The following is a 57,671-nucleotide window of genomic DNA, read 5'->3' on the forward strand; positions in this document are numbered from 1 at the left end:
CGCGGTGGTCCCACCTGACCCCATGCCGAACTCAGAAGTGAAACGCCGTAGCGCCGATGGTAGTGTGGGGTCTCCCCATGTGAGAGTAGGGAACTGCCAGGCATCAATTAAGTGAAGAGGCCATCCGCAAGGATGGCCTTTTTGCGTTTTTGTCGTACATCAGATCCCCTTTACTACGCGTCAAACTAATCCCCCATCCCCCCACATATACGGTAAACTATCCCTGATTTTGCATCAGGATAGCATCTATGAACCACTCCCTTAAGCCCTGGAATACCTTTGGCATTCAACGTAATGCTAACAATATCGTGCGTGCAGAGAACGCTCAGCAACTGCTCGATGCGTGGAAAACCGCCACTGAAAATCACCAGCCTGTCCTGATTCTTGGTGAGGGAAGTAACGTTCTCTTTCTTGATGATTTCGCCGGTACGGTTATTGTTAACCGCATTTCAGGCATCGATGTCACCGAGACAGACGACAGCTGGTATTTGCACGTTGGGGCAGGTGAAAACTGGCACAATCTGGTGCAATTCACCCTGGAACACGGAATGGCTGGCCTGGAAAACCTGGCGCTTATTCCCGGCTGTGCAGGATCATCCCCCATTCAAAATATCGGTGCCTACGGCATTGAGTTAAAACACGTTTGTGAGTATGTCGATTGCATTGAGCTGGCGACGGGCAAAGCCAGCCGGTTGACCACTGAACAGTGCCGTTTTGGCTACCGCGACAGCATCTTCAAGCATGAGTATCAGGATCGTTATGTCATTGTTTCTGTAGGGCTACGCCTGGCAAAACAGTGGCAGCCAGTACTAACGTACGGTGATTTAACGCGCCTTGATCCGCAGACCGTAACGCCTCGCGAAGTGTTCGACGCCGTCTGCCACATGCGCATGACAAAACTGCCCGATCCAAAGGTGAATGGAAACGCCGGCAGTTTCTTCAAAAACCCGGTGATCAGCAGCGAAACCGCGCAAACGCTGCTCGCCCAATGGCCAAACGCGCCACATTATCCGCAGGCTGATGGCAGTGTAAAACTGGCTGCAGGCTGGCTTATCGATCAATGTCAGTTAAAAGGTGCGGTTGAAGGGGGGGCAGCGGTGCATCGCCAGCAAGCCCTGGTGTTAATCAATGAAAATAATGCGACCAGTGAAGATGTTGTGCGTCTGGCGCACCACGTTCGCCAGTGCGTAGGCGATAAATTCAACGTTTGGCTTGAGCCAGAAGTTCGCTTTATCGGTCGTACAGGTGAAGTGAACGCCGTGGAGACGATTGCGTGAAAGATAACACCGTACCCTTAACGCTGATTAGCATCCTGTCTGATGGGGAATTTCACTCTGGCGAGCAGCTGGGTGAACATCTCGGGATGAGTCGTGCCGCCATTAACAAACATATTCAGACCCTTCGCGACTGGGGTGTGGACGTTTTCACTGTTCCGGGAAAAGGGTACAGCCTGCCCGAACCTATCCAGTTACTGGATGAATCAGTGATTTGCCGCCAGCTTGATCAGGGTAAAGTGACGGTCTTGCCGGTTATCGATTCCACGAATCAGTATCTGCTCGACCGTATCAGCACCCTCAACTCCGGCGACTGCTGCGTCGCGGAATATCAGCAGGCCGGTCGTGGTCGTCGTGGCCGCAAATGGTTCTCACCCTTTGGTGCCAACCTTTATTTATCGATGTTCTGGCGCCTTGAGCAAGGCCCGGCGGCGGCAATTGGCTTAAGTCTGGTGATCGGCATTGTGATGGCCGAAGTGTTACATGACCTCGGCGCCGATAAAGTCCGCGTAAAATGGCCGAACGATCTCTATCTGAACGATCGTAAACTTGCAGGCATATTAGTGGAACTGACAGGCAAAACCGGCGATGCGGCGCAAATCGTGATCGGCGCAGGTCTCAATATGGTCATGCGACAAGTCCAGGCAGATATCGTTAACCAGGGCTGGATTACGCTGCAGGAAGCGGGTATCACGATGGACCGTAACACGCTCGCCGTTCGTCTGATTAAAGAGCTGCGTGAGGCGTTGACGCTCTTTGAGCAGGACGGACTTGCACCTTTCCTCTCCCGCTGGGAGAAACTGGATAACTTTATTCATCGTCCCGTAAAACTGATCATTGGCGACAAAGAAATCTTCGGGATTTCACGCGGTATTAACGCCCAGGGCGCACTCCTGCTGGAACAGGATGGCATTCTGAAGCCGTGGGTGGGCGGAGAAATCTCCCTCAGAAGCGCGGAATAATCAAAGGGAGCCACTGGCTCCCTTTTTTAATCTCCATTTATCTCGCCCTACCTAAACGGGTAGGTTTCAAAGATCAGTAATGAGAAGAAGGGGTTAGTGATTTTCTCAAAATAATAACGACATAAAAGTATTTCTAAATATTTCACAGGGTAACGTTTTATTAAAATGACATTCATCCTGGTTGGTTTTTAATTCTTAGTATTTTCAAGTTAGCAATTTATCACGCTGCTTTTATTGTTATTTTCCCTCCTAAATCGCCACAGTTTTGGTTAGTTTAAACCAAAAACACTTCGATATTTTTATGTGTTAAAAACAGTTAGCATGTGTCGAGTCGATGTTTAAGCTTATGCCGTAAATAAGCAAATCGGTAATAAACCCATAATTTAAACATGCCAAAAATAAGCGTTCGGTTTAAACCGAAACGTGAATGTACGCCTGCGCCTGAATAAAACACGTCTGTTGATCGTGAATGGCCACTGTAGTCAAAACGTGGTGTGTACATTATTTATTTGTAAATCATGAGTATAACTATGAATCATTATGATGATTTGCAGCGATTTAAGGATAAAACGCGCAATCAAGCGCTCGATTTCAAAGACTTTTCAGGGCAAAACCAGGTGAGCGAGCAAGGGAGTTGGGCCATTCTCAACCAGCTTCAGCCACAGGCTGAAAACGATACTTTCGCGCACGGGGGGCATGTGTCTCTAGCCGCGCCGCAGCCTGTCAGTGCAGAGACCTTCACTCAGGCTGAGGCAACGCCATTACCCGATGTTGCTGCTGTCGATATCATTCCATCCAATGCCTCGTCGATTTTTCAGGGCGTTGCTGAGCAACTTGCTACTCCGGCAGAAAGCCTCCCGATGCCCACACCTGTGCCGGTTCGCATCGCGACACCGGCACCCGTCCATGCCCCGACAGAGGTGAATTTTTCACGTCTGTTTGCGCCTGCCGCAAGTGCGCCAAAACCCGCGGCTGAAAAGAATCAGCCGCTCAATTCCCTGCTGGAAAGGATCGCCACATGCCGTTAGTTTGCGTTTGCTCGCCGAAGGGCGGCGTGGGGAAAACGACCATGACCGCAAACCTGGCTTATGCGCTGGCGCGCTCGGGCAGCAAAGTATTAGCGCTGGATTTTGATGTGCAAAACGCGCTGCGTCTGCACTTCGGCGTGCCGCTTGCCGACAGCCGAGGTTACGTTGCCAAAGCCGCGGAATCCTCAGACTGGAGCCAGTTTGTCCTCACGGCGGGCGGAAACCTGTTCGTGCTGCCGTACGGCGATGCCAGCGAAGATCAGCGCATGGCGTTTGAAGAGCGACTCAAGAACGATGAGCACTTCCTCACGCGTGGGCTGAGTACGCTGCTCAACTATCCGGGCTTGATTATTGTTGCTGACTTTCCTCCTGGCCCGTCACCGGCGCTAAAAGCGATGTCGCGCCTGGCCGATCTGCATCTGATCACGCTGCTGGCAGACACCGCTTCACTCTCACTGCTGCCGCAAATTGATAATCAGCGCCTGACGGGCGGGGTGCTCAACCACAAAGCCGGACACTATTTCGTCCTCAACCAAAGTGACAACCGCCGTCAGATCAGCCGCGATGTCACGGCCTTCGTGGAGAATAAACTCGGCGACAAGCTGCTGGGTGTGGTTCACCGCGATGAAAGCGTCGGGGAAGCCAACGCCTCTCAACAGTCCATATTCGACTTTAGCCCGGCGTCAGCCGCCGCCTTCGACATTGAGCTTATTGCCAAAAAAGTCGCAGGCATTCTTGGCGTAAAAGTGGGCGACGGCACTGTCCATACCCTTCCGCGTAAGTCAGGGTTTTAAATCCACCCAGGACGACCTATGAAAAAGTTTCTTTATATTTTGCTGACGTTAGCAATGCTTCCCGTCGCGCTGCTGATCGTCATCACGCCAATGGACAGCCAGAAACAATATATCTTTGGCTTTATTAGCATTGGCCTGCTGTTTTTAATGGGCTTCAGTAAAAGACGCAGTATCTCCGTGATTATGGTGGTGATGTCATTATTGATGTCGACCCGCTATATGTATTTTCGCCTGACGCAAACCCTGCATTTTAATTCCGAGATTGAAACCATTCTCGGGATGGGACTTTTTCTGGCAGAGGTCTACGTCTGGGTCCTGCTCCTGCTGAATTATCTGCAAACCATCTGGCCGCTCAAGCGCGAGATCGTGCCGCTGCCGGATGACATGTCGCTCTGGCCGACGGTCGACGTCTACATCCCCACCTATAACGAATCGCTGGACGTGGTGCGCGATACGGTCCTTGCCGCGCAATGTATCGACTACCCGCGCGACAAAATGAAGATTTACCTGCTTGATGACGGCAAGCGTCGCGAGTTTGCCGTCTTTGCGGCAGATGTCGGCGTGGGATACATCACGCGCAATGACAATTCCCATGCGAAAGCGGGCAACCTCAACCACGCGATGAAACTCACCCAGGGCGAGCTGATCACCGTTTTTGACTGCGACCACGTCGCCACGCGCATTTTCCTGCAGGCCACCGTGGGCGGGTTCCTGAAAGATCCGAAGCTGGCGCTGGTGCAGACGCCGCACTACTTCTACTCACCCGATCCGTTCGAGCGTAACCTCTCCGTCGGGCGCAATATCCCGAACGAAGGGACGCTGTTCTACGGCCCGATTCAGCAGGGCAACGACAACTGGAACGCTACTTTCTTCTGCGGTTCGTGTGCCGTGATTCGTCGCAGCGCGCTGGAGGAGATCGGCGGCTTTGCGGTCGAAACGGTCACGGAAGATGCCCACACCGCGCTGAAAATGCAGCGTCTCGGCTGGAAATCCGCGTTTCTCGATATTCCACTGGCAGCAGGCCTGGCAACCGAACGTCTGGTGCTGCACGTCATTCAGCGTACGCGCTGGGCGCGCGGGATGACGCAGATTTTCCGTCTGGACAACCCGCTCTTTGGCCGCGGGCTGACCATCCAGCAGCGTCTGTGCTACCTCAGCGCCATGCTTTACTACCAGTTTGCCCTGCCGCGCATTGCCTTCCTGACCGCGCCGCTGGCCTATCTGCTGTTTAACCTCAACATCATCCACTCCTCGGCGGGGCTGGTCTTTGCCTACGCGCTGCCGCATCTGTTCCTGGCGATTTACCTGAACTCGCGCATGAACGGTCGCTATCGCTACAGCTTCTGGGGCGAAATCTATGACCTGGTGCTGGCGTTCCATCTGGTACTGCCCACCGTGGTCACCATGGTTTTCCCGAAGCGCGGCAAGTTCAACGTAACGGACAAAGGGGCACTGCTTAACGTCGGTTATTTCGATTTCCGCGTCGTGCGCCCGCACCTGGTGATTGCGATCCTGCTGGGCATTGGCGTCATCGCCGGTATCGTCCGCGCCTGCGCTCACGACTACTACGGCGTTGATCCGAGCGTGATCGCCCTGAACGTCGGCTGGGGGCTCTACAGCCTGATCTTCCTGCTGGCGGCGATTGCCGTCGCCCGGGAAACGCGCCAGACGCGCAAAACCATCCGCATCGAGGTCAAAATCCCGGTGCTGATCCACTATGCCAGCGGTATCTCCTCCCGCAGCCAGACCGCCGACCTGTCGATGGGCGGCTGTCGCGTAGAGCTGCCGGACGATCGCCATCTGGCAGATGACATCGAAGAGGTCGAGCTGCTGCTGCAATCAGGTGCAATCAGCATTCCCGTCAACGTTGTCGCGACGGACGAACACTTTATCCGCCTGATGTTCGAAGATATTCCTCTGGCGCGCCGCCGTGAGCTGGTGCGCGTGGTCCTCGCGCGTGCAGATGCGTGGATCCAGCCACCGAAACCGCAGGACAACCCATTCCGTTCGCTGTTCACCATTGTGCGCTGCGTGTTTGATCTCTTCTGGCTGACGTGGAAAACGCGTCGGGAAAACCGGCGTGCGCAAGCGCAGGTGCAGGAGGACGGCAACGCATGAAACAGCTGACAAAACTCACCTTGCTTGCGGCATCACTGTTTGCGTTGCCGCTCCACAGTGAAGAGACCACCGTCGCCTCGCTGCTACCGGTCGAGATGCCTGCGCCAACGGCGGCTGCGCTGCCGACTTTTGTCCCTTCGACGGTGAACAGCATCAGCGTGGCGCAGATGGGCCAGCCGCAGGGGCTGGTCTTGAGCGGCGGCCAGCTTCAGGGGGGAATGAACTTCACCCTGCCGGTCGATCAGGTGATCACGAATGCCCAGCTCTCGCTGAACCTGAAAGTCTCGCCAGCGATGGCGACACGTAACGCCACCCTGCAACTGATGCTCAACGGACAGCCGCTGGGTACCGTGCCTCTGGGCGCGGCGGACAGCGATATCTCCCGCTTCCAGCTGGATATTCCGGCGGCGCTGCTGGTCTCCAGCAATAACCTGAGCCTGCAGATCAATGACGGCGACGCGATGCAGTGCCAGCGCGATCTGTCGGATAAATATCGCGTCACCATCCTGCCGGATTCCCGCTTCGAGCTGGAAGGGCAGCAGCTGGATATCGGCTCGGACCTGAGCCATTTCCCGCGCCCGTTCTTCGACAGTATGCAGATGACGCCTGCGGCCATCGCTTTTGCCTTCGCTCCCACGCTCAGCAGCGATGCTCTCAGTGCAGCGGCGCTTATCTCCTCCTGGCTGGGGATTCAGGCCGATTATCGCGGCGTCTCTTTCGCGGCGTTGCACGACACCCTGCCGGAGAAAAACGGCATTCTGATTGGCCATCCGGGTGACAAAATCGGCGGCCTGACGCTGCCGCAATCCACCGAGCCGATGCTGCAGGTGATCGATAACCCGGCGAACCCGGTGTACAAACTGCTGCTGGTCGTCGGGAACGACGACGCGGCGCTGCGCACGGCGGCATGGCGACTGACGCGCGGCAACTTTGCCCTGCAAACCGCCAGCATTTCGATCCCCGCGCAGACGATCCCGACGAGCAAGCCTTACGATGCGCCGCGCTGGATCCCAACGGATCGTCCGGTGAAGCTCTCGGAGCTGATCCGCAAGGATCAAAGCCTGACCGTCACCGGGATCTGGCATGCGCCGTTGCGGGTGGCTTTCCGCGCCGCGCCGGACCTTTTCCTCTGGGACGGGGAAACCATTCCGCTGCACATCGGCTACCGTTTCCCGACGGAGAGCTGGATTGACGAAAACCGGTCCTGGCTCAGCATGACCCTGAACGACACCTTCCTGCACAATCTGCCGGTGAACAAACAGGGCGCGCTGGAAACCTTATGGCACAAAGTGGGCGGCGACGCGCGGCAGGAGAAGTTTGATATGCCGCTTGAGCCGTACATGATTTACGGCGACAACCAGCTCTCGCTCTATTTCAACATCACGGCGAAAGAGAACGCGCCGTGCAGCGTGCTGCTGAACAACAACATCAAGAGCCGCATCGATGAAGACTCGTGGATCGATCTGAGCCACACGCGTCACTTCTCGCTCCTGCCGAATCTTTCTTACTTTGTCGGCGCATCGTTCCCGTTCACGCGTCTGGCGGACTACTCCCAGACGGTGCTGCTGCTGCCTGAACAGCCAACGGAGACCCAAATCGCCACGCTGCTGGATATGGCGGCGCGTTCCGGTAACGCCACCGGCACCGCGCTGTACAACAACCGCGTGGTGCTCGGCGTGCCCACGGCAGGCGGCAATCTTGAGCTTCTGCGCACGCGTGATGTGCTAGCGGTCAGCGGTATGGCGCAGCACGACTTTAACCAGGCCCTGCTGAACGCATCGCCGTTTACCTTCCACGACAACACGCTGGGCGTGCGTACGCCGTCGACCTGGCAAAAACTGCAGCGCTGGCTGGCGGGCGACTGGACCTCCGACGGCGTCGAAGCAGACCGCTATTTCTCCTCCAACGAAGCGTGGCGCGGATTTGTCAGCTTCCGCTCGCCGTGGAGCAGCGACCGTCTGGTAGTGATGGCGCTGGGCAGCAACGACGACCAGCTCTCGCGCCTGCATGACGACTTAACCTCCGCGCGCATCAACGCCGGAATTCGTGGCGACGCGGCAATCATCACCAACGAAAACGGTGTGCGCAGTTTCCGCGTCGGCTCGCAGTTCCCGAGCGGTGAAATGCCTGCCCACATGATGATTGTCTGGTATGCCAACCAGCACTCGGCGCTGCTGGCGATCCTGGGTCTGATCATGAGTTCGCTGACCGGTCTGGGCTTGTACGCCTGGCTGAAAAAGCGTGCGCGTAAGCGCCTGAATCCGGAGAGCGGAAAGTGAAAAAAAACAGCTTACAATCGGTCCTCTGTCTTTCCGGTGTGCTGGCCTTTGCCGGCACCGCGCAGGCGGCGCAAAACGAGGCGGCGCTGAAGGCGCTGTTTGACCAGGCCAACTACTGGCACGAAAAATCCCACGACGATCTGGCGAGCGAGTCGCTGAAAAAGGTGTTGATGGTCGATGCCAACAACACCCAGGCGCTCTACTTGATGGCCCTGTGGGCGCAGCAAAACGGTGATTTGCAGGCGGCGGCGCAGTGGCGCGCGCGGCTGGCAAACGTTTCGCCAAATGATTGCGGCCTGCAGGCGCTGGATAATGCCAAACAGCTGACTCAGGTTCCGCAGGGCACGCTGACGCTGGCTCGCCAGCAGGCGCGCAGCGGAAACATTCCGGCGGCGCTGGCAACCTGGAAAACGCTGTTCAACGGCGACACACCGCCCGCGAGCCTCGCGCCAGAGTATTACCAGACGATGGGCAGCGACAAATCCCTCTATCCAGAGGCTCTGGCTGAGCTGCAGCGTTTTGCGGCACAAAATCCGCAGGACAACGCCGCACGCGTGGCGCTGGGCAAAATGCTCACCTGGCAGGAGAGCACGCGCCGCGACGGGATCATTCAGCTGCAGCAGATGGCGAGCGGCAGCAAAGACGCGGATGCAGCCCTGCGTCAGGCCCTGCTGTGGTTAGGGCCAAAAGCAGGTGACGAGCAATTCTACGACACCTGGCTGCAACGCCATCCGCAGGACAGCGAAGTGCAGGCGTACTACCGCAAAAACGTGGGCGGCGCGGCGAAAGGCGAAGGCTTCACCGCGCTCAACAGCGGCAACACCGATGCCGCCAGACGTCAGTTTGAGCAGGTGCTGCAAACCAATCCGCAGGACGCCGACGCGCTCGCTGGGATGGGCTACATCGCGCAGCGCAGCGGTGACTATCAGGCTGCCGCGCAGTATCTCGGACGCGCAGCCAGCCAGGGCGGCGATGCCTCCAGCGAACGCCAGCAGCAGGCCGACGACGCCGCCTTTTACGGCCAGCTCGCTCAGGCGCAGCAGGCGCTGAAAGAGGGCAACGTCAGCCAGGCGCTGGCGCTTTCGGCTCCGCTGGTGCAGCAGAGCGGTGAGCGCGGCACGGCGGCTCGCCTGTTCCGCGCCGATGTGTTGCGTCACAACAAAGATTATCCGCAGGCCGAACAGACCCTGCGCGAGCTGTTGAACCAGCAGCCAAACAACGGTGCCGCGCGTGAAAATCTCTATTACGTCCTGAAAGAGCAGAACAAAACCGCCGAAGCCCAGGCGATGCTGCGCACGCTGCCCGCCAGTTTGCAGGCGAAACTTCAGCCGCGCGTGGTAACCGGTTTACCGGGCGATCCGATTCGTCGTCAGGCGCAGCAGGCGGCGGCAAGCGGGAACACTCAGCAGGCGATCGCGGTTCTACGCGAAGGGATTGCCCGTCTGCCGGACGATCCGTGGCTCCGCCTCGATCTGGCACGTTTGCTGCAAAAATCCGGTGCCGACGGCGAAGCCGCTTCGGTGATGCAGCCCGCGTTTCGTCAGGGAGCGGGGGCCAGTTCGCTGTATGCGGCGGCGCTGTTTGCCAGCGAAAACGGAGCGTGGCAGCAGTCGAAAACCATTCTGTCGCGCATCTCGCCTGCCAGCCAGACGCCGCAAATGCGCGAGCTGGCTCAGCGCGTGAACTACAACCTGCAAATGGCGACGGCAGAGCGTTACCTGGCGCAGGGCAATTCCGTCGCGGCGGCCAATACCCTGAAAACCCTCTCAACGCGGCCACCGGAAAACCCGGCCGATGCGGGGAAACTGGCGCGAATGCTGGCGCAAAGTGGCGATCTGACGGGCGCGGTGGCGGTGGTGCGCAGCAATATGCGTGAGGGTGTGCAGGGTAACGCGGGCGATTACGCCGATCAGGTGTCAGTGCTGAATCAGGCCGGGCTGAGCGGCGAAGCCCAGAGCTTCCTCGCGAATCCGGAACTGCTGGCGCGCAGCACGCCGACTCAGCTGGCGGGCGTGCGTAACGGGTATGTGATCAACGAAGCCGACCAGCTGCGCGAGCAGGGCAACTATGCGGCAGCGTATGACAAACTGATCCGCGCCCTGCAAAGCGATCCGCAAAATACCGACCTGATGTTTGCGATGGCGCGTCTGTATCAGACCGGCAAAATGAACAAAGAGGCGGGTGTGGTCTACGACTACCTGATGACGCGGGATACACCGGATCAGGATGCCCGCGCGGGCGCCATCGACGTGGCGCTGGCTGAAGACAACGTGGTGAAAGCGAAGCAGCTCGCCAACGGGCTGCAAAATAACAGCTCGCCGGAGCGCCTGGTGTTACTGGCGCGTCTGGAAGAAGCCCAGGGCAACCATCAGCAGGCGATGACCTATCTGCGCAGCGCGCGCGGCAAACTGCTGGGTCTGCAATCCACCAACAGCGCGGCGACGCCGACGATGGGCGGCTTGTTGCTGGCGGATAACCCGTTCGTGAGTACCAGCCGCACTGCTCAGGCGGTCGGCGCCACGCCCTCCAGTGATAACGGGCTGCCGTGGCAACTGGCGCAAACGGCACGCGAGCCAGGCTCGACGCTGCCGGGCACCACGCGTCCCGATCTGCCGCAGGAGACGGCCCAGAGCCGCACCTTGCGTCAGGTCGATGAGATGATGCAGCAGATGAACGAGCAGACCGGTATGTGGCTGCAGGGCGGGGTGGACGTGCGCGGACGCGATGGCGAATCGGGCACCAGCAAGCTGACGGAAGCCAAAGCACCGCTCACCTGGTCCAGCTCGCCGTTTGGTGAGTCTCGCTTCGAATTCACCGCGACGCCCATTACGCTCAGCGCGGGCAGTGCCAGCGGTGACGCGTGGCGCCGCTTCGGCTCTAATCCGCTGGCAAACGCCGCGTCGAACATGGTGGCAACGGCGACCAACGAGCAGAAAGCCATTGCAGCGATGAACGCCACGGAGCGCGCAACCTATCTTGCTGCGCACCCGGGGGCTGCATCGCTGGTGGGCTTAGGCGATCTGGACAGCAACGACTTTAACCTGACGAGTTCCGACGGCCAGCTGAATCTGGCGAAGCTCGGAGCCTACGACGGCGGCAAGGTCGGGGAATACCTTGAAGCCTCGAACCTGAAGGCCAACGTCAATCAGCCAGGGGATGTCTCTACGGATGCGCAAAAAGCGAATGGCGTGGAGCTGAACATGGCGCTGAGCGGGAAGGATTATCGTCTTGATGTCGGCAGCACGCCGCTGGGACAGGATCTGAGCACGCTGGTGGGCGGCGTGAAATGGTCGCCAAAACTGACCAATTACCTGTCGCTGATCATGACCGGAGAGCGCCGCGCGGTAACAGACAGCCTGTTATCTTACGTGGGGCTGGAAGACAAATATTCCGGCAAACGCTGGGGGCGCGTCACTAAAAACGGCGGCAGCCTGCAGCTGAGTTATGACGACGGCGATGCCGGTTTCTACGCGGGCGGCGGTGGTTACAGCTATCTCGGTGAAAACGTGGCGAGCAACACCAGCATCAATGCGAACGCCGGGGTCTATCTGCGTCCTTATCACGACGACTTCCGCGAAGTGAAAACCGGGCTAAGCATGAGCTGGATGGATTTCTCAAAAAATCTCAGCCAGTTTACCTTCGGCCAGGGCGGATACTTCAGCCCGCAGAACTACGTCAGCGTCTCGCTGCCGATCGACTACGCGCAAAAAATCGATAACTGGAAGCTGAAACTGGGCGGCTCGGTGGGCTACCAGTCTTACAGCCAGGACAGCAGCGACTACTTCCCGACTCACGACAGCTGGCAGCAACTGCTGGAAGGGGCCGTCGAGAGCGGCTTTGCGAAAGAAGCGACCTACAAAGGCACCTCTGAAAACGGCATTGGCTACACCGTCCGCGCCGGGGTCGATTACAACGTCAACAAAGACATGACCATCGGCGGCAAGGTCGGTTATGACACCTTTGGCAGCTATAACGAAAGTACGGCGGGACTCTATTTCCGCTACATGCTGGGAGATAAATAATGACAACGACGCTGGAAAACCCTGCGATCCTGAGCTGGTTTCGCGCGCAGCAAACGCCGGAAGGCTGGTTTGACCTACTGGCGCTGATCGTTGACGGCATGGTGCGTAACGTCGGTGAGCTGGAGAGCCAGCCGTTCCTGCATCAGATGGGGGTGGCGCTGGCCGAACAGTTTCCGTTGCCGCCGTCAGAAACGGTGGTCGAACTGGAAGCCAACATCAACGCCCAACTGGCGCGTTTTGGCTGGGGCTGCGTGGAGATCAACACCACCGACATCGACCTTACCCTGCGCCATCTGGCGCTGCCTGTAAGCCGCCGTGAGGACCAGCAAAGCCGCTGGTGTCACGCCTTCTGTGCAATACTGGAAGGGCTGTATGTCCGCTGGATGCAGGGTCAGGGCGGGAAAGCGCATGTGACGGTGAGTCGCGAGCGTCTTAATTCCCTTTCGGACGTGCAGTTCCGTTACCACAACCCACAGTGAGTAAATGATGAGAAAGCCTGCATGCGCCGCACTGGCGGTCGTGATGAGTCTCTGTTTTTCGCCGTTTTCTCAGGCCGGTCAGGCCTGGGAGAGCTATAAAGCGCGCTTTTTAATGCCGGATGGCCGCATTGTCGATACCGGAAACGGCAACGTTTCCCATACGGAAGGGCAAGGTTTCGCCATGCTGATGGCGGTGGCGAGCGACGACAAAGCGGCGTTTGATAAGCTTTGGCAGTGGACCGACAGGACTCTAAAAAATAAAGAGAACGGCCTGTTTTACTGGCGCTACAACCCCGTCGAGCCGGACCCGATCACCGACAAAAACGACGCCACCGATGGCGATACGATGATCGCCTGGGCGTTGTTAAAAGCCGACGCCCGCTGGCATGACAAAAGCTACAGCACCGCCTCGGATGCCATTACCAAAGCGCTGGTGGCCCACACGGTGATTCGCTACGCAGGCCAGCGCGTGATGTTGCCGGGCGCGCAGGGGTTTAACCTCAACAGCGAAGTGATCCTCAATCCGTCGTACTTTATCTTCCCCGCCTGGCAGGCGTTCGCTGACCGCAGCCATTTGCAGGTGTGGCGCGAGCTGATCAAAGACGGGCAAACGCTGCTCGGGAAAATGGGAAGCGGTAAGGCCAATCTGCCGACCGACTGGGTGTCTCTGGCCGCAGACGGCACGCTGACGCCCGCGAAAGCGTGGCCACCGCGCATGAGCTACGATGCGATCCGCATCCCGCTGTATGTGCACTGGTTTAATCCACAAAGCCCGCAGCTCACGCCGTGGCGCAGCTGGTTAGGTCAGTTCAGTCGCGAGCAAACCCCGGCCTGGGTCAATGTCACGACCAACGACTATGCGCCGTACATGATGGAAGGTGGCCTGCTGGCGGTAAGGGATTTAACGATGGGGCAGGCGATGAGTGAGCCGGAGATTACGGCGAAGGATGACTATTACTCGGCGAGCCTGAAGATGCTGGTGTGGGTGGCGGGACAGTAGAACGGATCTCCCCACCCCGGCGGCTCTCCTGTGTGGAGAGTCGTCAGGGTAGGGGAGTTACTGAACCTTACTGCGGGTATGGCACCCAATCACCACCGTTCAACCGTACATACGGCTTATTCTGGTACTGAATCACTACCGCATTCGCGTTCTCAGACACTTCCGCCGTCTGCGGCAGACCGCTGGTGAGCTGATTCCAGTTCACGCTGTCTTCCACAAACAACTTCCCGTCTACCGCACGCGCAACCAGCTCGGAAATTGCCAGATAGCTGCTCGGCTGGGTGATTTCGATTGGCGCACCCTGATGCGGTGCTTTCATGCCGAAGAACTTAATCCCGGCGGGCACGTTGGTGATGGACGGGCTTGGGATATCGCGCAAGCCTGAGACCTGCATTCTGTCGCCTTTCAGCGCGCCACCGTGCTCTGGCACCACAACCACCATCACCCGACGGCCTGATTTTTCCAGTTCGGTAAAGAACGCATCCAGCTCATCGAAGAACTTCTGCGCACGAACTTTGTAATCCGCCGTTTTGCTCACGCCAGGATAGTGGTTACCGTCGTGCAGCGGTAGGGTGTTGTAGAAGGTCGCGCTACGGGTGTTTTCCTCTTTCCCGACCGTTTGCAGCCAGCGTTGCAGCGTGGCGGTGTCGTCATACACCGGTGAACCGTCAAAGCCCAGCAGTGGCACCGGCAGACCGGTTTGGTCCATCAGCGGCGCATGCATCCCGCCGTTCTCGCGCACTTCTTTCAGGAAGCCGCCAAAGATACCGTTATGGCCGAGCATCAGGTGCTGGGTAAAGCCCAGTTTTTCGAGGTTATCGAACAGGTAGCACTGATTGCCCGCAGGCTGATACAGATTTTTATGCGACGGCTGACCGCAGCTGGCGCGCAGCAGACGAATCGCCGCCGGGCCGCTGTACGAGGTGGCCGAGTTAAAATCTTTGAACTGAATATCGAAATGCGACCACAGCGGGTGCGACGACAGACCTGCAGCCTCCACATCGGCCCAGGAGAGGGAACAGATGTTGATCACCAGCAGTTCAAACGGCTGCGCATCGGCAGGCAGTGACGCCGGGAATTTCGTCTGACGCTTGGCTTCCGCGTTATAGAAGCTGGACAGCCAGGCGTTAAGGTTGGTGGAGGTCGGTGGCGCGGTTTGCGCCGGGATATCCCCGATCACGGCCGTATCTCCGGCGGTGGCAACTGTCGGCGCGGCGCTGCCGCCCGTGGTAGTCACGGTTTCTGTTGGCTGACCGGCTGGCCACAGGGAGATGCTCGGGCCTGCCAGCGTCAGGACGTTCAGCCAGATCATAATCGCCACCACGAACACCGTGATGCGGATCCATTGGGAGAGGAACAGCCATGCAATCAGCATCACAAAAATGGCGCCAATCATCTGCCAGTTGATAAAACGTTCGGTCAGATCGAGAAGGTAATCGCTGCTAAAGCCCGCCACCTGCGAGCCCTGGCTCATGATGCTATCCGGGCCTGGAAGCCAGGTATCATGCCAGAACAGCCCGAAACCAATCGGTATCGCTACCCAGTGGCGCAGGCGGTGCAGCTTCAGGTTCGGAATGGGCATCAGCAAAAATGCCATAAACACCAGGTTAAGCAGCGGATGGAAATTCAAATAGCCCGCCCAGAGCAGGCCGAATTTCACCAGAAAATAGAAGTTCCAGCCGGACAGGCCGCGCCAGTATTGCCAAAGCGGCGAAGGTGCCGAAGCAGTATAGGTAGAATTAGTCATGTTTTCGGTTTGCCTTGACGTGTGAAGCCCGTTTCAGTGTTCCAGCTGGTTTTACATAGCGAGGTTTTGCAAACAGCAGTCTTACCGTATCGCGGGTACGGCGTAATGAATGGCGCGCATAGTAGCCAAGTGGGAAGAAGATGATCGCGCACAGGATCACGAGCTGAATAATGTCAGTGTTGTTCATGATGATGCTCTCTCCTCTGCATCACTCAGCAAACGCAGCGGCTCAGGGACGCGACGCCAAACGTGTCCGTCGTGGGTGGCGTTCAGCACCGGTTTGCTGTCGCTCGCGACCAGCAGCGGTTTGCCCCATTGTTCCGGCTGCAGCTGTTTCATCTGCACAATTTCGGCGCTGATCAAATTGTCCTCAAACCAGACCATGCGGTTGGAGAAGATATCTCCGGTTGGCAGCGGGAAAATGTGGTTAAGGGCGGTATCCAGGTCGTTGATGCGACAGAAGGATAAAAACAGCACCAGGCGGTTATCGCCGATGGTCATGATATCCCCGGTACGGTTCGGGCGGCACAACGTCAGCGCCTGCTCGATACGGATACCCGGAACCGGACGCAGCGCGACCATCACCCCTTTACCGTCTGCCGGCAGCAGCGTGTTGCTCATCATGTTGCTCACCGCGTCGCAGAACGTATCCCATTTCTGGTAGCCGCGCAGCTTCATCGGCTGGGTCATGGAGAGCAGCGTTGAGATCTCTTCCGGGACGTGGCGATTAAACTGCTGACCCTGGAGGCTTTCAATGAGCGTCAGGCAGCGAGAAAGCGGGGCGTTCCACGGGATCACCATGTTTGCGCCGCAGCCGAGCAGCAGGCGCTCGTCGGTGGCGCGCAGGCTGGTGTTGTTCTCACGGACCACGATTTTCAGTGCGCTGCCGCGCTGGCGGCGCAGGGTGTGGATCTGTCGGGCTATCGACTCAATCTGGTTATTCTGCGTCAGCGAAAAGACAATCGTCGCGGCCTGCGTGGTGCGGGCTTCATTAAACAGCGATTCGTTGGTTTCGAACAAAGACCAATATTCAGAGAGGGCAGGGGCGCCTTCTAATACAGCGATGTGGCTCAGAATGCGTTTTTCATCGTTTCGTGGCTGAACGACGGTTTCTTCCTGCTGGGCGACATGCCACTCGCCAGCAATATGCTTCAGCGTCAGCTGTTGTCGGGCGCTCACCCCTTTTTCATTGCACCAGAACGCAATATCGTAAAGATGGCTGTCGGCCTGATGGCGCGTACTGGCCAAACCAAACAGGGAACGATATTCACTCATTAAAAATGAGAACTGCTTATCATTATTACTACCAGGACTGATCACCAGCAGCGTGCAATTTTGATCGCGCACCCATTTATTGATTTTTTCCAGCCAGACTCGCAATTTTTCTGTGGGTATATTTTGCCAGGTATTGTTCGCGCATTTAAGCACCAGTAAATAATGATGAGGATCGATGCTGCATTGAATGTCGCGGGGCAAAAAGTATAGACCATCTTCCTGGTTTGGCATGGAAAACAGACGCACTTTATCCGGCCCCTGTTCATTACTCAGGCTGATGATATCTTTGGGGTCCTCGCCCATGGTCACCACAGCAACGTGGGCACTTTTCTCTTGCGCTGCAATTGTTTGATTCACAAGACTAATAGCGTCTTCATTGCGGTCCGTACTGATCCACCAGACTCCGCCGGCTGGCATGTGGCGCAATTCATCCCATAATGACTGGATACCAACTGAAAATATGGGGTTCACGGTGTCCCTCTTCGCGACTAATTTACCTGTATCTCAGTTTACTAGCGAAAGCTCAGAAATAAACCTAACATTGAAATTAAAGACCATCAGATTTAGCATATGAATGAATTTTCGCAGGCAGGAAGCCGTGCAACTACCTCTGTTGTTCGTTGAGAATTAATAAAGGAATGAAACTAAAATGCATAATAACGAACCAACAACGCCGGTTGATTCTGGCCTTGGGTACACATTCCAAAATGATTTTTTGGCGTTAAGCCAGGCTTTCTCATTGCCTGAAATAGACTACACCGATATTTCACAGCGAGAACAGCTGGCTGCGGCGATTAAACGCTGGCCATTATTAGCTGAATTTGCCCGTCAACAATAAGGGAGCCATTGATGGCCATACTTGGATTACAGGGCATTCGTGGCGGTGTTGGCACGACGTCAATAACAGCAGCGCTGGGATGGTCATTACAGATATTAGGCGAATCGGTACTGGTAATTGATGCCTGTCCCGATAATTTGCTGCGGATGTCTTTTAACGTTGACTTTGACACTTCTGATGGCTGGGCGCGGGCGTTGCTCGACGGTCGCGACTGGCGAGACACCGCACAACGTTACACGTCGCAGCTCGATATCCTGCCGTTCGGCCAGCTGACCGCCAGCGAAAAAGAGTCCATTTACACCCGCTATGGCACGCTGGGTTATTTTGCCGATGCATTGCAGCTGTTACAGGAAAAAAGCCACTACCAGTGGATTTTGCTCGATCTCCCAAGCGGCTTCTCACCGCTCACCCGCCAGTTAATCGAACACTGCGATCACACGCTGACGATTGTGAACGCGGATGCCAACTGCCATGTTCGCCTGCATCAGCAGGTGCTCCCGAACGGAGCGCATATTCTGATCAACGATTTACGTCTGAACAGCCAAATTCAGGACGATCTCTACCAGGTCTGGCTGCAAAGCCAGCGTCGTCTGCTGCCGATGGTCATTCATCGCGACGAAGCCATCGCCGAGTGCATGGCATCCAAACAGCCGCTCGGCGAATACCGTAGCGATTCTCTGGCGGCGGAAGAGATCCTCACTCTGGCGAACTGGTGCCTGTTGCACTATACCGGACGCCCGGAGCCTGCCGGGAGAGGCCTATGAGCCGGCTGTCCAACGCGCTCCTCATCCCGCCCGTTAGCGCGCGCTTAAGCGAGCGTTACCGGAATTATCGCCGTCACGGTGCGTCTGCCTTTAGCGCCGCGCTGGGCTGCTTCTGGGTGATTTTGGCCTGGATGTTCATCCCACTCGAACATCCGCGCTGGCAGCGTATTCGCGCGCGCCATCGCGAGCTTTACCCGCATCTTGATCCTGACCGCCCGCGCCCTCTCGATCCGGCGCGCTACGCGATTCAGGCGTTATGGCTTATCGTCAGTCAGGCGAAACGCGAAAAAACCGAACCGCGCTGGCGCACGTACAGTCGCTTTAAGAACGTGCGCGGGCGTTACCATCAGTGGCTGGAAACACTGCCTGAGCGCTTCAGCGACCAGACCAGCCATCTCGATTCGCATAAAGAGCTGGGGCATCTGCATCCCGGCTTGCGGCGTTTTATTCTCGGGGTGATCGTCGTTTTCTCGCTCATTCTGGCGCTGCTCTGTATCACTCAGCCGTTTAACCCGCTGGCGCAGTTTATCTTCCTGATTCTGCTGTGGGGCGTGGCCCTGCTGGTGCGGCGTATTCCAGGGCGCTTCTCGGCGCTGATGCTGATTGTGCTCTCCCTGACCGTCTCCTGCCGCTACATCTGGTGGCGCTATACCTCGACGCTGAACTGGGATGACCCGGTGAGCCTGACCTGCGGTTTGGTTCTGCTGTTCGCGGAAACTTACGCGTGGGTGGTGCTGGTGCTGGGGTATTTCCAGGTGGTCTGGCCGCTGAATCGCCAGCCGGTTCCGCTGCCGAAAGACACCGCCCAGTGGCCGACGGTGGATATTTTCGTTCCGACCTATAACGAAGATCTGAACGTGGTGAAAAACACCATTTACGCCTCTCTCGGTATCGACTGGCCGAAAGACAAGCTCACTATCTGGATTCTTGATGACGGCGGGCGCGAAGAGTTTCGCCAGTTCGCCGACAGCGTGGGGGTGAAATACATCGCCCGTACTACCCACGAGCACGCCAAAGCCGGGAACATCAACAACGCGCTAAAGTATGCCACGGGCGAATTTGTGTCGATTTTTGACTGCGACCACGTCCCGACGCGCTCGTTCCTGCAGATGACCATGGGCTGGTTCCTGAAAGAGAAACAGCTGGCGATGATGCAGACGCCGCACCACTTCTTCTCGCCGGACCCGTTCGAGCGCAACCTCGGGCGTTTTCGCAAAACGCCTAACGAAGGCACGCTGTTCTACGGGCTGGTGCAGGACGGGAACGACATGTGGGATGCCACCTTCTTCTGCGGCTCTTGTGCGGTGATTCGCCGTAAACCGCTGGATGAAATTGGCGGTATCGCCGTGGAAACCGTCACCGAAGATGCGCACACCTCTCTGCGCTTGCACCGTCGCGGCTACACCTCGGCGTACATGCGTATTCCGCAGGCGGCGGGGCTGGCGACGGAATCGTTATCCGCCCACATTGGCCAGCGTATTCGCTGGGCGCGCGGAATGGTGCAGATTTTCCGTCTCGATAACCCGCTGACGGGTAAAGGGCTGAAGCTCGCGCAGCGTCTCTGCTATGTCAACGCCATGTTCCACTTCCTGTCCGGTATCCCGCGGCTGATCTTCCTGACGGCACCGCTGGCCTTCCTGCTGCTGCACGCGTACATCATCTTTGCCCCGGCGCTGATGATTGCCCTGTTCGTTCTGCCGCACATGATCCACGCCAGCCTGACCAACTCGAAAATTCAGGGGAAATACCGCCATTCGTTCTGGAGTGAAATCTATGAAACGGTGCTGGCCTGGTACATCGCACCGCCCACGCTGGTGGCGCTGATTAACCCGCATAAAGGCAAATTCAACGTCACCGCGAAAGGCGGGCTGGTGGAAGAGGAGTACGTCGACTGGGTGATCTCCCGCCCGTACATTTTCCTCGTCCTGCTGAATATCTTCGGCGTGATGGTGGGGATCTGGCGCTACTTCTACGGCCCGGAAAACGAAGTGCTGACGGTCTTCGTCAGCCTCGCATGGGTCTTCTACAACCTGATCATTCTCGGCGGCGCGGTGGCGGTATCGGTGGAGAGCAAACAGGTTCGTCGCTCCCATCGCGTCGAAATCTCCATGCCTGCGGCGATTGCCCGTGAAGATGGCCATCTCTTCTCCTGTACCGTCCACGACTTCTCCGACGGGGGGTTAGGCATAAAGATTAACGGCCAGGCGAAAGTGCTCGAAGGGCAGAAGGTGAAATTGCTGCTCAAGCGCGGCCAGCAGGAGTACGTATTCCCGACGCAGGTTGTGCGTGTGTTGGGCAATGAAGTCGGGCTGCAGCTGATGCCGCTCACCAAGAAGCAACATATTGATTTTGTACAGTGTACCTTTGCCCGCGCGGATACGTGGGCACTCTGGCAGGATAGCTTCCCGGAAGATAAGCCGCTGGAAAGTCTGCTGGATATTCTGAAGTTGGGGTTCCGTGGTTATCGCCACCTTGCAGAATTCGCTCCGCCGTCAGTGAAAATAATTTTCCGTTCACTTACCTCGCTGGTTTCCTGGGTGGTGTCGTTTATCCCTCGTCGCCCTGAGCGGGATGAGGCGAAACAACAACCGGACCCGGTTATGGCTCAACAATGATGATAACGCGATGAAAAGAAAACTTTCCTGGATATGTGCTGTGGCGGTTGGGATGAGTTCGCTGCCCGCAATGATGGCTCAGGCGGCGCCTGAAAATTCGACGCAAACCCCTGCGCCGACCGTGCCTGTCGTGGCGCAAGCGACGGATCCGGTGGTTACCGCAGCACCTGGGCAAACCGAAAACGTGGTGCCTAATCAGCCAACGGAGGGGAACACCCTGCCGGGAACGCCGACGGGCGCGCAGGCGGTTGGTCAGGTGATGCCGGGCGTGAACGGTGCGAATGCGCCTATTGTTGCGGATAACGTTCCGTCGCGTGACGTGAAGCTGACGTTTGCGCAGATTGCGCCGCCTCCGGGCAGCATGATCCTGCGCGGGATCAACCCGAACGGCGGCGTTGAATTTGGCATACGCAGCGATGAAGTGGTCTCCAGCGCGCTGCTGAATCTGGAATACACCCCATCGCCGTCCCTGCTGCCGATTCAGTCCCAGCTGAAAGTCTATCTCAATGATGAGCTGATGGGCGTACTGCCGGTCACCAAAGAACAGCTGGGCAAGAAAACCCTGGCGCAGGTGCCGATCAACCCGCTGTTTATCACCGACTTTAACCGCGTGCGCCTCGAGTTTGTCGGCCACTATCGCGACGTCTGCGAAAACCCGGCCAGCAGCACCCTGTGGATGGACGTCGGTCGTAACTCCTCCCTGAACATGACTTACCAGACGCTGGCGGTCAAAAATGACCTTTCCGCGTTCCCGATTCCGTTCTTTGATCCACGCGATAACCGCGAGCTGAACCTGCCGGTGGTGTTTGCCGGTTCACCGGACGTGGCGCAACAGCAGGCGGCGACCATCGTCACCTCGTGGTTTGGCTCCCGCTCTGGCTGGCGCGGGCAGAGCTTCCCGGTACTGTTCGACAAGCTGCCGGAAAGAAACGCTATCGTGTTTGCCACCAACGACAAACGCCCGGCGTTCCTCCGCGATCACCCTGAGGTGAAAGGCCCGACCGTCGAAATGATGAATCATCCGGATAAGCCGTATGTGAAATTGTTAGTGGTATTTGGTCGCGATGATAAAGATTTGGTCCAGGCGGCGAAAGGCATTGCCCAGGGGAACGTGCTGTTCCGTGGCAATAGCGTCGCCATTGGCGACGTGAAACCGCTGCTGGCGCGTAAACCTTACGATGCGCCAAACTGGATCCGCACCGATCGCGCGGTGACCTTCGGCGAACTGAAAACTTATGAAGAGCAGCTCCAGTCTACCGGGCTTGAGCCATCCGCCATTAACGTCTCCCTGAACCTGCCGCCGGATCTCTATCTCCTGCGCAGTAACGGGATCGATATCAATCTGAACTATCGCTATACCGCGCCGCCAACCAAAGACAGCTCGCGCATGGATATCAGCCTGAACAACCAGTTCCTGCAATCCTTCCCGCTGACCAGCAGCCAGGACACCAACAAGCTGTTGCTGCGTCTGCCGGTCCTTCAGGGTCTGCTGGACGGCAAAACAGACGTCTCCATTCCGGCGCTGAAACTCGGGGCGGTGAACCAGTTACGCTTTGATTTCCAGTACATGAACCCAATGCCTGGCGGCTCGGTGGATAACTGCATCACCTTCCAGCCGGTCGCGAATCATGTGGTGATCGGCGACGACTCCACCATCGACTTTTCGAAGTATTATCACTTTATCGCGCTGCCGGATCTGCGCGCGTTTGCTAACGCCAGCTTCCCGTTCAGCCGTATGGCCGACCTCTCTGAAACCATCGTTGTGATGCCAAAAACACCTAACGAAGGCCAGGTGGCGACGCTGCTCGATGCGATGGCGTCCGTCGGCGCACAAACCGGTTTACCGGCGCTGAACGTCACGTTGACGGATGATGGCAGCCAGATTCAGGGTAAAGACGCCGATATCATGCTCATTGGCACCATTCCGGATAAGCTGAAAGACGATAAACGTATCGACCTGCTGGTCCATGCGACCGAGTCCTGGGTGAACACACCGCTGCGCCAGACCTCCTTCCCGAGCATCATGCCGGATATGGCCGACCGCGAAGCGAGCGTTCAGACCAACATCAGCTCCCAGGGACCGATGGCGGCGATTGTCGGCTTCCAGTCTCCTTACAACGATCAGCGCAGCGTTATCGCCCTGCTGGCAGACAGCCCGCGCGGGTATGAGCTGCTGAATGGCGCGATGAATGACAGTGGTAAGCGCGCCGCGATGTTTGGTTCGGTCGCGGTGATCCGTGAGTCCGGCGTGAACAGCCTGCGCGTGGGTGACGTCTACTACGTCGGTCATCTGCCGTGGTTCGAGCGCATGTGGTATGCCCTGGCAAACCATCCGGTGCTGCTGGCGGTCTTCGCGGCGATAAGCGTCGTGCTGCTCGCGTGGGTGATGTGGCGTCTGCTGCGTATTATCAGCCGTCGTCGTCTGCATTCGGATCGTGAGTAACCGGTGATGAAAGGGTTTCGCTGGTGCGTAATGGCTATGGTGGTAATGGCGGCGGCGAACGTTCGCGCCGCCTGCACCTGGCCTGCATGGGAGCAGTTTAAAAAGGACTATATCAGCGAAGGCGGGCGCGTCATTGATCCCAGTGACGCGCGCAAAATCAGTACGTCGGAAGGGCAAAGCTACGCGCTGTTTTTTGCCCTCGCGGCGAACGATCGCCAGACCTTTGATCGCCTGCTCGGCTGGACGCGCGACAACCTCGCGCAGGGCGATTTGAGCCAGCATCTCCCCGCCTGGCTGTGGGGAATGAAAGAGAAAGACGCCTGGGCGGTGATCGACAGCAATTCAGCGTCGGATGCCGATATCTGGATTGCCTGGTCGCTGCTGGAGGCGGGGCGTCTGTGGAAAGCGCCAGAGTACACCGCCACCGGGAAAGCGCTGCTCAAGCGCATCGCCAGTGAAGAGGTGGTAAAAGTGCCGGGCCTGGGGCTGATGCTGCTGCCCGGTAAAGTCGGCTTTGCCGAAGAGAAATCCTGGCGCTTCAACCCAAGCTATCTCCCGCCGCAGCTGGCGAACTATTTCACCCGCTTTGGCGCACCCTGGACTACGCTTCGTGAAACCAATTTGCGCCTGCTGCTGGAAACTGCGCCAAAAGGGTTCTCACCCGACTGGGTGCAATATCAAAAAAATAAGGGCTGGCAACTGAAGCCAGAAAAAACGTTTATCGGCAGTTACGATGCGATTCGCGTCTATCTCTGGGCGGGCATGTTGCACGACCGGGACCCGCAGAAAGCACGGCTGTTGGCGCGTTTTAAACCCATGGCGACGCTAACAACAAAAAAAGGCGTTCCCCCTGAGAAAGTCGATGTCGCCAGCGGTAAAACCACGGGTAATGGCCCGGTTGGTTTCTCCGCCTCACTGCTGCCGTTTTTACAAAACCGCGATGCACAAGCGGTACAACGTCAGCGTGTCGCCGACCATTTTCCCGGTAACGACGCCTATTACAGCTACGTACTGACCCTGTTTGGACAAGGATGGGATCAGCACCGTTTTCGTTTCACCGCAAAGGGTGAATTACACCCTGACTGGGGCCAGGAATGCGCAAGTTCTCATTAAGTTTACTCAGTTTATCCCTTGGATTGACGCTGATGCCGCTGGCGCAGGCCGCCAATTCTCCGCAGCAGCAACAGCTGCTGGAACAGGTGCGCCTGGGCGAATCGACCAACCGCGAGGATTTGGTTCGCCAGTCGTTGTATCGTCTTGAACTGATCGACCCCAACAATCCGGATGTGGTCGCCGCGCGTTTCCGCTATTTGCTGCGTCAGGGTGATAACGCCGGGGCGCAAAAAGAGTTAGACCGCCTCAAAGGGCTTGCACCTAGCTCCAGCGCCTATAAAGCGTCGCGCAATGCGATGCTGCTCTCGACCCCAGAAGGGCGTCAGGATCTGCAGCAGGCGCGCCTGCTGGCCACAACGGGCCATACCCAGGAAGCCATTGCCGCCTACGATAAAATCTTCGCTGGCGATCCGCCGAACGACGTTCTGGCGGCGGAATACTGGAACGTGGTGGCTAAAAATCCCGCCCGCAGCAACGAGGCTATTAATCAGCTTAAAAAAATTAACCTCAGCAGCCCTGGCAACACCGAGCTGCAGAACTCGTTATCCCAGCTGTTATTCAAAAACGGCCGTCGCGATGAGGGCTTTGCCGTCCTCAGGCAGATGGCGAGATCGAACGCCGGGCGCGATGCGGCCTCTGATATCTGGTATCAGCAGATCAAAGACCTGCCGGTTAGCGCCGGTAGCGTAAAAGCGCTCCAGGATTATCTGCAGGTGTTCAGCGCGGGCGATAACGTTACCGCCGCCCGCTCGCAGCTGGAAGCTCAGCAAAAACAGCTGGCCGATCCGGCGTTCCTCGCCAAAGCCGAAGGGCTGGCCGCCGTGGAGGCAGGACAGGGCAATAAAGCGGTATCTGACCTGCAGCAGGCGGTAAACGCTAATCACACCGACAGCGAAGCCGTAGGCGCGCTGGGCCAGGCCTACTCCCAGCGCGGCGATCGTGCCCGCGCCGTTGCACAGTTGGAAAAAGCCATTGCCCTCGATCCACAGAGTGATAACCGTGGGAAATGGGACAGCCTACTGAAAGTGAACCGCTACTGGCTGCTGATCCAGCAGGGTGATGCCGCGCTGAAAGCCAACAATGTCGCGCAGGCAGAACGTTACTACCAGCAGGCGCGCACTGTCGATAACACCGACAGCTACGCGGTGCTCGGGCTGGGTGACGCCGCCGTCGCGCGCAAAGACAACGCCGCCGCCGAGCGTTTCTACCGCCAGGCCCTGCGGATGGACAGCGGCAACAGCAACGCGGTGCGCGGGCTGGCGAATATCTACCGTGCGGAATCGCCGGAAAAAGCCGACCAGTTTATCCGCTCGCTCTCTGCCAGCCAGCGTCGCAGTATCGACGATATCGAACGCAGCCTGACCAACGACAGATTATCCCAGCAGGCAGAACAGCTGGAAAACGAGGGTAAATTTGCACAGGCAGCGGAAATTCAGCGCCGCCGTCTGGCGCTCTCGCCGGGCGATGTGTGGATTACCTATCGCCTGTCGCGCGATCTCTACAGTGCCGGACAGCACAGCCAGGCGGATACGCTTATGCGCCAGCTGGCCAGCCAAAAACCGGCCGATCCGGAGCAGGTGTATGCCTACGGCTTATATCTTTCGGGTAACAATCAGGATCGCGCGGCCCTTGCGCACCTGAACACTCTGCCGCGCGCGCAGTGGAACGGCAACATTGAGGAACTGGCTGACCGCCTGCAAAGCGATCAGGTGCTGGAAACCGCCAATCGCCTGCGTGAAAGCGGCCAGGAGCGGGAAGCCGAAACGCTGCTGCGCCAGCAGCCTGCCTCCTCACGTATCGATTTAACGCTGGCCGACTGGGCGCAGCAGCGCGGGGATAACACGTCGGCCATTGCGGCCTACAACACTGTCCTGCAGCGCGAACCGCAAAATGTTGACGCCCTGCTCGGCCTGACGGAAGTCTATATCGCGCAAGGCAATAAAGACGCTGCCCGCGCTGAGCTTGCCAAACTGCCCGCCGGGCAGAACGGTGAGGCGCCGTCGATCAACACGCAGCGTCGTAGCGCGCGGGTGCAGGCCGATCTCGGTGATACGACTGCCGCACAGCAGACCTACAGCAAAATCCTTCCGCAGGCCAAATCGCAGCCGCCGTCGATGGAAAGCGCGCTGGTGCTGCGCGATGCGGCTAACTTCCAGGCTCAAAGCGGCCAGCCGCAGCAGGCGCTGGAAACCTACAAAGATGCAATGGTGGCCTCCGGCGTCACCCCGTCGCGCCCTGAAGATAACGACAGCTTCACCCGTCTGACGCGCAATGACGAAAAAGACGACTGGCTGAAACGCGGCGTGCGCAGCGATGCGGCGGATCTCTATAAGCAGCAGGATGTGAATGTCACGCTGCAGCACGACTACTGGGGTTCCAGCGGTACGGGCGGGTATTCCGACCTGAAAGCGCACACCACCATGCTGCACGTGGATGCGCCGCTGTCGGACGGACGGATGTTCTTCCGAAGCGACATGGTGAACATGGACGCAGGTTCCTTCGATACCAACGGTGGCACCTACGACCCGAAATGGGGTACCTGTGCGGCGACGCCGTGTAGCGGCAACACCAGCCAGAAACAAAACGGTGCCAGCGTGGCCGTTGGCTGGCAGAACAAAACCTGGGAGATGGACATCGGCACCACGCCGATGGGCTTTGACGTCGTCGATGTGGTCGGCGGCCTGAGTTACAGCAACGATCTCGGCCCGATCGGTTACACCCTGAATGCCCATCGTCGCCCCATCTCCAGCTCGCTGCTGGCCTTCGCCGGACAAAAAGACCCGAACACGGGAACCACCTGGGGCGGCGTGCGCGCAACCGGCGGTGGCGTCAGCGTCAGTTACGACAAAGGCGAAGCGAACGGCGTCTGGTCAAGCCTGAATATGGACGCTTTGCAGGGCAAAAACGTCGAGGATAACTGGCGTATTCGCTGGATGACCGGCTATTACTATAAGCTTATCAACGACAACAACGAGCGTCTGACGGTAGGCGTGTCGAATATGCTCTGGCATTACGACAAAGATTTGAGTGCCTACTCTCTGGGACAGGGCGGCTACTACAGCCCGCAGGAGTATGTCTCCTTCGCGCTGCCGGTCACCTGGCGTAAACGCACCGAAAACTGGTCATGGGAGCTGGGCGGGTCGGTCTCCTGGTCGCATTCCAAAACCAAAGACGGAATGCGCTACCCGATTCAGGGGCTGATTCCAGATAATCACTACGATATCGATGACAACCTGATGTATTCCGACAAAAAAGAGCCGGAAAATGGCAGCAGCTCGTCCGGTACCGGTTATACCGCGCGGGCGATTATCGAACGTCGCGTGACCTCAAACTGGTTTGTCGGTCTGGGCGTTGATATTCAGGAGGCGAAAGATTACACCCCGAGTCATGCGTTAATTTACGTGCGCTACTCGGCTGAGGGCTGGCAGGGCGATATGGACCTGCCTCCGCAACCGCTGATCCCTTACGCGGACTGGTAACCGGATTTATCTTTAATCCACCGCTTAGGCTCTCTTAAAATCGTCGCGATCGGGTATACTCTGCCGGGAATAGGGTAACACTTTGTTACCCTATGCTTCGGGTTTTGTGGAGAGTCAATTTGCGTGTCAGCCGTTCTTTAACTATCAAACAAATGGCGATGGTCTCTGCCGTCACTATGGTGTTTGTATTCGTCTTTTGCGTCATTTTGCTGTTTCATTCCGTACAGCAGAATCGCTACAACACGGCTTCGCAACTGGAAAGTATTGCCCGCTCGGTCCGTGAACCGCTTTCCGCCGCCATTCTCAAAGGGGATATCCCCGAAGCAGAAACCATCATCAAGCGCATTCAGCCTGCGGGGATCGTCAGCCGCGCGGATGTGGTATTGCCCAATCAATTCCAGGCGTTGCGGATGAGCTTTATTCCCGAACGTCCGGTGCCGATGATGATCATGCGGATGTTTGAGCTGCCGGTGCAGATTTCGCTCCCGCTCTATTCTCTAGAACGCCCTGCGAACCCGCAGCCGCTGGCCTATCTGGTGTTGCAGGCAGATGCCTATCGCATGCATAAGTTTGTCATGAGCTGGATCTCCACGTTAGTGACCACTTACTTACTTTTGACGCTGATCCTGACCGTGGCGCTCACCTGGTGCATTAACCGGCTGATCGTCCATCCGCTGCGTAAAATTGCCCGTGAGCTAGACAATCTCGCCCCGCAGGACCAGGTCGGGCACCAGTTGGCCCTGCCGCGCCTGCACCACGACGATGAAATCGGCATGCTGGTGCGGAGCTATAACATCAATCAGCAGCGCCTGATGCGTCAGCATGATGAAATCAACAGCAACGCGACCCGCTTCCCGGTCTCGGACCTGCCGAATAAGGCGTTCCTGATGGCCCTGCTGGAGCAGACCGTTGCGCGCCAGCAGACCACCGCGCTGATGGCAGTGGCCTGTGAAACCCTGCAGGACACGGCGGGCGTGCTGAAAGAGAGCCAGCGTGAAATGCTGCTCTTAACGCTGGTGGAGAAGATCAAATCGGTGCTGGCGCCGCGCATGGTACTGACGCAGGTCAGCGGCTACGACTTTGTGATTCTGGCCCACGGTGTGAAAGAGCCGTGGCACGCCATCACATTAGGTCAGCAAGTGCTCACTGTCATTAATGAGCGGCTGCCCATCCAGGGGATTCAGCTGCGCCCAAGCGCCAGCATTGGCCTGGCGATGTATTATGGCGATCTGACGGCGGAACAACTCTATCGCCGCGCCTTCTCGGCAGCCTTTACCGCCCGTCGTAAAGGCAAAAATCAGATCCAGTTCTTCGAGCCAGAGCAGATGGAAAAGGCGCAGCAGCGCCTGACGGAAGAGAGCGATATCCTCACGGCGCTCGATAATCACCACTTTGCGATCTGGCTCCAGCCGCAGGTGAATCTGGCCACGGGCGACGTCACCAGCGCGGAAGCGTTGTTGCGCGTCATGCAGCCCGATGGCTCCTGGGAGCTGCCCGAGGGGCTTATTGAACGCATCGAATCCTGCGGCCTGATGGTGACGGTCGGCTACTGGGTGCTGGAAGAGTCATGCCGCCAGCTTTCGGCCTGGCAGGAGCGCGGTATCAACATGCCGTTGTCGGTGAATCTGTCGGCGCTACAGCTGATGCATCCGACGATGGTTTCGGAGATGCTGGAGCTGATCAATCGCTACCGCATCAAGCCGGACACCCTGATTCTGGAGGTGACGGAGAGCCGTCGCATCGACGATCCGAACGAAGCGGTGGCGATTCTGAAACCGCTGCGCAACGCCGGTATCCGCATTGCGCTGGATGATTTCGGCATGGGTTACGCCGGTCTGCGTCAGCTCCAGCACATGAAAACGCTGCCGGTGGATGTCCTGAAGATCGATAAAACCTTCGTTGACGGCTTGCCGGACGACAGCAGCATGGTGGAAGCCATTATCCAGATGGCGCGCAGCCTGAATCTGCACGTCATTGCCGAAGGGGTCGAAACCGAAGCCCAGCGCGACTGGCTGGCGCAGGCGGGTGTCGAAAGTGGACAAGGTTTCCTGTTTGCCCGAGCCGTTCCGGCGGAAGAGTTCGAAAAACGCTACTTTACGGGCGACAATTCTTACGTAAATGTCTAACTTTGTTGCTGGCTTGTTCGAGTCAGCACACAGTTTTTAACATTCATGTTTCATATTTGATCTAAGTTCATTTCTGTCATGTTTTACGGGTGTTATTTTAAAGCCGCAGGAAAGTTGTACCCATAAGAATCCTGTGGTTTTTCTTTCCAAGGACACCCTATGAAAACCTCTCTCTTTAAAAGCCTTTACTTTCAGGTCCTGACAGCGATTGCCATCGGTATTCTGCTTGGCCATTTCTACCCTGAACTGGGCGCTCAAATGAAACCGCTTGGCGACGCGTTCGTTAAGCTCATTAAAATGATCATCGCGCCCGTTATCTTCTGTACCGTGGTGACCGGTATCGCTGGCATGGAAAGCATGAAGGCGGTAGGCCGGACCGGTGCGGTGGCGCTGCTGTACTTTGAAGTGGTCAGTACGATTGCGCTGATTATCGGCCTGATTATTGTCAACGTTGTGCAGCCGGGCGCGGGGATGAACGTCGATCCTTCGACGCTGGATGCGAAAGCGGTCGCCGTTTACGCCGAGCAGGCCAAAGACCAGGGCATCGTCGCCTTCCTGCTGGATGTCATTCCCGGCAGCGTGATTGGCGCCTTCGCTAGCGGGAATATCCTGCAGGTGCTGCTGTTCGCCGTACTGTTTGGTTTTGCCCTGCATCGCCTGGGCAGCAAAGGGCAGCTGATTTTCAACGTCATCGAAAGCTTCTCGCAGGTGATTTTCGGCATCATCAATATGATCATGCGCCTGGCACCCATCGGGGCGTTCGGGGCGATGGCCTTTACCATCGGTAAATATGGCGTCGGCACCCTGGTGCAGCTCGGCCAGCTGATCATCTGCTTCTATATCACCTGTATTCTGTTTGTGGTCGTGGTGCTGGGCAGTATTGCGCGCGCGACGGGCTTCAGTATTTTCAAATTTATCCGCTACATCCGCGAAGAATTGCTGATTGTGCTGGGGACGTCGTCCTCCGAATCCGCACTGCCGCGTATGCTCGATAAAATGGAAAAACTGGGCTGCCGTAAATCGGTGGTGGGGCTGGTCATTCCGACGGGGTACTCGTTTAACCTTGATGGAACGTCGATATACCTGACCATGGCGGCGGTGTTTATCGCCCAGGCGACCAACAGCCACATGGATATCTTCCATCAGATCACCTTGCTGGTGGTGCTACTGCTCTCCTCGAAAGGGGCGGCGGGCGTGACGGGCAGCGGGTTTATCGTGCTGGCGGCGACCATCTCGGCAGTAGGGCATCTTCCGGTGGCGGGCCTGGCGCTCATTCTCGGCATCGACCGCTTTATGTCCGAAGCCCGCGCCCTGACTAACCTGGTGGGTAACGGTGTTGCCACGGTGGTGGTGGCGAAATGGGTGAAAGAGCTGGACCATAAAAAACTCGACGATACGCTGAATAATCGCGTGCCAGAGAGCAAATCCCACGGTTTATCCTCATAAATTCAGCACTTATGCCCGCTCACCCTTGTCGGGGAGCGGGCTCCTGCGCATAATAACTGCTCATACCTGTCATACTTCGACAAGATTTTTTTCGGGTATATTTCACTTCTCGCCGTGACGTTTCGCAGAACACGCGGTCTAATCGAAGTGTTTGAACGTTATCTTCAGAGTGCTCAATGTAGTGAGACACTCTTTTTAACCAGGAATGTTGATCAGGGGTTTACATGCAGGGCACAAAAATTCGACTCTTAACCGGCGGTTTGCTGATGATGGCAGCAGCCAGTTATGTGCAGGCAGATACGCTCCAGCCCGACCCAGCCTGGCAGCAGGGCACACTGGCGAATGGTTTTCAGTGGCAGGTTTTAGCCACTCCGCAACGTCCCAGTGACCGCATCGAAATTCGTCTTTCCGTCAATACCGGTTCATTAACCGAGAGCACGCAGCAGAGCGGGCTTAGCCATTTTATTCCTCGACTGGCGCTGACCCAAAGCGGCAGTTTGCAAGCAGTGCAGGTGCGTTCACTATGGCAACAGGGCATCGACCCGAAACGTCCACTTCCACCTGCAGTTGTCTCCTACGACTACACCATGTTTAATCTCAGCCTGCCCAACAACCGTAACGACCTTCTGAAAGAGGCCCTGACGTGGCTGGGCGATACCGCCGGTAAAGTGGCGATCACCCCCGATACGGTCAACTATGCCCTGAGTAACAGCGACATGGTGGCGACCTGGCCTGCGGATACTAAAGACGGCTGGTGGCGTTACCGCCTGAAAGGCTCATCGCTGCTGGGACACGATCCGGCAGAGCCGGTCAAACAGCCGGTGGATATCGAGCAGGTCAAATCGTTCTATCAAAAATGGTACACCCCGGATGCGATGACCCTGATTGTGGTCGGCAACGTCGACAGCCGCGCGGTGATCGAACAGATTGGCAAAACCTTTGGCGATCTGAAGGGTAAACGCGAAGTGCCTGCGCCGGTTTCAACGCTGGCCCCGCTGCGTGCCGAGCCGGTGAGCATCATGACCGACTCCGTGCGTCAGGACCGTCTGTCGCTGATGTGGGACACCCCATGGCAGCCGATTCGTGAATCCGCCGCGCTGCTGCGCTACTGGCGTGCCGATCTCGCCCGTGAAGCGCTGTTCTGGCATGTTCAGCAGACGCTCAGCAAAAACAATGCGAAGGATATCGGGATTGGCTTCGACTGCCGCGTGCTGTTCCAGCGCGGACAGTGTGCAATTAACGTGGAGTCGCCAAACGACAAGCTGAACACGAATCTCAGCGTCGTCGCCAAAGAGCTGGCCAAAGTGCGTAAAGATGGCCTGGGCGAAGAAGAGTTCAACGCGCTGGTGGCGCAGAAGAATCTGGAGCTGCAAAAACTGTTTGCAACCTACGCCCGCACTGACACGGATATCCTGATCAGCCAGCGCATTCGCTCTCTGCAAAATCAGGTGGTGGATATTGCGCCGGAGCAGTATCAGAAGCTGCGCCAGGACTTCCTGAACAGCCTGACCGTCGAGATGATTAATCAGGATCTGCGTCAGCAGTTGTCGCAAGATATGGCGCTTGTTCTGCTGCAGCCGAAAGGCGAGCCGGAATACAACATGAAAGAGCTACAGGCCACCTGGGATGAGATCATGTCACACGAAGAGCGTACCGCTCAGCCTGCGGCCGATGATTTGCATCAGGATGCGACGGATATTCCGCAAGCGCAGTAATGGCGTAAAGATAATAAAACGGCAACCCAGGGTTGCCGTTTTTTTTGTTTGTCAGCCGGGTGTCGTGTACGAACTCAGTCAGGCATCGCCTCGCGCGGGATAATCGCCCCGCGATACTGAATCACTGTACTGGCCGTCAGATGCCCACGTTTTGCGGCCTCCGCAGGCGTACCGCCCGTCAGGCGCACGGCCAGATATCCGGCGCTGAACGAATCGCCCGCCGCCGTGGTATCCACCACTTTTTCTTTCGCCAGTTTCACCGCAGGGACGTCCACCACGGCAGCACCTGCCACGGAGACCAGGCAGGAATCTGCGCCACGCTTAATCACCACTTCCGACACACCGGCCTGATGCGTACGGGCGATCACGTCGTCGACCGGTTTTTCGCCCCACAGGGCATCTTCGTCATCGAGGGTTAAGAACGCGATATCGGTGCAGTTCAGCATCTGCTGATAAACCTGCTGCGTCTCTTCGCGGCTCGCCCACAGGCGCGGACGGTAGTTGTTATCGAAAATAACTTTCCCGCCGTTCGCGCGGCATTCGTGGAGCAGGGAGAGCAGTTTTTCGCGGCTGGATGGGCTTAAGATCGCCAGGCTGATTCCGCTCAGGTAGAGATAATCATAGGTCGCCAGCTCTTCGCAGATGGCCGCAGATTCGTCGCTCTCCAGCCAGAATTTGGCTGCGGCTTCGTTGCGCCAGTAGTAGAACGTGCGCTCGCCGGTGCTGTCGGTCTCGATGTAGTACAGCCCCGGAAGACGGTTTTCCATACGCTGAATCAGCGACGTCTGGACGTTTTCACTCTGCCAGGCTTCCAGCATCTGCTGGCTGAAGCTGTCGGTACCGAGTGCGGTCACATAGTTGACTGTCAGCGCGTCAGGCGCGACCTGACGGGCAATATAGACCGAAGTATTCAACGTATCGCCACCAAAACCGCGGCTAACGTCCGCACCTTTTTGTGACAGCTCAATCATGCATTCGCCAATCACGGCAATTTTTTTAGACATAGTCGTGAACCTGAACCGATAAATTAATGTAAGTGTGCGCTGTGGGGATTTTATGGTCAACTATATTAAAACGTCGTTCCAAATTTTTTTTTGAGCCAGCGCGCGTTCCGGGCAGATTCTGTCATCTTAATTTCATTTTCCCCGCCAGCTGAACATAAAGTTCTCACATCCCGGGCCGATAACCTTTTGACGAGTCCAGACACGTCATCTCTTTTCAACAGGACATCTGAAATGAAGTCAGAGCAGGTTATCCAGCGGCTATGCACCACTCCGGAAGCAAGTATTGAAAGCTTGCAGGAGCATCGCTATTGGCTGCAATGTGAGCGTGCTTATACTTATCAGCCGATTTACCGCATTGACGGCAGACTCATGGCAATTGAAATCTTAACTGTCGTGACCCACCCGTCGAATCCCACGCAGCGCATCGCCCCGGATCGCTATTTCGCCGAGGTGAGCGTACGTCAGCGTCTGGATGTGCTGGAAGAGCAGCTCGAAATGCTGGGGACGAAACGGGACTTTTTCGCCCGCCACGACATTCTGGCGTCGGTGAACGTCGACGGCCCGACGCTGATCGCGCTGCGCCAGAACCCACAGCTGCAGAAACTGGTCGCCTCGCTGCCGTGGATGCGCTTTGAGCTGGTCGAGCACGTGCGTCTGCCGCAGGACTCCTCCTTTGCCTCGATGTGCGAGTTTGGCCCCCTGTGGCTGGATGATTTCGGCACGGGCATGGCGAACTTCTCTGCGTTAAGCGAAGTACGCTACGACTACATCAAAGTGGCCCGCGACCTGTTCATCATGCTGCGCCAGACCCAGGAAGGCCGCAATTTGTTCACGCTGCTATTGCAGCTGATGAATCGCTATTGCCAGGGCGTGATTGTCGAAGGCGTTGAAACGCTCGAAGAGTGGCGGGATGTGCAGAACTCCCCCGCAGCGGCCGCACAGGGGTATTTCCTCTCACGTCCGGTACCGATGGATACGCTCGATAACGTCATTATCACGTTGTAACCTCTGCTGTTTCCCAGAATAGCGCGTGGCGAACACGCGCTATTCCCGGAAGCAGCGTCCCCCTTTTTTCCCATGCCTGAGCTATATTCATGAAAGGCAAGGTAATAAAAAAGGGGATAACGATGTCCAAAACCACCAGGATCGTCACCTGGGTAGCAGGGATCTTCTTGTTGTTGATTGTGGTCGCCATCATCATCATCGCGACGTTCGACTGGAACCGCCTCAAACCGACCATCAACCAGAAAGTCTCCACTGAACTGAACCGGCCTTTCGCCATTCGCGGCGATCTCGGTGTGGTCTGGGAGCGTCAGAAAGACGAAACGGGCTGGCGCAGCTGGGTGCCCTGGCCGCACGTTCATGCCAACGATATTATTCTCGGCAACCCGCCCGATATTCCGGAAGTCACCATGGTCCACCTGCCGCGCGTGGAAGCGACGCTGGCACCGTTAGCGCTGCTGACGAAAACCGTCTATCTCCCGTGGATCAAACTGCAACAGCCCGACGCGCGGCTGATTCGCCTGTCAGAGAAGAACAACAACTGGACCTTTAATCTGGCCAGCAGCGGTGAGAAAGATCCCAATGCGCCGCCATCGGCCTGGTCTTTCCGGCTGGATAATATTCTGTTCGATCGCGGGCGGATCGCCATCGATGACAAAGTCAGCAAAGCGGATATTGAGATCCTGGTCGATCCGCTGGGCAAACCGCTGCCGTTCAGCGAAGTCACCGGCACCAAAGGCAAAGACGAGAAAACCCGCGTGGGCGATTACGTCTTTGGCCTGAAGGCGAAAGGGCGCTACAACGAGCAACCTCTCACCGGGACCGGCAAAATTGGCGGCGTACTGGCGCTGCGCAGTGAGGGCACGCCGTTCCCGGTGCAGGCGGATTTCCGCTCGGGTAACACCCGTGTGGCGTTTGTCGGCACGGTACATGACCCGATGAAAATGGGCGGCGTCGATTTGCAGCTCAAATTCTCCGGCGATTCGCTCGGCGAGCTGTACGACTTAACCGGCGTCCTGCTCCCGGATACGCCACCGTTTGAGACGGACGGTCGGTTGGTCGCCAAAATCGATACGGAAAAATCGTCGGTCTTTGATTACCGCAATTTTAATGGCCGCATCGGTGACAGCGACATTCACGGCTCGCTCACCTACACCACCGGCAAACCGCGCCCGAAACTGGAAGGTGATGTGGAATCGCGCCAGCTGCGCCTCGCCGATCTCGGGCCGTTGATTGGCGTCGATTCGGGTAAAGGCGCTCAGCAATCCAAACGCTCTGAGCAGAAGAAAGGCGAGAAAGACATTCAGCCGTCGGACAAAGTGCTGCCGTACGACCGCTTTGAAACCGACAAATGGGACGTGATGGACGCCGATGTGCGCTTCAAGGGGCGCAAAATCGAGCACGGCAGCACGCTGCCGATAAGCGACCTCTCGACCCATATCATTCTGAAAAATGCCGATCTGCGCCTGCAGCCGCTGAAATTCGGGCTGGCAGGCGGGACCATCTCCTCCAACATTCACCTCGAAGGCGATAAAAAGCCGATGCAGGGGCGGGCCGATATTCAGGCGCGCAGGCTGAAGCTGAAACAGCTGATGCCGAACGTGGAGCTGATGCAGAAAACCCTCGGTGAAATGAACGGTGATGCGGATATTCGCGGGGTGGGGAACTCCATCGCGGCGCTGCTCGGCAGCAGCAACGGGAATCTCAAACTGTTGATGAATGACGGCCTGGTGAGCCGCAACCTGATGGAGATCCTCGGGCTGAACGTCGGTAACTTTATCATCGGGCAGATTTTTGGTGATGATGAAGTGCGGGTGAACTGCGCGGCGGCCAATCTGGATCTGGTCAACGGCGTGGCGCGTCCGCAGATTTTTGCCTTCGATACGGAAAATGCGGTGATCAACGTGACCGGGACGGCGAGCATGGCCTCGGAGCAGCTGGATTTAACCATCGATCCGGAGAGTAAAGGCTTCCGTATTATTACCCTGCGTTCACCGCTTTATGTGCGCGGTTCGTTCAAAAATCCGCAGGCGGGTGTCAAAGCCGGGCCGTTGATTGCGCGCGGCGCTGTCGCGGCAGCGCTGGCAACGCTTGTCACGCCAGCGGCGGCTCTGCTGGCACTGATTTCGCCGTCTGAAGGTGACACCAATCAGTGTCGGACGATTTTGTCGCAGATGAAAAAGTAACGAGGCGGGTGATGCTCTCAATCAGCCCTCTCCCGAATGAGAGAGGGTGAACAGAAATAAAAACGGCAACCCGAGGTTGCCGTTTTTATTTATAACGACTGATGCCGCGTTTCGTGCGTCAACAGCAGCGCAATCAGCGTTAACCCTGCCATCGCCGCCAGATACACGCCCACGTAGAACAGCCCATAGTTCGCCTGCAGCCAGGTGGCGATATACGGCGCGACAGAGGCACCCAGAATCGATGACACGTTATAGGAGAACGACGCGCCGGTGTAACGCACTTCGGTCGGGAACAGCTCCGGCAGCAGCGCCCCCATCGGGCCAAAGGTCAGTCCCATCAGGCTCAAACCAATCAGTAAGTAAGCCATCACCAGCGCCGGGCTACCGGAACCCAGCAGCGGTGGGAAGACGAACAGTGCGAAGAGAATAATCAGCGACGTAATCACAATCATGCTTGAGCGACGGCCAAATTTATCCGCCAGCAGCCCGGCGATCGGCACCATCACGCCGAAACCGATCACCGCCATCATCAGCATCCACAGCACTTCATTGCGCGGCAGACCAAGGCCCACGGGGGCTGCTGCGGTACTGAAGGTCATGGAGTAGACCGTCATAATATAAAACAGCGTATAGGTCGCCAGCATAATGAAGGTGCCGAGTACCGTCACGCGAAGGTGTTTGGTCAGCAGCGTGCCCAGCGGGATTTTCACCTGCTTTTTCGCCGCCGCGACTTTGGCGAACACCGGTGTCTCATGCAGGGAAACGCGCACATACAGGCCGATCAGCACCAGCACTGCCGAGAAGATAAACGGAATACGCCAGCCCCAGCTCATGAACTGCTCGTCGGTCAGCAGCCAGGAGAGCAGCAGGAAGGTGCCGTTCGCGAAGAAGAAGCCAATCGGCGCGCCCAATTGTGGGAAAGAGCCGTACAGCGCGCGTTTACGCGGTGGCGCATTTTCTGTCGCCAGCAGCGCCGCGCCGCCCCACTCACCGCCAAGCCCCAGGCCCTGACCAAAACGCGCCAGCGCCAGCAGCATCGGCGCCAGAATACCGATTGTTTCGTAGGTCGGCAGCAGGCCAATCGCTACGGTAGAAATCCCCATCGTCAGCAGCGACGCTACCAGCGTCACTTTACGCCCGACGCGGTCGCCAAAGTGTCCGAAGACCGCCGAACCAATCGGGCGGGCGATAAAGGCGATGGCGAACGTTGCCAGCGATTGCAGCGTTGCAGCCGTCGGATCACCCTGCGGGAAGAAGATATGCGGAAAAACGATGACCGCGGCGGTTGCGTAAATATAGAAATCGAAGAATTCGATAGCGGTGCCAATCAGAGAGGCAACGACGACTTTATTACGCGAGTTTACCGGCGTGCTTTCCGGTTCTGAATCGAGAGTTGTGGCTGTGGCTTGCATAAAATTTTCTTATTGTTTGGTCTGACGAAAGGCCATATTACGCATAGCAAAAGCGACATTTCAATCTGTAACAAGGGCGCGAAGCGGTGAGAAAAGCAGCAAAAAGCGGATAATATTCAGGCTGACGAAATACCTTCCATGAAATGCTTCACAGAATTCAAATATCAGTTGATAAAACTGGTTTTTGGTTAAATAAAAGTTACAGGCTGGATTTATATGCTGAAATGGTGAATCGGGCTGAAACTTTGCATTCTTATTCAGCCCGATACGCCGTTTAGCGGTGGGTTTTGCCCGGCATTCGCGGGTCGTCTTTGTATTCGGCGGTGGCAATCCACGCGGCGCAGAACAGCGTCAGACGGGCGAAGAAGTAGAAGAACGCCATCAGACCGAGGACCGAGCCAAACGCCGCGCCAGACGGGGATTTCACCAGCGACGGCAGGGTGTACGTCATCACGATCTTAATCACTTCAAAGCCAATCGCGGCGATAAAGGTCCCACGGATCAGCGCTTTCTTGCGCGGACGGTGGCGCGGTAATCGCCAGAAGATCCAGAAGAACAGCAGATAGTTGGCAAAAATGGAGATCGCCAGACCAATCAGCCGCCAGGCGGGTTTCAGCCAGTCGATGTAATCCAGATAGAGCGCTGAAATGATCATCTGCTGCGCGGAACCGGCGACAGAGGTAATCGAAAGCGTCACCACCAGGGCAACCAGCAGGCCAATCAGCGACACGAAATCGCGGAAATACTTAATCCAGATTTTCTCCTGATCCTGCGGCTTGCGCTCCCAGACGTCGCGCGACTGGGCGCGAATCGCCTCGCGCAGGTTCCCCATCCAGTTGATACCGGAATAGAGGGCAATCAGCAGCCCGACAATCCCCACGGTGGTACGCTGCTGCACCGCAGTGTTGATGGTGCTTTTCAGGGTGCCGGCCAGCGTCGGGTCGCTCACGTTAACCAGAATCTTGTTGAAGATGTCCTGCAAGAGCGTCGGGTGCGAGGCGAGGACAAAACCCGCCGCCGCAAATGACACCATCATAATTGGAATCATCGACAGGAAGGAGAAGTAGGTAATGGCCGCACCAAACTGGTTGCCCATGCGGTCGTTGAAGCGCTCTGCGGCGCGGATCAGGTGCGCAATCATCGGACGGCGCTGAATCTTTTGCGCGGTTCCGGTGACGGTCTCCAGCGCTTTGGTGGCTTTAGCGGCTGAGGGGCTTTTTTGCGGCTCAGATTCCATCTTTTTGATGGGTTCGTATTCAAGTTCTTGAGTGGGTCGTTGCGGGTTGTTTTCCGGCGTCACGCGCATTTTCCTTTTTTCGTTTGGCGGGAATTTATTGAATTATAGCTCGCGACTAATCAACGTAAGCTTTCATTATCGTCGTCAGCCATTCCATGAACAGATGAACCCGCCGCGAGAGATTGCGACGATGCGGGTAAATCAGCGAAACCGGCATCGGTTCGGCGCGATATTGCGGCAGGATCTCCACCATTTTTTTGGCCTTTAGCGCCTCGCGCACGCCGACGCGCGGCACTTGAATAATCCCCAGTCCGGCAAGACACGCCGCGTGGTAGGTCTCGGTGCTGTTAACCGTTAAAATGCCGCCGGTCTTCACCCACTGGGTGGCATCGCCGTTATAAAACTCGAAACCCTGCGGGCGGGTACCCAGATTCAGCGCGTAATGAATTACCGCGTGGGAAGCCAGATCGTTCAGCGTCTCCGGATAGCCAAAACGCGCCAGATAGTCCGGGCTGGCGCAGTTAATGATCGACAGTTTACCCAGCGAGCGGGCGATTAAGCCCGAATCCTTCAGCGTGCCGACGCGTACTACGCAGTCAAATCCTTCGCGGATGACATCGACCATCCGATCGCTGCTGCTCAATTCCAGCTCAATGCCGGGGTACTGCTGTAAAAAAGCGGGCAGTTTTGGGATGACTAAATTTCGCGCAACGCCAACGGGCATATCGACGCGCAATCGTCCGCTGATGCTGGTGGGATCATGCTGGAAAAGACCGTCCAGTTCGTCGAGGTTTGCCAGCAGATCTTTTGCCCGCTCGTAATAGACCATACCGTCCTGCGTAAGGCTGACGCGGCGCGTCGTGCGGTGCAAAAGCTGAGTACCGAGCAGGTTCTCCAGCGCCTGAATCTGGCGCGATACGCTACCTTTAGGTAGACCCAGCGTGTCCGCGGCGCGAGAAAAACTCTCCAGTTCCGCCACGCGGATGAAGAGCTGCATTGCGTGAATTTTATCCATAGGCTGCGCTCATTATTGTTATTAATGAAACAGTGAAGCGTTTTTGACCCTCTTTATTGATTTTCTATCACCTAATAAGCTCTTTCTCAATCGCCATATCAAACGAAACGAGGTTTCTCATGAGTGAACGTATTGCATTAGTGACAGGTGGCAGCCGTGGGCTGGGGAAAAACGCGGCGCTGAAGCTGGCTGCGAAGGGAACCGGAATCATCCTGACTTACCAGAGCAGCCAGAAAGAGGCGCAGGATGTTGTGCGCGAAATTGAATTAAAAGGGGTGAAAGCGGTGGCATTGCAGCTGAACGTCGGGGATACCTCGACCTTCGAACGTTTTGTCGCTGAAGTCCGCTCCCAGCTTAAGCATGTGTGGCAGCGCGACACCTTCGATTATTTATTAAACAACGCCGGAACCGGGTTATATGCCCCGTTTGCAGAGACCACCGAAGCGCAGTTTGATGACGCCCTGAACGTCCATTTCAAAGGCCCGTTCTTCCTGACCCAGCGCCTGCTGCCGCTGATTAAAGACGGCGGGCGCATCCTGAACGTCTCCAGCGGCCTGGCGCGCTTTGCGCAGCCTGGCTCCAGCACCTATGCGGCAATGAAAGGGGCGATGGAAGTGCTGACGCGCTATCAGGCCAAAGAGTTAGGCGCGCGTAAAATCACGGCCAATATTATCGCGCCGGGTGCGATTGAAACCGATTTTGGCGGCGGGCGGGTGCGCGATAATGTCCAGATCAATCAGATGGTGGCGTCGAACACCGCCCTTGGGCGCGTCGGGCTGCCGGATGACATCGGTGATGCGATCGCCGCGCTGCTGAGCGATGAGCTGGGCTGGATGAACGCGCAGCGCATCGAAGTCTCAGGCGGGATGTTCCTGTAAATCGTTAACGGCGCTGTGCAGGATACTCATGTTTTAACAGGCTGAATATCCAGTCGTTTTGCCAGCGCTCAGCAAGCCAGTAGTTTTCACGCAGCTCGCCTTCCAGCACAAAGCCTGCTTTTTCCAGCAGGGCGCGGGAGGCGAGGTTGCCCACCGTCACCGTGGCGGTGAGACGGCGAATTCCCCCCTCATTAAACGCGTAATCACACACGGCGCGCAGCGACTCATATCCGTAGCCTTTCCCCTGTGCGTGTGGGTCGAAAATAAATCCCACTTCAGCACAATCATTATCTCTGTGAATATATCCGGTGGCACCCAGCGGCGTTTGGCTGGCGGTGTCGCGCACGATAAGGCACATCCAGTGCGCGCTGCCTGGTTCCCACGGCTGGAGGCGTGGCTCAAAAGCCTCACGGATCACCGCAATAGGGCGCTTTTCGGCGATAAATCGCATCACATCGGGGTTTTGTTGCAGCGACAGGTAAAACGGCCAGTCCTGCTCCTCAACGGGCGAGCATGTCAGACGCGAAGTGGTGAGTACCGGCATTCGAATTCTCCCATAACTATTTTCAATGATTATAGAGCTGTCACTTTATTTCTCCATAATCTCAGTTATGGTTTAACAGCACATAAATAAAAGAAAAAATTGCCTTTAAGGCCAGCTTATTCTGCTTTGTAGTACGTTAAGGAAAATGATGACATCGGGTACTTCACACCACATCCGTGAACAATTTGAACAGTGTATTGGCATTATTCGCCACGCCTCCGTGGAGATCTTACTGCTGCTGGATGTTCACGTCTCTGAAGGGAAAGATCCACGCTGGTTCCTGGAACAGCTTGATAATGCCCGCCTGGGTCTGGGCGGATGGGGACCGGTAGCAAAACGGCTGAATCTGAATGACGCCGAAATGTCGGAATTCACGCTCCAGTTACGCCTTTTGCAGCAGCGCGTTCCGCAATATGAAAGCGGCCAGGACGTCAGCCAGAACCAGCTGATTGCCGCCGTGCGTTTCGTCACGGCGCTGGAGCATCTGCGGTTGCAGCAGCCGCTGCTGGGCTACAACACCGACCTGGCGCCAGGCAATGAATCCCTGCAATTGCAGGCCCATAAGCAGGTGCGCGCCCTTGAGCTGATGATTAAATCCTTGATCATGCAGGCGTGGCCCGATCCGGTGCGGCTCAATAACCATCTGAAAACCCTCTTCAATGCCGACCGGGTCCGGCGCTGGCTGAAGAACAGCGAACGCAACGATGTGCTGAGCGGCATGCTGTTCAGCGAAATGGCGCAGATGCTGGTGGATAAGAAAGAATTTAGCCGCTACTACTCGTCGCTGTTTAATGACCGCACGAATCTGACGTTGCTCGTTGAGCCGCGTAAAACCCTGCAGACTTTCCTCGATGATATCCGCCAGATCCGCAATATGCTGACGGTGCAGCAGGCGCTCAGCTCGGCGCAACTTCTGCTGCTCGATAATTACTACGCCCAGATAGCGGGGCCGATTCAGCGGGCGTTTGAAGAGGGACGCACGCGCATCAACCCGACAGGGCTGATGGCGGTCGATGCCAGCGAACTGCACAGCTTCTGGGAAAATGCGCAGAAAATGGATCGGCAGACCGGCGGCGATCTGTTTGAAATTCGCGACAGCATTGAAAAACCGACGCAACGCACGCCGCGCACACCTGAACAGCGCGATCAGCTGATCTCTAGCGCGCTGTGGGGCGCCGTGGGGGTGATGGTACTCGCGATTATTGCAGGCGGAGTGTGGCTGGTGACCAGCGGCACGCCTTCGTCAGCGGCGGCGAATGTCAGCCCCGAGCCGCAGCAGGTGGCGAAAGAGATGCGCGAAGCGCCGTCCTCACGGGAAAAACTGACCCGTATGGGCGTGACCTGGGATGAGAACAATTTCCGCTCGGCCATCGATCGCAACGACACGCGTGCGGCGCTGCTGTTCCTGCAGGGCGGGATGGACTGGAAGCTGGCCTGGACCGAGCAGGCGATGTCCGCCGGGTACGATGACGTGCTGGAGGTGTTGCTACGCTATCGCCTGCAAATGGTAGAGCAGAAACCGTGCCGTCGGTTTATCGCCACGCTGAGCCATGCGATGTCGAACGGGGAGGCGATGACCTCCATGCGCAAGCAATATCTCCAGGCGTTCTGTACGGTGCCCGCCGTCGTGCAGCGTCAGAAATATGAAGCCGACCAGGCTAAGCGACGTGCTCAGGCGCAGCCGGATGCCAGCAGCAAAAAATGGCAGTCTATTCAGACCGCCATTTATGATGTGATTCGGTAAACCGGCTCCTGCCGCCCTCTCCCTTTCGGGGGAGGGAAATCACGGTTCGCCGTACAACCCAATCAACCGTCTCACCACGCCGTTGGTCCAGCCAAAACCATCCTGCAACGGATATTCGCCCCCGCCCCCTTCGCGCGGGGTGCTGCTGGCGATGTGATACTTCTCGATCAGCTTGTGGTGCGTTTTGTAGAAGTGATTCACCGTTTGCAGCCAGCTCCAGGCGATCTCATCGCCCAGCGAGTCATTGCCGTACTGCTTAAACCCCTGAATCGCCATCCACTGTAGCGGCGCCCAGCCGTTCGGTTTATCCCACTGCTCGCCCGTTTCGTGTTCGGTGGCGAGTATCCCGCCCGGCGTCAGCAGGCGTGCTTTCACCGTATCAGCCAGCCGGTCGGCCTGTTCGTGGGTAGACATCCCAACGTACAACGGCACAATGCTGGCGGCAGAGAACAGCCCCATCTCTTCCCGACGCCAGTCGTAATCGCGATAACAGCCGTTTTCGTCGTCCCACAGGAAGCGGTTCACGGCCGCGCGGCGGTCATTCGCTTTCTGGCGGAAGGCGGTTTCCGTCTCTTTATCGCCTTTTGCGGCGGAGATGTTGGCGATGGCGCTTTCCAGCTTAAACAGGAACGCATTCAGATCGATAGGGATAAACTGCGTGGTGCGAATGCTGGCGAGACGCCCGGCATCGCGCAGCCAGCGGGAGGAGTAGTCCCAGCCCGACGCCGCGCCCGCGCGCAGATCCCGATAGACTTCGTTTGGTGGTCGCCCCGAATGTTTGGCCGTTTCCACGTCTTCTATCCAGGACTCGTCACGCGGCGTGTCGCGGTCGTCCCAGTAGCGGTTGAGCAGCGAGCCGTCCGGCATGCGCACCACGTGGCGATAGGCCTGATTCAGCACCAGCGATTCCGCACCATCCATCCAGAAGGCATACTCCATCAGCAGGTGGTCCAGATAACGTTTCGCTCCGCGCACGCCGTCTTCTTCGAACAGCTCAACCATCAGGGCAAAGACCGGCGGCTGTGAGCGGCTGAGATAATAGGTGCGATTCCCGTTAGGAATATGGCCGTAACGTTCAATCATCCACGCAAAGTTGTCGGCCATACACTTGAGCAGGTCGTTGCGCCCGCTCTCCGCCAGCCCGAGCATGGTGAAATAGGAGTCCCAATAGTAGGTCTCGCTAAAACGCCCACCGGGGACGATGTACGCCTGTGGCAGCGCCAGCAGGGATGACCACGGAATATGGTCCTGCGGCTCGCGCGTCAACACTGGCCACAGATTATCAATGTGCTCTTTCAGCGAAAGACTCGGGTCTGAGACATACTCAGTGGTCAGCGACTCGGGCATCCAGAAGTGGTTTTCGACAAAGCGCTTCAGGTCGAAATCCCGGTGGCGTCGCACCTTACGGTAGCGAATAAGGATATCGAGCGGATCCATTTTCGGCGCGCAGTCGGGGAAGGTTTTGCTATCAGCAAACAGACGCGTCGACTGAACGTGTTCAAAGAGTTCTAGATAGCGATCGGCAGGCGTGAGCGCGTCAGACGCGGGCAGCCCTTCGATCATTTCGGGTTCCGGTTCCGCCTCGATCATCTCATCCAGTTTCAACTCGCAGGGATCGGTTTCGTAGCGAATCTCTTCCGCAATCTCGAACTCGACGATATCTGCAGCGTGTAATTTCTGGTTGAACATGGTGGTTAGGACCTCCGGTTTGCGTCGTCACACATACGGGTGTTTCCCGGGCATCTTCTAAGCTTAGACACTCGCTTCGGTGTGTGAAGGACGAAGTGTGCGGTGGATCACGTTTTGGTTTATCGCCTGGTTTGAGTAAATCAGGGGTATCTGTTTGATTTTTCGGTTTTTAATCGCACTGATAATCGCGAGAGGCGCCAGAGAAATTCAGAGCATTCGTTTTGCAACGATTTATGAATGATCAAACAAAATGCCCCTCGGGAGAGGGGCATTGGGGATTAACGCATGGTGACAAACTCTTCCGCCGCGGTCGGGTGGATCGCTACGGTATTGTCGAAGTCTTTCTTGGTGGCACCCATTTTCAGCGCCACCGCGAAGCCCTGCAGGATTTCATCCATGCCGAAGCCGATGCCGTGGATACCGACGATTTTCTCTTCCGGGCCGACGCACACCAGTTTCATGCGGCACGGCTGGCGGTGAGAGGTGACTGCGGTGTACATCGCCGTAAAGGACGATTTATACACTTTCACCTGGTCGTCGCCGTGCAGCTCGCGCGCCTGCGGCTCGGTTAAACCGACAGTGCCGATTGGCGGGTGGCTGAAGACCACGGTCGGGATATTGCTGTAATCCAGATGCTCGTCCGGCTTGTTGTTGAACAGACGCTCGGACAGGCGACGACCAGCGGCGACGGCAACCGGCGTCAGCTCGACCGCACCGGTGTTATCACCGACCGCATAAATTCCTGGAACACTGGTGTTCTGGAACTTATCGACAACGATGTAGCCTTTGTCGTTGGTTTTCACGCCGGTCACGGCCAGGTTGAAATTGTCATTCGCCGGTTCACGGCCAATCGCCCAGATCAGGCAGTCGACGGTCTGGCTGCGGCCATCTTCCAGCTCCAGCGTCAGGCTGCCGTCGGCGTTTTTCACCACCGCTTTTGGCACGGCGTTGGTGTGCAGTTTTGGCCCTTCGGCGTTCATCACTTCAACCAGCGTCTCTACGATCAGCGGATCAAAGCTGCGCAGCGGCGCGTGTTTACGCACGAACAGGTGCGCTTCGGCGCCCAGGCCGTTAATCACGCCTGCCAGTTCAACGGCGATGTAACCCGCACCCACTACTGCTACGCGTTTTGGCAGCGCAGGCAGTTCGAAGAAACCGTCGGAGTCGATGCCGTACTCCACGCCCGGAATGTCCGGGTGGCTCGGACGGCCGCCGGTGGCGATCAGGATATGATCGGCAGTGATCGTCTCGCCGTTCACTTCGATCGTTTTCGCATCGACGAAGCGCGCAAAGCCACGGATCACATCGACATTGTTTTTGCCCAGCACGTTGTCATACGAAGTATGGATGCGGTCAATGTAGGCGGTACGGCTGGCAATCAGCTTGTCCCAGTCGAAGTGATTGATGGTGGTGTCGAAACCGTAATCCGGGCCGTACATATGGATGGCCTCGCGGATTTGCGCGGCGTGCCACATCACTTTTTTCGGTACACAACCGACGTTCACGCAGGTGCCGCCCAGCTCTTTGGCTTCAATCAGCGCACATTTTTGGCCGTACATGGCTGCACGGTTAATAGAGGCGATACCGCCACTGCCGCCGCCAATGGCGATGTAGTCATAATGCTTGCTCATGGGTCATATCCTTAATTTCTGATTGCCGCGATTGTATACCTGAAATCAATAGGTTCCACCGATGACTGCGATTACTCAGGCACGATCCAGCTGACGGTCGCGTGGCCATGACCACTCGGCACCAGCGTTTTGTGCAGCCACGGCAGCACGTTGTTCATTTGCGCTTCGAGCTTCCACGGCGGGTTGATCACGATCATCCCGGACGCGGTCATGCCGCGCTGATCGCTGTCCGGACGCACCGCCAGTTCGATCTGCATGATTTTGCGGATACCGGTCGCTTCCAGCTCTTTGATCATACGTTTGATTTGCGCGCGCAGGACCACCGGATACCACAGGGCATAGGTGCCGGTCGCGAAGCGTTTGTAGCCTTCGTTGATGCCGGTCACAACGGCCTGATAGTCGGTTTTAATTTCATACGGCGGGTCGATCAGCACCAGACCGCGACGGGAGACCGGCGGCAGTTTGGATTTCAGCTGCTGGTAGCCGTCGGCTTTTTCCACACGTGCGCGGTCATCCTTCTGGAACTCGGAACGCAGCAGCGGGAAATCGCTCGGGTGCAGCTCAGTCAGCTGGAGGCTGTCCTGCTCACGCAGCAGCTGGCGCGCAATCAGCGGCGAGCCAGGGTAGTAGCGCAGTTGGCCGCTGCGGTTGAAATGGTTCACCACGCTGATGTACGGCTCCAGCTCAGCCGGGAGATCGTCCTGCTGCCAGATGCGGGCGATACCTTCCAGATATTCACCGGTGCGCTCCGCGTGCTGGCTGCTGAGCTGGTAGCGGCCCGCGCCCGCGTGGGTGTCCAGATAGAGAAACGGCTTATCTTTCTCTTTCAGAGATTCAATAATCAGACTCTGAACGGTGTGCTTGAGGACATCGGCGTGGTTGCCCGCGTGGAAGCTGTGGCGATAACTGAGCATGGGTAAAGGTGTTCCAGGTAATAAACGATTTGCCACAGTTTACAGCAGAACGCTGCAGATTACCCGTAGGCCCGGTAAGTGCAGCGCCTGGCATTGAAATTCACTACACTTATCCCCATTACAGAAACAATATGCCCAGCGCCGGATGCGCGCTTCATTCACCTCATTCAACAGGACAGCGCTTATGACCAATCCATTACTCACGCCTTTTTCGTTGCCGCCCTTTTCTAAAATCCTCCCTGAACACGTTGTCCCGGCTGTAACTCAGTCGCTGGATAATTGTCGCGAGGCGGTAGAGCGAGTGGTCGCGCAGGGCGCGCCGTACACCTGGGATAACCTGTGCCAGCGCCTGGCGGAAGTGGATGACGTACTGGGTCGCATTTTCTCGCCGGTGAGCCATCTTAATTCGGTGAAAAACAGCCCGGAACTGCGCGAAGCCTATGAACAAACCCTGCCGCTGCTCTCTGAGTACAGCACCTGGGTCGGCCAGCACGAAGGGTTGTATAACGCCTATCGCGATCTGCGCGACGGCGAAAACTACGCAAAACTGGATACTGCCCAGAAGAAAGCGGTCGATAACGCGCTGCGTGATTTTGAGCTGTCAGGCATTGGCCTGCCAAAAGAGAAACAGCAGCGCTACGGCGAAATCGCTGCGCGTCTGTCTGAGCTAGGCAACCAGTACAGCAACAACGTACTCGACGCCACCATGGGCTGGTCAAAACTGATCACCGATGAAGCCGAGCTGGCAGGTATGCCGGAAAGCGCGCTGGCCGCCGCCAAAGCGCAGGCCGAAGCGAAAGAGCAGGAAGGCTATCTGCTGACGCTGGATATCCCGAGCTATCTGCCGGTGATGACGTACTGCGACAACCAGGCGCTGCGTGAAGAACTCTACCGCGCGTATAGCACCCGCGCCTCTGACCAGGGGCCGAACGCCGGTAAATGGGACAACAGCCCGGTAATGGCCGAAATCCTCGCCCTGCGTCACGAGCTGGCGCAACTGCTGGGCTTTGACAGCTACGCCGAAAAATCCCTCGCCACCAAAATGGCGGAAAACCCACAGCAGGTGCTTGATTTCTTAACCGATCTGGCAAAACGCGCGCGTCCACAGGGTGAAAAAGAGCTGGCCCAGCTGCGTGCATTCGCTAAAGCGGAGTGCGGCGTTGATGAGCTGCAGCCGTGGGATATCGCCTATTACAGCGAAAAACAGAAACAGCACCTCTACAGCATCAGCGACGAGCAGCTGCGCCCGTACTTCCCGGAAAGCAAAGCCGTGAACGGCCTGTTCGAAGTGGTGAAACGCATTTACGGCATCACTGCGAAAGAGCGTCACGACGTGGAAGTGTGGCACCCGGAAGTGCGGTTCTTCGAGCTGTACGATGAGAAAAACGAACTGCGCGGCAGTTTCTATCTGGATCTGTATGCGCGAGAAAACAAACGTGGCGGCGCGTGGATGGACGACTGCGTCGGCCAGATGCGTAAAGCGGACGGCTCGCTGCAAAAACCGGTCGCCTACCTGACCTGTAACTTCAACCGTCCGGTAAACGGCAAACCGGCGCTGTTCACGCATGACGAAGTGATCACTCTGTTCCATGAATTCGGTCACGGCCTGCACCATATGCTGACCCGTATCGAAGCGGCGGGCGTTTCTGGCATCAGCGGTGTGCCGTGGGATGCCGTCGAGCTGCCGAGCCAGTTTATGGAAAACTGGTGCTGGGAGCCGGACGCACTGGCGTTTATCTCCGGTCACTACGAAACCGGCGAACCGCTGCCGAAAGCGTTGCTGGATAAAATGCTGGCGGCCAAAAACTACCAGGCGGCGATGTTTATCCTGCGTCAGCTGGAGTTCGGTCTGTTCGATTTCCGTCTGCACGCCGAGTTCAGCCCGGAGCAGGGCGCGAAAATCCTCGAAACCCTCGGCGAAATCAAGAAGCAGGTGGCGCTCATTCCGGGTCCATCGTGGGGCCGTTTCCCGCATGCCTTCAGCCATATCTTCGCGGGCGGTTATGCGGCGGGTTACTACAGCTACCTGTGGGCAGACGTTCTGGCAGCCGATGCGTTCTCTCGCTTCGAAGAAGAGGGGATTTTCAACCGCGATACCGGTCAGTCGTTCCTGGATAACATCCTGACGCGCGGCGGTTCCGAAGAGCCGATGGAGCTGTTCAAACGCTTCCGTGGCCGCGAGCCGCAGCTCGATGCGATGCTGGAACATTACGGAATCAAAGGCTAATCGCGTTCGTGAAAATTTGTTTGATAGATGAAACAGGCGCCGGAGACGGCGCCTTATCTGTTCTGGCTGCCCGCTGGGGGCTTGAGCACGATGCCGATAATCTGATGGCGCTGGTGATGACGCCGGAACACCTGGAACTGCGCAAATGCGATGAGCCAAAGCTTGGCGGGATCTTTGTCGATTTTGTGGGCGGTGCGATGGCGCATCGCCGCAAGTTTGGCGGCGGTCGCGGTGAAGCGGTGGCGAAGGCGGTCGGCGTGAAGGGCAGTTATCTGCCGGACGTGGTGGACGCGACGGCAGGGCTGGGGCGCGATGCCTTTGTGCTGGCGTCTGTAGGCTGCCGTGTGCGGATGCTTGAGCGTAACCCGGTGGTCGCTGCACTCCTTGACGATGGTCTGGCGCGTGGCTATGCCGACCCGGAGATAGGCCCGTGGTTGCAGGAACGCCTGCAGCTGATCCACGCCTCCAGCCTGACGGCGCTTACAGATATCACGCCGCGCCCGCAGGTGGTCTATCTCGATCCGATGTTCCCGCATAAGCAGAAGAGTGCGCTGGTAAAGAAAGAGATGCGCGTGTTTCAGTCGCTGGTGGGACCGGATTTGGATGCGGATGGATTGCTCGAACCCGCACGCCTGCTGGCGACCAAACGGGTGGTGGTGAAGCGCCCGGACTACGCACCGCCGCTGGCGGATGTGGCAACCACCAACGCGGTGGTCACGAAAGGGCATCGGTTTGATATTTATTCGGGCACGCCAGAATAACAAAGCCCGGTGACGTTTACGCTCACCGGGCCTACACATCTGATCATCGGCCGGGCAAACGCTAGCGCCGCCCGGCAATGTCAAACTTACTCGTCTTCTTCATCTCGCAGCGGAACAATCAGCATATCCACGTGGACGGTGTTGATCAGCTGGCGCGCGGAGGACATCAGTTTGCTCCAGAAATCCTGGTGATGGCCGCAAACGACCAGGTCCATATCGTATTTCTTAATCGCATCAACCAGCACCTGACCCAGATCGCCGCTGCCGCTGAGGGTTTCGGTGATCGGATAGCCTGCGTTGGTGGAGAGCTCAGACAGCGCGTGGTGAGTCTCTTCGGAGATGCGTTTTTGCATATCGCCAAGATTGACGTCGATAAGACCGGTGTAGAGATCGGAGTAATTCACATCAACGTGAATCAAAGAAACTTTCGCGTTGTATGGGCGTGCCATGGATACCGCTTTATCAACCAGCACTTTGCTCTCCGGGGAGAGGTCTACCGCGATGAGAATGTGTTTGTAAGCCATAGTGTTACTCCTTCCTTAAGTTATCGATGACTATCAGGTAAGCCGTCGCCTTTATGTCTTCATTACGGCCCAGTTCAACAAATTTTTCAAGCTTTGGTGTTGATAACGATTAACCTTGTGGCAAAAAAATTAACGGATCTCCTACACTATTTAATGAGCCGTTCGGATATTAAAACGTGAACCCGATCGACTTTCGTCATTCTTTCACTGATCTGTCTGTCAGGGCATTGGGGTGCGGTTGTCCAGAGGCCTTGCTTCGTGGGCGGGCGCCGGGGAGGAAGTATGATTAGCACCGTCGCATTGTTTTGGGCGTTATGTGTGGTTTGCATAGTGAATATGGCGCGTTATTTCTCATCGTTACGCGCGCTGTTAGTGGTACTTCGTGGTTGCGATCCGTTGCTTTATCAGTATGTGGATGGTGGAGGCTTCTTCACGTCGCATGGACAGCCCAGCAAACAGATGCGTCTGGTGTGGTACATCTACGCCCAGCGCTATCGCGATCATCATGACGACGAATTTATCCGTCGCTGTGAGCGCTTGCGTCGTCAGTTCATTTTAACCAGCGCCCTGTGCGGGCTGGTGGTGGTGAGTATGGTGGCGCTGGTCATCTGGCACTGAGTGAGCAGGAGGCGGGGTGATGCCCGCCGTCCTGTGATCAGGGTTTAACGGTAAACCGAAGATTGGATACCTCATCCCGCAATGAGAAAACATTCCCGCTATATGAAATTGTCACTTCTCCATTTTTTTCAACGCTGGCACTGGTAATACTTCCTGTCCCTTCAAGGAAAGGCGTTATCGTTTTTAGCTGGTGCAGCACATCCACATCTTCCCCGTGGATCTCCGAGGAAAGATAGTAACGGTAGAGAGTAGGCACCGTCGCGCCGCCGCTGCTGTTGATGGTCATATAGAGCCAAACATGATCTGATAGCTTATAAGCTCTCTGCAGTTCGTCGCTGTCCCTGTTATCAGGCTGGTGATTGAGCCACAAAAAGCCTGCAACCAAAATAACCAGTGAAAGTGTGACCAGCCGATGTATCCATTTAATAGCCGTTTTGAATGGCATAATTTATTCCGTCTCTGATATTGCGTTGGTCAGTAGGGTCATCGCCATAGGGCGGTTTTTCATACCATTTTCCCCATTGTGGCTTCGAGGTACCTGCACGTCCCTGGGCCCATCCCGCTCCCATCAGTAAGATATTTGCAGGGATACCGGCTGCTGTTCCTGCCGCACCGAAATTAAAATTTCCAAAAGCCGCGAAGTAGGGATCAAATTTTTTGTAATCCCACGGGCCGCCATTCCTGACTTTTTGATAGAACCAATAATAGGTTGAGGCTGTTGCCATATTGCGTGACATTCCGCGCAGGCGGGCTTCCCGCATGTTGTTGGCGATAACGATAGACCCCGGCCCTGGGGTGGGTACAGAAGCCATTTTCCTTCCTCTAATCTTTTCTTTTTTTATGGTGAGGTTCGAGAGGATAAGCAGTAAATGGCGTTTCTTCTGTACAAAAAAAGCTCAGATTATTCTAATGTCATCAGCATGTTGGAAGCTAAATTAAAATGAGTGCAAAAAAAAAAGCGGGTCAGTTTCCTGACCCGCTTTTTCATTGCTTATCCTGCATTAAATCAGTTTCAGCGAGATCCAGTACAGACCGCCTGAAAGCAGAATGGACGCCGGGAGGGTGAAGACCCAGGCCATCAGGATGTTGGTCACGGTTTTACGCTGCAAACCGCCGCCATCAACAATCATCGTACCGGCAACCGAAGAAGACAGAACGTGGGTCGTTGAAACCGGCATACCGGTGTAGCTCGCCAGACCGATAGAAACAGCCGCTGTCATCTGCGCGGACATACCCTGCGCATACGTCATGCCTTTCTTACCAATCTTCTCGCCGATGGTGGTCGCCACACGACGCCAGCCAATCATGGTGCCGATACCCAGTGCCAGCGCGACCGCCATGATGATCCAGATAGGCGCGTACTCGATGGTATTGAGCATATCGCTTTTCAGTTTCTTCAGCAGACGCTGGTCATCAGCGTTCACTTCCGGCAGCTTCGCCACTTTATCGGTCACATCAGAGATGCACAGCATAATGCGACGCATCTGACCACGTTGTTCTACGGTCAGTTTGTCATAGCTTTCGATATCGCCCAGCATCCCTTTCGCACGTTCCAGCGCGTTAATCGCGTTGGCCGGGTGGCAGTGGAACTCGCCCGGTGCGGTTGCAGCGCCTGGCTCTGGAGAAGGAATCAGCTGGTCAACGCCGGTCGCTTTCTTCAGCAGATCAGGGTGCTGCTGGAAGTAAACTTCGACGTTGTTGACGGCGTCACGAGTACGGGTGATTTCGTATCCGGTGGCATTCATGTTAACCACGAAACCTGCCGGAGCCACGCCAATCAGAACCAGCATGACCAGGCCGATGCCTTTCTGACCGTCGTTTGCGCCGTGAGAGAAGGCGACGCCGATAGCGGAAATAATCAGTGCAATACGGGTCCAGAACGGTGGCTTCTTCTTGCCATCTTTCTTTTCACGCTCTGCGGGTGTCAGGTGGATACGGGCGCGTTTTTTGGTACCGCTCCAGTAACGACGCAGGATGAAAATCAATCCACCTGCCACGACCAGACCCACAATAGGGGAGATAATCAGGGAGCCGAAGATCCCGACAACTTTAGGAATGTTCAGCGCATCAACCACAGACGTACCGGTCATGAGGGCATTGGTTAAACCGATACCGATAATCGCGCCAATCAGCGTATGAGAACTGGATGCAGGCAGGCCGAAATACCAGGTACCGAGGTTCCAGATAATGGCGGCAAGCAGCATTGAAAACACCATGGCGAGACCATGGCCTGAACTCACGTTCAGTAACAGGTCCGTTGGTAGCATGTGCACAATGGCATAGGCTACGCTGAGACCTCCGAGGAGAACACCAAAGAAGTTAAAGACAGCCGCCATAACAACCGCAACTTGCGATCGCATTGCGCGAGTGTAGATAACCGTTGCGACTGCGTTCGCAGTGTCGTGGAAGCCGTTGATAGCTTCGTAAAACAGTACAAATGCCAGAGCAAGCAATAGTAAAAGCCCGGTATGTAAATCCAGACCAGCAAACAAATGTAGCATAGGACGTTACGCCATTTTGGAGGACATGAACGCGGCGCATTATCCAGGACAAATGCGCAACGGGCAAAGTGAAATATAGCTTTTTTTTGATATACCTTCTGCTTTGTTTGCGTCTGGTAAAGAAATATATTTTATATTTCAATTAAATGACTGACATATCGGTTTTTTGCGCTGGTGCGACCACATAGGAAACTTTACAATTCGAGCCTGTTAAACAAGAGGATTTCGACGTGGAAAGGTTTGATGCCGTAATTATTGGCGCCGGTGCGGCGGGAATGTTCTGTGCGGCCATGGCCGGACAGGCGGGTCGTCGTGTGCTGTTGCTCGATAATGGCAAGAAACCCGGCCGCAAGATCCTGATGTCTGGCGGGGGGCGCTGTAACTTTACTAATTTATATGTCGAACCCGCCGCATATTTGAGTCAAAACCGTCATTTTTGCAAATCTGCTTTAGCGCGCTACACCCAGTGGGACTTTATCGATCTGGTCGGTAAACACGGCATTGCGTGGCACGAAAAAACGCTCGGTCAGCTGTTTTGCGATGACTCCGCGCAGCAGATTGTCGATATGCTGGTGGCCGAATGCGAGAAGGGCGGTGTGACCACACGCCTGCGTACCGAGGTGCTGAGCGTCTCGCGTGACGACAGCGGCTACACGCTGGAGCTGAACGGTGACACGGTCGGCGCGGACAAACTGGTGATCGCCAGCGGTGGTCTGTCGATGCCGGGGCTGGGCGCAACGCCGTTCGGCTATAAAATCGCCGAACAGTTTGGCCTGAAAGTTCTGCCGACCCGCGCCGGTCTGGTGCCGTTCACCCTGCACAAACCGCTGCTGGAGCAGCTTCAGACCCTTTCCGGCGTGTCGGTGGCGTCGACCATTACCGCCGAAGACGGCACCCTTTTCCGCGAAAACCTGCTGTTCACGCACCGCGGCCTGTCAGGCCCGGCCGTACTGCAAATCTCCAGCTACTGGCAGCCGGGGGAATTTGTGACGGTGAATTTAGTCCCGGACTGCGATCTGGCGGCGTTCCTCGATGAACAACGCGCCGCGCATCCGAATCAAAGCCTGAAAAACACGCTGGCGATGCAGCTGCCGAAGCGTCTGATTGAGTGCCTGCAACTGCTGGGGCAGATCCCGGACGTCACTCTTAAGCAGCTCAACGTGCGCGATCAGCAGGCGCTGGTCGAGACGCTGACCCACTGGCGCGTTCAGCCAAACGGCACCGAAGGCTATCGCACGGCGGAAGTGACGCTTGGCGGCGTGGACACGGATGAACTCTCGTCCCGTACGATGGAGGCCCGTAACGTCCCTGGGCTCTATTTTATTGGTGAAGTGATGGATGTGACAGGCTGGCTGGGCGGATATAACTTCCAGTGGGCCTGGGCGAGCGCCTGGGCCTGTGCGCATGCACTGGCGGAATAAGCGGCATCGAAAAAGCCCGAAGTCATTCGGGCTGATATCGAGAGAATACGGACTTTCCCGCTACTCTTCCTGCAATTAGCAGGTATCCTTAGGGATCTGTTGTTGGTCGTTCATTTTTCGATTTCGCGGATCTCACCACACTATGCAAAAAATGTTAAGAATGCCGCTGCTACTGGCATTGTTGTCGTGTCTGATACTGACGCCCTTGTTCTCTCATGCAGACGACGCGCCAACGCAAACCGAGGCGGAGCAGCCTGTAAAGGTCAACGTCAGCACGGCGCTGCCTGCGCTGCAAAAGCGCCTGGATACCCTCAAGCAGCAGGTCTCTGCGGTCAAAACCGACAAGAAATTCACCGCCCTGAATGACGATGCCCTTAAGCTTGCCGAAGACGCGAACAAACTGGCCGTTATCCTTGCGCCGCAGCTGACGCAGATTCAGGCGCAGCTCGACGTACTCGGCCCGGCGCCCGCTCCGGGCACCGTTACCGAAACGGCGCAGGTGGTTGGCCAGCGTAAGCAGCTTAATAACAGTAAAACGCTGCTAACGACCCAGATTGAACAGATCAAAGCCATCGCCGTTAACGCCCAGAATCTCTCCAGCCAAATCTACGGGCTGCGCCGTGATGCGCTGAAAACGCAGATCGCCCTGAATACTGGCAGCATTTTGGGGGAGAAATTCTGGTCGCCTTTGATTTCCCCTAACGAAAAAGACACGCAGCGGTTTGACGAATTCGGCTCGCAGATCGGCGATGCCTGGGATCAGGCCTGGAGCGAAGACTGGTATATCGGTTCCGGCTTCTATCTGCTGTTAGCGCTGGTCATCGGCCTGTTCGGGCGCAAGGCGCT

At 56.8% G+C, this 57,671-nt stretch carries 42 protein-coding genes and 1 rRNA gene (1 of these 43 running past the window's edge); 28 read left to right on the plus strand and 15 right to left on the minus strand.

The annotated features are described in order from the left end of the window. The 10 genes from rrf to F153LOC_RS15490 form a co-directional block, all read left to right on the plus strand. A 5S ribosomal RNA gene (gene rrf, locus F153LOC_RS15445) occupies positions 1-102 on the plus strand; the annotation flags it as partial. A gap of 146 nt (positions 103-248) precedes the next feature. Next, positions 249-1,277 (plus strand): UDP-N-acetylmuramate dehydrogenase, encoded by a 1,029-nt coding sequence (gene murB, locus F153LOC_RS15450; protein ID WP_102105260.1) that lies wholly within the window; start codon positions 249-251, stop codon positions 1,275-1,277. Beyond that, entirely contained in the window at positions 1,274-2,236 is a 963-nt protein-coding gene (birA, locus tag F153LOC_RS15455) for a bifunctional biotin--[acetyl-CoA-carboxylase] ligase/biotin operon repressor BirA (RefSeq protein ID WP_102105261.1), read from the plus strand. Before murB ends, birA begins: the two co-directional genes overlap by 4 nt. A gap of 530 nt (positions 2,237-2,766) precedes the next feature. Next, the gene (bcsO, locus tag F153LOC_RS15460) at positions 2,767-3,264 is read left to right on the plus strand and encodes a cellulose biosynthesis protein BcsO (protein ID WP_102105262.1); all 498 of its coding nucleotides are present in this window, start codon (positions 2,767-2,769) and stop codon (positions 3,262-3,264) included. After that, positions 3,255-4,058, plus strand: a complete 804-nt coding sequence (bcsQ, locus tag F153LOC_RS15465) for a cellulose biosynthesis protein BcsQ (RefSeq protein ID WP_102105263.1) — start codon at positions 3,255-3,257, stop codon at positions 4,056-4,058. Before bcsO ends, bcsQ (F153LOC_RS15465) begins: the two co-directional genes overlap by 10 nt. Before the next feature lie 18 nt (positions 4,059-4,076). Then, positions 4,077-6,176, plus strand: a complete 2,100-nt coding sequence (bcsA, locus tag F153LOC_RS15470) for a UDP-forming cellulose synthase catalytic subunit (RefSeq protein ID WP_102105264.1) — start codon at positions 4,077-4,079, stop codon at positions 6,174-6,176. Next, the gene (bcsB, locus tag F153LOC_RS15475; protein WP_102105265.1) at positions 6,173-8,455 is read left to right on the plus strand and encodes a cellulose biosynthesis cyclic di-GMP-binding regulatory protein BcsB; all 2,283 of its coding nucleotides are present in this window, start codon (positions 6,173-6,175) and stop codon (positions 8,453-8,455) included. The genes bcsA (F153LOC_RS15470) and bcsB (F153LOC_RS15475) overlap by 4 nt, the downstream gene beginning before the upstream one ends. Continuing rightward, on the plus strand, positions 8,452-12,477 hold the full coding sequence (locus tag F153LOC_RS15480; RefSeq protein ID WP_102105266.1) for a cellulose biosynthesis protein BcsC: 4,026 nt from the start codon (positions 8,452-8,454) through the stop codon (positions 12,475-12,477). The genes bcsB (F153LOC_RS15475) and F153LOC_RS15480 overlap by 4 nt, the downstream gene beginning before the upstream one ends. Continuing rightward, on the plus strand, positions 12,477-12,956 hold the full coding sequence (bcsD, locus tag F153LOC_RS15485; RefSeq protein ID WP_102105267.1) for a cellulose biosynthesis protein BcsD: 480 nt from the start codon (positions 12,477-12,479) through the stop codon (positions 12,954-12,956). The genes F153LOC_RS15480 and bcsD overlap by 1 nt, the downstream gene beginning before the upstream one ends. Positions 12,957-12,963: 7 nt before the next feature. Further along, a complete protein-coding gene (locus F153LOC_RS15490; protein WP_102105268.1) occupies positions 12,964-13,956 on the plus strand; it encodes a glycosyl hydrolase family 8 in 993 nt (330 codons plus the stop codon). Between the two features lie 67 nt (positions 13,957-14,023). Here the strand turns inward: F153LOC_RS15490 and bcsG are convergent, their stop codons facing one another. The 3 genes from bcsG to bcsE are packed head-to-tail and all read right to left on the minus strand — an operon-like array spanning position 14,024 to position 17,449. Next, positions 14,024-15,703, minus strand: coding sequence for a cellulose biosynthesis protein BcsG (gene bcsG, locus F153LOC_RS15495; protein ID WP_102105269.1), 1,680 nt, complete (start codon positions 15,701-15,703; stop codon positions 14,024-14,026). Further along, entirely contained in the window at positions 15,696-15,890 is a 195-nt protein-coding gene (gene bcsF / locus F153LOC_RS15500) for a cellulose biosynthesis protein BcsF (protein WP_100778486.1), read from the minus strand. Before bcsF ends, bcsG begins: the two co-directional genes overlap by 8 nt. Continuing rightward, the gene (gene bcsE, locus F153LOC_RS15505; RefSeq protein WP_102105270.1) at positions 15,887-17,449 is read right to left on the minus strand and encodes a cellulose biosynthesis c-di-GMP-binding protein BcsE; all 1,563 of its coding nucleotides are present in this window, start codon (positions 17,447-17,449) and stop codon (positions 15,887-15,889) included. Before bcsE ends, bcsF begins: the two co-directional genes overlap by 4 nt. Before the next feature lie 178 nt (positions 17,450-17,627). Here bcsE and bcsR point away from each other — a divergent pair, with 178 nt between their 5' ends. From bcsR to F153LOC_RS15555, 9 genes are all read left to right on the plus strand, one after another. Continuing rightward, a complete protein-coding gene (gene bcsR / locus F153LOC_RS15510; RefSeq protein ID WP_100778488.1) occupies positions 17,628-17,816 on the plus strand; it encodes a cellulose biosynthesis protein BcsR in 189 nt (62 codons plus the stop codon). Positions 17,817-17,827: 11 nt separating this feature from the next. Continuing rightward, entirely contained in the window at positions 17,828-18,580 is a 753-nt protein-coding gene (bcsQ, locus tag F153LOC_RS15515) for a cellulose biosynthesis protein BcsQ (RefSeq protein ID WP_100778489.1), read from the plus strand. Continuing rightward, positions 18,577-21,195 carry a UDP-forming cellulose synthase catalytic subunit gene (gene bcsA / locus F153LOC_RS15520; RefSeq protein ID WP_100778490.1) on the plus strand — a complete coding sequence of 873 codons (2,619 nt, stop codon included), beginning with the start codon at positions 18,577-18,579 and terminating at the stop codon, positions 21,193-21,195. Before bcsQ (F153LOC_RS15515) ends, bcsA (F153LOC_RS15520) begins: the two co-directional genes overlap by 4 nt. 10 nt (positions 21,196-21,205) lie before the next feature. After that, positions 21,206-23,638, plus strand: a complete 2,433-nt coding sequence (bcsB, locus tag F153LOC_RS15525) for a cellulose biosynthesis cyclic di-GMP-binding regulatory protein BcsB (protein WP_102105271.1) — start codon at positions 21,206-21,208, stop codon at positions 23,636-23,638. 6 nt (positions 23,639-23,644) lie between these two features. After that, the gene (bcsZ, locus tag F153LOC_RS15530; protein ID WP_102105272.1) at positions 23,645-24,751 is read left to right on the plus strand and encodes a cellulose synthase complex periplasmic endoglucanase BcsZ; all 1,107 of its coding nucleotides are present in this window, start codon (positions 23,645-23,647) and stop codon (positions 24,749-24,751) included. Further along, a complete protein-coding gene (bcsC, locus tag F153LOC_RS15535; protein ID WP_102105273.1) occupies positions 24,733-28,230 on the plus strand; it encodes a cellulose synthase complex outer membrane protein BcsC in 3,498 nt (1,165 codons plus the stop codon). Before bcsZ ends, bcsC begins: the two co-directional genes overlap by 19 nt. A gap of 119 nt (positions 28,231-28,349) precedes the next feature. After that, positions 28,350-30,356 carry a biofilm formation regulator HmsP gene (gene hmsP, locus F153LOC_RS15540; RefSeq protein ID WP_233210367.1) on the plus strand — a complete coding sequence of 669 codons (2,007 nt, stop codon included), beginning with the start codon at positions 28,350-28,352 and terminating at the stop codon, positions 30,354-30,356. A gap of 159 nt (positions 30,357-30,515) precedes the next feature. Beyond that, positions 30,516-31,802: a C4-dicarboxylate transporter DctC gene (gene dctA, locus F153LOC_RS15550; protein ID WP_100778496.1), complete on the plus strand. Its 1,287-nt coding sequence runs from the start codon at positions 30,516-30,518 to the stop codon at positions 31,800-31,802. A 224-nt stretch (positions 31,803-32,026) separates the two neighbouring features. After that, positions 32,027-33,517 (plus strand): pitrilysin family protein, encoded by a 1,491-nt coding sequence (locus F153LOC_RS15555; protein WP_100778497.1) that lies wholly within the window; start codon positions 32,027-32,029, stop codon positions 33,515-33,517. A 74-nt stretch (positions 33,518-33,591) separates the two neighbouring features. Here F153LOC_RS15555 and F153LOC_RS15560 read toward each other — a convergent pair whose 3' ends face one another. After that, on the minus strand, positions 33,592-34,521 hold the full coding sequence (locus tag F153LOC_RS15560) for a sugar kinase (RefSeq protein ID WP_146003474.1): 930 nt from the start codon (positions 34,519-34,521) through the stop codon (positions 33,592-33,594). A 231-nt stretch (positions 34,522-34,752) separates the two neighbouring features. Here F153LOC_RS15560 and pdeH point away from each other — a divergent pair, with 231 nt between their 5' ends. Both pdeH and F153LOC_RS15570 read left to right on the plus strand, forming a co-directional pair. Continuing rightward, positions 34,753-35,526, plus strand: a complete 774-nt coding sequence (pdeH, locus tag F153LOC_RS15565) for a cyclic-guanylate-specific phosphodiesterase (RefSeq protein ID WP_100778499.1) — start codon at positions 34,753-34,755, stop codon at positions 35,524-35,526. A 122-nt stretch (positions 35,527-35,648) separates the two neighbouring features. After that, positions 35,649-37,709, plus strand: coding sequence for an AsmA family protein (locus F153LOC_RS15570; protein WP_100778500.1), 2,061 nt, complete (start codon positions 35,649-35,651; stop codon positions 37,707-37,709). Positions 37,710-37,798: 89 nt separating this feature from the next. Here F153LOC_RS15570 and F153LOC_RS15575 read toward each other — a convergent pair whose 3' ends face one another. The 3 genes from F153LOC_RS15575 to F153LOC_RS15585 form a co-directional block, all read right to left on the minus strand. After that, complete coding sequence (locus F153LOC_RS15575; RefSeq protein ID WP_100778501.1) at positions 37,799-39,121, minus strand: MFS transporter; 1,323 nt, start codon at positions 39,119-39,121, stop codon at positions 37,799-37,801. A 274-nt stretch (positions 39,122-39,395) separates the two neighbouring features. Further along, a complete protein-coding gene (gene yhjD / locus F153LOC_RS15580) occupies positions 39,396-40,421 on the minus strand; it encodes an inner membrane protein YhjD (RefSeq protein WP_100780794.1) in 1,026 nt (341 codons plus the stop codon). A 52-nt stretch (positions 40,422-40,473) separates the two neighbouring features. Continuing rightward, positions 40,474-41,373, minus strand: a complete 900-nt coding sequence (locus F153LOC_RS15585; protein ID WP_102105276.1) for a LysR family transcriptional regulator — start codon at positions 41,371-41,373, stop codon at positions 40,474-40,476. A gap of 119 nt (positions 41,374-41,492) precedes the next feature. Between F153LOC_RS15585 and F153LOC_RS15590 the strand changes: the two genes are divergently transcribed. Then, positions 41,493-42,251, plus strand: coding sequence for an SDR family NAD(P)-dependent oxidoreductase (locus F153LOC_RS15590; RefSeq protein WP_102105277.1), 759 nt, complete (start codon positions 41,493-41,495; stop codon positions 42,249-42,251). Between the two features lie 4 nt (positions 42,252-42,255). Here F153LOC_RS15590 and F153LOC_RS15595 read toward each other — a convergent pair whose 3' ends face one another. Next, positions 42,256-42,795, minus strand: coding sequence for a GNAT family N-acetyltransferase (locus tag F153LOC_RS15595; protein ID WP_102105278.1), 540 nt, complete (start codon positions 42,793-42,795; stop codon positions 42,256-42,258). Positions 42,796-42,943: 148 nt separating this feature from the next. On the opposite strand from F153LOC_RS15595, the gene F153LOC_RS15600 reads away from it, so the two are divergent. Beyond that, positions 42,944-44,539, plus strand: a complete 1,596-nt coding sequence (locus F153LOC_RS15600) for an STY4199 family HEPN domain-containing protein (protein WP_102105279.1) — start codon at positions 42,944-42,946, stop codon at positions 44,537-44,539. Between the two features lie 39 nt (positions 44,540-44,578). Here F153LOC_RS15600 and F153LOC_RS15605 read toward each other — a convergent pair whose 3' ends face one another. From F153LOC_RS15605 to F153LOC_RS15615, 3 genes are all read right to left on the minus strand, one after another. Then, on the minus strand, positions 44,579-46,228 hold the full coding sequence (locus F153LOC_RS15605) for an alpha,alpha-trehalase (RefSeq protein WP_100778506.1): 1,650 nt from the start codon (positions 46,226-46,228) through the stop codon (positions 44,579-44,581). A 278-nt stretch (positions 46,229-46,506) separates the two neighbouring features. Beyond that, positions 46,507-47,859, minus strand: a complete 1,353-nt coding sequence (gene gorA, locus F153LOC_RS15610; protein ID WP_102105280.1) for a glutathione-disulfide reductase — start codon at positions 47,857-47,859, stop codon at positions 46,507-46,509. A gap of 71 nt (positions 47,860-47,930) precedes the next feature. After that, positions 47,931-48,773 carry a 23S rRNA (adenine(2030)-N(6))-methyltransferase RlmJ gene (locus F153LOC_RS15615; RefSeq protein ID WP_100778508.1) on the minus strand — a complete coding sequence of 281 codons (843 nt, stop codon included), beginning with the start codon at positions 48,771-48,773 and terminating at the stop codon, positions 47,931-47,933. A 184-nt stretch (positions 48,774-48,957) separates the two neighbouring features. On the opposite strand from F153LOC_RS15615, the gene prlC reads away from it, so the two are divergent. Beyond that, positions 48,958-51,000, plus strand: a complete 2,043-nt coding sequence (prlC, locus tag F153LOC_RS15620) for an oligopeptidase A (protein ID WP_100778509.1) — start codon at positions 48,958-48,960, stop codon at positions 50,998-51,000. Positions 51,001-51,008: 8 nt separating this feature from the next. Continuing rightward, entirely contained in the window at positions 51,009-51,761 is a 753-nt protein-coding gene (gene rsmJ, locus F153LOC_RS15625) for a 16S rRNA (guanine(1516)-N(2))-methyltransferase RsmJ (protein WP_102105281.1), read from the plus strand. 86 nt (positions 51,762-51,847) lie between these two features. Here rsmJ and uspA read toward each other — a convergent pair whose 3' ends face one another. Continuing rightward, positions 51,848-52,285, minus strand: coding sequence for a universal stress protein UspA (uspA, locus tag F153LOC_RS15630; protein WP_003861223.1), 438 nt, complete (start codon positions 52,283-52,285; stop codon positions 51,848-51,850). Between the two features lie 282 nt (positions 52,286-52,567). Here uspA and uspB point away from each other — a divergent pair, with 282 nt between their 5' ends. After that, positions 52,568-52,903, plus strand: coding sequence for a universal stress protein UspB (gene uspB / locus F153LOC_RS15635; protein ID WP_095283811.1), 336 nt, complete (start codon positions 52,568-52,570; stop codon positions 52,901-52,903). Positions 52,904-52,940: 37 nt separating this feature from the next. On the opposite strand, the gene F153LOC_RS15640 is transcribed toward uspB, so the two are convergent. The 3 genes from F153LOC_RS15640 to pitA all read right to left on the minus strand — a co-directional run bounded on the left by F153LOC_RS15640 (position 52,941) and on the right by pitA (position 55,404). Then, a complete protein-coding gene (locus tag F153LOC_RS15640) occupies positions 52,941-53,348 on the minus strand; it encodes a hypothetical protein (RefSeq protein ID WP_102105282.1) in 408 nt (135 codons plus the stop codon). Then, complete coding sequence (locus F153LOC_RS15645) at positions 53,326-53,715, minus strand: polymorphic toxin type 44 domain-containing protein (protein ID WP_199174676.1); 390 nt, start codon at positions 53,713-53,715, stop codon at positions 53,326-53,328. The genes F153LOC_RS15640 and F153LOC_RS15645 overlap by 23 nt, the downstream gene beginning before the upstream one ends. A gap of 189 nt (positions 53,716-53,904) precedes the next feature. Then, positions 53,905-55,404: an inorganic phosphate transporter PitA gene (pitA, locus tag F153LOC_RS15650; RefSeq protein ID WP_100778511.1), complete on the minus strand. Its 1,500-nt coding sequence runs from the start codon at positions 55,402-55,404 to the stop codon at positions 53,905-53,907. A 230-nt stretch (positions 55,405-55,634) separates the two neighbouring features. On the opposite strand from pitA, the gene F153LOC_RS15655 reads away from it, so the two are divergent. Next, positions 55,635-56,825 carry an NAD(P)/FAD-dependent oxidoreductase gene (locus F153LOC_RS15655; protein ID WP_102105283.1) on the plus strand — a complete coding sequence of 397 codons (1,191 nt, stop codon included), beginning with the start codon at positions 55,635-55,637 and terminating at the stop codon, positions 56,823-56,825. 142 nt (positions 56,826-56,967) lie between these two features. Further along, positions 56,968-57,671 carry the beginning of a DUF3772 domain-containing protein gene (locus F153LOC_RS15660; protein ID WP_100778513.1) on the plus strand. The gene runs 1,720 nt beyond the window's last position, so the window shows 704 of its 2,424 coding nt (coding positions 1-704); it begins with the start codon at positions 56,968-56,970; its stop codon lies beyond the right edge, outside the window.

This window comes from Lelliottia sp. F153, assembly GCF_002870005.1.
GTDB lineage: Bacteria > Pseudomonadota > Gammaproteobacteria > Enterobacterales > Enterobacteriaceae > Enterobacter > Enterobacter nimipressuralis.

Bases quoted from the DNA above. Each gene is read 5' to 3' on its own strand.
- murB (WP_102105260.1), top strand. From the start codon at position 249: ATGAACCACTCCCTTAAGCCCTGGAATACCTTTGGCATTCAACGTAAT.
- bcsO (WP_102105262.1), top strand. From the start codon at position 2,767: ATGAATCATTATGATGATTTGCAGCGATTTAAGGATAAAACGCGCAAT.
- bcsQ (WP_102105263.1), top strand. From the start codon at position 3,255: ATGCCGTTAGTTTGCGTTTGCTCGCCGAAGGGCGGCGTGGGGAAAACG.
- bcsA (WP_102105264.1), top strand. From the start codon at position 4,077: ATGAAAAAGTTTCTTTATATTTTGCTGACGTTAGCAATGCTTCCCGTC.
- bcsB (WP_102105265.1), top strand. From the start codon at position 6,173: ATGAAACAGCTGACAAAACTCACCTTGCTTGCGGCATCACTGTTTGCG.
- bcsD (WP_102105267.1), top strand. From the start codon at position 12,477: ATGACAACGACGCTGGAAAACCCTGCGATCCTGAGCTGGTTTCGCGCG.
- F153LOC_RS15490 (WP_102105268.1), top strand. From the start codon at position 12,964: ATGAGAAAGCCTGCATGCGCCGCACTGGCGGTCGTGATGAGTCTCTGT.
- bcsG (WP_102105269.1), bottom strand. From the start codon at position 15,703: ATGACTAATTCTACCTATACTGCTTCGGCACCTTCGCCGCTTTGGCAA.
- bcsF (WP_100778486.1), bottom strand. From the start codon at position 15,890: ATGAACAACACTGACATTATTCAGCTCGTGATCCTGTGCGCGATCATC.
- bcsR (WP_100778488.1), top strand. From the start codon at position 17,628: ATGCATAATAACGAACCAACAACGCCGGTTGATTCTGGCCTTGGGTAC.
- bcsQ (WP_100778489.1), top strand. From the start codon at position 17,828: ATGGCCATACTTGGATTACAGGGCATTCGTGGCGGTGTTGGCACGACG.
- bcsA (WP_100778490.1), top strand. From the start codon at position 18,577: ATGAGCCGGCTGTCCAACGCGCTCCTCATCCCGCCCGTTAGCGCGCGC.
- bcsB (WP_102105271.1), top strand. From the start codon at position 21,206: ATGAAAAGAAAACTTTCCTGGATATGTGCTGTGGCGGTTGGGATGAGT.
- bcsZ (WP_102105272.1), top strand. From the start codon at position 23,645: ATGAAAGGGTTTCGCTGGTGCGTAATGGCTATGGTGGTAATGGCGGCG.
- bcsC (WP_102105273.1), top strand. From the start codon at position 24,733: ATGCGCAAGTTCTCATTAAGTTTACTCAGTTTATCCCTTGGATTGACG.
- dctA (WP_100778496.1), top strand. From the start codon at position 30,516: ATGAAAACCTCTCTCTTTAAAAGCCTTTACTTTCAGGTCCTGACAGCG.
- F153LOC_RS15555 (WP_100778497.1), top strand. From the start codon at position 32,027: ATGCAGGGCACAAAAATTCGACTCTTAACCGGCGGTTTGCTGATGATG.
- F153LOC_RS15560 (WP_146003474.1), bottom strand. From the start codon at position 34,521: ATGTCTAAAAAAATTGCCGTGATTGGCGAATGCATGATTGAGCTGTCA.
- pdeH (WP_100778499.1), top strand. From the start codon at position 34,753: ATGAAGTCAGAGCAGGTTATCCAGCGGCTATGCACCACTCCGGAAGCA.
- F153LOC_RS15570 (WP_100778500.1), top strand. From the start codon at position 35,649: ATGTCCAAAACCACCAGGATCGTCACCTGGGTAGCAGGGATCTTCTTG.
- F153LOC_RS15575 (WP_100778501.1), bottom strand. From the start codon at position 39,121: ATGCAAGCCACAGCCACAACTCTCGATTCAGAACCGGAAAGCACGCCG.
- F153LOC_RS15585 (WP_102105276.1), bottom strand. From the start codon at position 41,373: ATGGATAAAATTCACGCAATGCAGCTCTTCATCCGCGTGGCGGAACTG.
- F153LOC_RS15590 (WP_102105277.1), top strand. From the start codon at position 41,493: ATGAGTGAACGTATTGCATTAGTGACAGGTGGCAGCCGTGGGCTGGGG.
- F153LOC_RS15595 (WP_102105278.1), bottom strand. From the start codon at position 42,795: ATGCCGGTACTCACCACTTCGCGTCTGACATGCTCGCCCGTTGAGGAG.
- F153LOC_RS15600 (WP_102105279.1), top strand. From the start codon at position 42,944: ATGACATCGGGTACTTCACACCACATCCGTGAACAATTTGAACAGTGT.
- F153LOC_RS15605 (WP_100778506.1), bottom strand. From the start codon at position 46,228: ATGTTCAACCAGAAATTACACGCTGCAGATATCGTCGAGTTCGAGATT.
- gorA (WP_102105280.1), bottom strand. From the start codon at position 47,859: ATGAGCAAGCATTATGACTACATCGCCATTGGCGGCGGCAGTGGCGGT.
- F153LOC_RS15615 (WP_100778508.1), bottom strand. From the start codon at position 48,773: ATGCTCAGTTATCGCCACAGCTTCCACGCGGGCAACCACGCCGATGTC.
- prlC (WP_100778509.1), top strand. From the start codon at position 48,958: ATGACCAATCCATTACTCACGCCTTTTTCGTTGCCGCCCTTTTCTAAA.
- uspA (WP_003861223.1), bottom strand. From the start codon at position 52,285: ATGGCTTACAAACACATTCTCATCGCGGTAGACCTCTCCCCGGAGAGC.
- uspB (WP_095283811.1), top strand. From the start codon at position 52,568: ATGATTAGCACCGTCGCATTGTTTTGGGCGTTATGTGTGGTTTGCATA.
- F153LOC_RS15640 (WP_102105282.1), bottom strand. From the start codon at position 53,348: ATGCCATTCAAAACGGCTATTAAATGGATACATCGGCTGGTCACACTT.
- F153LOC_RS15645 (WP_199174676.1), bottom strand. From the start codon at position 53,715: ATGGCTTCTGTACCCACCCCAGGGCCGGGGTCTATCGTTATCGCCAAC.
- pitA (WP_100778511.1), bottom strand. From the start codon at position 55,404: ATGCTACATTTGTTTGCTGGTCTGGATTTACATACCGGGCTTTTACTA.